Source organism: Pseudarthrobacter phenanthrenivorans (genome assembly GCF_000813845.1).
In the GTDB taxonomy this organism is placed as follows: domain Bacteria; phylum Actinomycetota; class Actinomycetes; order Actinomycetales; family Micrococcaceae; genus Arthrobacter; species Arthrobacter phenanthrenivorans_B.
This window is the reverse complement of record NZ_JWTB01000011.1, coordinates 1-54,928: the sequence shown is the minus strand read 5'-3', so window position 1 is coordinate 54,928 and position 54,928 is coordinate 1. Positions and strand designations below refer to the sequence as shown.

General features: G+C 67.5%; 59 protein-coding genes (1 of these 59 cut by a window edge). 21 read left to right on the top strand and 38 right to left on the bottom strand.

What is annotated here, in order from left to right:
- From RM50_RS05810 to RM50_RS05800, 3 genes are all read left to right on the top strand, one after another.
- Positions 1–739, top strand: the 3' portion of a protein-coding gene (locus RM50_RS05810) for a PLP-dependent aminotransferase family protein (RefSeq protein WP_043450855.1). The gene continues 554 nt to the left of window position 1, outside the view; the window shows 739 of its 1,293 coding nt (coding positions 555–1,293); its start codon lies beyond the left edge, outside the window; its stop codon occupies positions 737–739.
- Positions 740–782: 43 nt separating this feature from the next.
- Positions 783–1,211, top strand: a complete 429-nt coding sequence (locus RM50_RS05805) for a universal stress protein (protein WP_043450854.1) — start codon at positions 783–785, stop codon at positions 1,209–1,211.
- 176 nt (positions 1,212–1,387) lie between these two features.
- Positions 1,388–1,723, top strand: a complete 336-nt coding sequence (locus RM50_RS05800) for a hypothetical protein (protein WP_043450920.1) — start codon at positions 1,388–1,390, stop codon at positions 1,721–1,723.
- Positions 1,724–1,748: 25 nt separating this feature from the next.
- On the opposite strand, the gene RM50_RS05795 is transcribed toward RM50_RS05800, so the two are convergent.
- The 5 genes from RM50_RS05795 to RM50_RS05775 form a co-directional block, all read right to left on the bottom strand.
- Positions 1,749–2,366: a phosphatase PAP2 family protein gene (locus RM50_RS05795; protein ID WP_052259992.1), complete on the bottom strand. Its 618-nt coding sequence runs from the start codon at positions 2,364–2,366 to the stop codon at positions 1,749–1,751.
- A gap of 3 nt (positions 2,367–2,369) precedes the next feature.
- On the bottom strand, positions 2,370–3,845 hold the full coding sequence (locus tag RM50_RS05790) for a dihydrolipoamide acetyltransferase family protein (RefSeq protein WP_043450853.1): 1,476 nt from the start codon (positions 3,843–3,845) through the stop codon (positions 2,370–2,372).
- Positions 3,846–3,852: 7 nt separating this feature from the next.
- The gene (locus tag RM50_RS05785) at positions 3,853–4,833 is read right to left on the bottom strand and encodes an alpha-ketoacid dehydrogenase subunit beta (protein WP_043450851.1); all 981 of its coding nucleotides are present in this window, start codon (positions 4,831–4,833) and stop codon (positions 3,853–3,855) included.
- On the bottom strand, positions 4,833–6,056 hold the full coding sequence (gene pdhA / locus RM50_RS05780; RefSeq protein WP_043450849.1) for a pyruvate dehydrogenase (acetyl-transferring) E1 component subunit alpha: 1,224 nt from the start codon (positions 6,054–6,056) through the stop codon (positions 4,833–4,835). The genes RM50_RS05785 and pdhA overlap by 1 nt, the downstream gene beginning before the upstream one ends.
- A 149-nt stretch (positions 6,057–6,205) precedes the next feature.
- Complete coding sequence (locus tag RM50_RS05775) at positions 6,206–7,324, bottom strand: histidinol-phosphate transaminase (protein ID WP_043450848.1); 1,119 nt, start codon at positions 7,322–7,324, stop codon at positions 6,206–6,208.
- Between the two features lie 105 nt (positions 7,325–7,429).
- Between RM50_RS05775 and RM50_RS05770 the strand changes: the two genes are divergently transcribed.
- Both RM50_RS05770 and RM50_RS05765 read left to right on the top strand, forming a co-directional pair.
- Positions 7,430–7,855 (top strand): phage holin family protein, encoded by a 426-nt coding sequence (locus RM50_RS05770; protein ID WP_043450846.1) that lies wholly within the window; start codon positions 7,430–7,432, stop codon positions 7,853–7,855.
- A gap of 208 nt (positions 7,856–8,063) precedes the next feature.
- The gene (locus RM50_RS05765; RefSeq protein WP_043450844.1) at positions 8,064–8,969 is read left to right on the top strand and encodes a hypothetical protein; all 906 of its coding nucleotides are present in this window, start codon (positions 8,064–8,066) and stop codon (positions 8,967–8,969) included.
- A gap of 21 nt (positions 8,970–8,990) precedes the next feature.
- Here the strand turns inward: RM50_RS05765 and RM50_RS05760 are convergent, their stop codons facing one another.
- Entirely contained in the window at positions 8,991–10,328 is a 1,338-nt protein-coding gene (locus tag RM50_RS05760; protein WP_043450842.1) for a hypothetical protein, read from the bottom strand.
- Positions 10,328–10,630, bottom strand: a complete 303-nt coding sequence (locus tag RM50_RS05755) for a hypothetical protein (RefSeq protein WP_043450839.1) — start codon at positions 10,628–10,630, stop codon at positions 10,328–10,330. Before RM50_RS05755 ends, RM50_RS05760 begins: the two co-directional genes overlap by 1 nt.
- Positions 10,631–10,796: 166 nt before the next feature.
- Here RM50_RS05755 and purB point away from each other — a divergent pair, with 166 nt between their 5' ends.
- Positions 10,797–12,239: an adenylosuccinate lyase gene (gene purB / locus RM50_RS05750; RefSeq protein WP_043450837.1), complete on the top strand. Its 1,443-nt coding sequence runs from the start codon at positions 10,797–10,799 to the stop codon at positions 12,237–12,239.
- A gap of 133 nt (positions 12,240–12,372) precedes the next feature.
- Positions 12,373–13,050, top strand: a complete 678-nt coding sequence (locus tag RM50_RS05745) for a histidine phosphatase family protein (protein ID WP_043450835.1) — start codon at positions 12,373–12,375, stop codon at positions 13,048–13,050.
- On the opposite strand, the gene RM50_RS05740 is transcribed toward RM50_RS05745, so the two are convergent.
- The 3 genes from RM50_RS05740 to RM50_RS05730 form a co-directional block, all read right to left on the bottom strand.
- The gene (locus tag RM50_RS05740) at positions 13,047–13,997 is read right to left on the bottom strand and encodes a serine/threonine-protein kinase (RefSeq protein WP_052259991.1); all 951 of its coding nucleotides are present in this window, start codon (positions 13,995–13,997) and stop codon (positions 13,047–13,049) included. The two genes, RM50_RS05745 and RM50_RS05740, sit on opposite strands and share 4 nt — an antisense overlap.
- A complete protein-coding gene (locus RM50_RS05735; RefSeq protein ID WP_240471894.1) occupies positions 13,994–14,311 on the bottom strand; it encodes a hypothetical protein in 318 nt (105 codons plus the stop codon). The genes RM50_RS05740 and RM50_RS05735 overlap by 4 nt, the downstream gene beginning before the upstream one ends.
- A gap of 70 nt (positions 14,312–14,381) precedes the next feature.
- On the bottom strand, positions 14,382–14,897 hold the full coding sequence (locus tag RM50_RS05730; protein ID WP_043450824.1) for a MarR family winged helix-turn-helix transcriptional regulator: 516 nt from the start codon (positions 14,895–14,897) through the stop codon (positions 14,382–14,384).
- Between the two features lie 156 nt (positions 14,898–15,053).
- On the opposite strand from RM50_RS05730, the gene RM50_RS05725 reads away from it, so the two are divergent.
- Both RM50_RS05725 and RM50_RS05720 read left to right on the top strand, forming a co-directional pair.
- A complete protein-coding gene (locus tag RM50_RS05725) occupies positions 15,054–15,557 on the top strand; it encodes a GNAT family N-acetyltransferase (protein ID WP_043450822.1) in 504 nt (167 codons plus the stop codon).
- Positions 15,558–15,613: 56 nt separating this feature from the next.
- A complete protein-coding gene (locus RM50_RS05720) occupies positions 15,614–16,048 on the top strand; it encodes an acyl-CoA thioesterase (protein WP_082006992.1) in 435 nt (144 codons plus the stop codon).
- A 20-nt stretch (positions 16,049–16,068) separates the two neighbouring features.
- Here RM50_RS05720 and RM50_RS05715 read toward each other — a convergent pair whose 3' ends face one another.
- Entirely contained in the window at positions 16,069–17,124 is a 1,056-nt protein-coding gene (locus RM50_RS05715; protein ID WP_205622232.1) for an FAD-dependent monooxygenase, read from the bottom strand.
- 58 nt (positions 17,125–17,182) lie between these two features.
- Between RM50_RS05715 and RM50_RS05710 the strand changes: the two genes are divergently transcribed.
- Positions 17,183–17,722: a TetR/AcrR family transcriptional regulator gene (locus tag RM50_RS05710; protein ID WP_043450820.1), complete on the top strand. Its 540-nt coding sequence runs from the start codon at positions 17,183–17,185 to the stop codon at positions 17,720–17,722.
- 51 nt (positions 17,723–17,773) lie between these two features.
- On the opposite strand, the gene RM50_RS05705 is transcribed toward RM50_RS05710, so the two are convergent.
- The 3 genes from RM50_RS05705 to RM50_RS05695 form a co-directional block, all read right to left on the bottom strand.
- Complete coding sequence (locus RM50_RS05705) at positions 17,774–18,961, bottom strand: 4-hydroxybenzoate 3-monooxygenase (RefSeq protein ID WP_043450819.1); 1,188 nt, start codon at positions 18,959–18,961, stop codon at positions 17,774–17,776.
- Positions 18,962–19,074: 113 nt separating this feature from the next.
- Entirely contained in the window at positions 19,075–19,818 is a 744-nt protein-coding gene (locus RM50_RS05700) for an IclR family transcriptional regulator (protein ID WP_043450817.1), read from the bottom strand.
- An 84-nt stretch (positions 19,819–19,902) separates the two neighbouring features.
- Positions 19,903–20,967, bottom strand: a complete 1,065-nt coding sequence (locus RM50_RS05695) for an FUSC family protein (protein ID WP_043450816.1) — start codon at positions 20,965–20,967, stop codon at positions 19,903–19,905.
- Positions 20,968–21,120: 153 nt separating this feature from the next.
- Here RM50_RS05695 and RM50_RS05690 point away from each other — a divergent pair, with 153 nt between their 5' ends.
- Positions 21,121–21,963 (top strand): ACT domain-containing protein, encoded by an 843-nt coding sequence (locus RM50_RS05690; protein ID WP_043450815.1) that lies wholly within the window; start codon positions 21,121–21,123, stop codon positions 21,961–21,963.
- On the opposite strand, the gene RM50_RS05685 is transcribed toward RM50_RS05690, so the two are convergent.
- Positions 21,872–22,456, bottom strand: a complete 585-nt coding sequence (locus RM50_RS05685; protein WP_082006991.1) for an HPP family protein — start codon at positions 22,454–22,456, stop codon at positions 21,872–21,874. The genes RM50_RS05690 and RM50_RS05685 overlap by 92 nt on opposite strands.
- Before the next feature lie 317 nt (positions 22,457–22,773).
- Between RM50_RS05685 and RM50_RS05680 the strand changes: the two genes are divergently transcribed.
- The 5 genes from RM50_RS05680 to RM50_RS05660 all read left to right on the top strand — a co-directional run bounded on the left by RM50_RS05680 (position 22,774) and on the right by RM50_RS05660 (position 27,872).
- The gene (locus RM50_RS05680; RefSeq protein ID WP_043450811.1) at positions 22,774–24,132 is read left to right on the top strand and encodes an MFS transporter; all 1,359 of its coding nucleotides are present in this window, start codon (positions 22,774–22,776) and stop codon (positions 24,130–24,132) included.
- A 79-nt stretch (positions 24,133–24,211) separates the two neighbouring features.
- Complete coding sequence (locus RM50_RS05675) at positions 24,212–24,895, top strand: GntR family transcriptional regulator (protein ID WP_043450809.1); 684 nt, start codon at positions 24,212–24,214, stop codon at positions 24,893–24,895.
- On the top strand, positions 24,892–25,680 hold the full coding sequence (locus tag RM50_RS05670; RefSeq protein WP_043450808.1) for an aspartate/glutamate racemase family protein: 789 nt from the start codon (positions 24,892–24,894) through the stop codon (positions 25,678–25,680). Before RM50_RS05675 ends, RM50_RS05670 begins: the two co-directional genes overlap by 4 nt.
- Positions 25,681–25,710: 30 nt before the next feature.
- On the top strand, positions 25,711–27,138 hold the full coding sequence (locus tag RM50_RS05665) for an amidohydrolase family protein (RefSeq protein WP_043450807.1): 1,428 nt from the start codon (positions 25,711–25,713) through the stop codon (positions 27,136–27,138).
- 8 nt (positions 27,139–27,146) lie between these two features.
- Positions 27,147–27,872, top strand: a complete 726-nt coding sequence (locus RM50_RS05660) for a maleate cis-trans isomerase family protein (protein WP_043450806.1) — start codon at positions 27,147–27,149, stop codon at positions 27,870–27,872.
- Between the two features lie 36 nt (positions 27,873–27,908).
- Here the strand turns inward: RM50_RS05660 and RM50_RS05655 are convergent, their stop codons facing one another.
- The 6 genes from RM50_RS05655 to RM50_RS05630 form a co-directional block, all read right to left on the bottom strand.
- Positions 27,909–28,829 (bottom strand): diacylglycerol/lipid kinase family protein, encoded by a 921-nt coding sequence (locus RM50_RS05655; RefSeq protein WP_043450805.1) that lies wholly within the window; start codon positions 28,827–28,829, stop codon positions 27,909–27,911.
- A 72-nt stretch (positions 28,830–28,901) separates the two neighbouring features.
- Positions 28,902–30,275 (bottom strand): NAD(P)(+) transhydrogenase (Re/Si-specific) subunit beta, encoded by a 1,374-nt coding sequence (locus RM50_RS05650; RefSeq protein ID WP_043450804.1) that lies wholly within the window; start codon positions 30,273–30,275, stop codon positions 28,902–28,904.
- Positions 30,272–30,592: an NAD(P) transhydrogenase subunit alpha gene (locus RM50_RS05645; protein WP_043450803.1), complete on the bottom strand. Its 321-nt coding sequence runs from the start codon at positions 30,590–30,592 to the stop codon at positions 30,272–30,274. The genes RM50_RS05650 and RM50_RS05645 overlap by 4 nt, the downstream gene beginning before the upstream one ends.
- A complete protein-coding gene (locus RM50_RS05640; protein WP_043450802.1) occupies positions 30,592–31,785 on the bottom strand; it encodes a Re/Si-specific NAD(P)(+) transhydrogenase subunit alpha in 1,194 nt (397 codons plus the stop codon). Before RM50_RS05640 ends, RM50_RS05645 begins: the two co-directional genes overlap by 1 nt.
- 116 nt (positions 31,786–31,901) lie before the next feature.
- Positions 31,902–32,693, bottom strand: coding sequence for an IclR family transcriptional regulator domain-containing protein (locus RM50_RS05635; protein ID WP_043450801.1), 792 nt, complete (start codon positions 32,691–32,693; stop codon positions 31,902–31,904).
- Positions 32,694–32,806: 113 nt separating this feature from the next.
- A complete protein-coding gene (locus tag RM50_RS05630; RefSeq protein WP_082006990.1) occupies positions 32,807–33,643 on the bottom strand; it encodes a shikimate dehydrogenase family protein in 837 nt (278 codons plus the stop codon).
- Positions 33,644–33,786: 143 nt separating this feature from the next.
- Between RM50_RS05630 and RM50_RS05625 the strand changes: the two genes are divergently transcribed.
- Complete coding sequence (locus tag RM50_RS05625; protein ID WP_043450800.1) at positions 33,787–35,124, top strand: MFS transporter; 1,338 nt, start codon at positions 33,787–33,789, stop codon at positions 35,122–35,124.
- A gap of 177 nt (positions 35,125–35,301) precedes the next feature.
- The gene (locus RM50_RS05620; RefSeq protein ID WP_156133843.1) at positions 35,302–35,892 is read left to right on the top strand and encodes a hypothetical protein; all 591 of its coding nucleotides are present in this window, start codon (positions 35,302–35,304) and stop codon (positions 35,890–35,892) included.
- Between the two features lie 13 nt (positions 35,893–35,905).
- Here RM50_RS05620 and RM50_RS05615 read toward each other — a convergent pair whose 3' ends face one another.
- The 12 genes from RM50_RS05615 to RM50_RS05560 form a co-directional block, all read right to left on the bottom strand.
- The gene (locus RM50_RS05615) at positions 35,906–36,718 is read right to left on the bottom strand and encodes an IclR family transcriptional regulator domain-containing protein (protein WP_043450797.1); all 813 of its coding nucleotides are present in this window, start codon (positions 36,716–36,718) and stop codon (positions 35,906–35,908) included.
- Positions 36,719–36,741: 23 nt separating this feature from the next.
- Positions 36,742–37,419: a 3-oxoacid CoA-transferase subunit B gene (locus RM50_RS05610; RefSeq protein ID WP_043450795.1), complete on the bottom strand. Its 678-nt coding sequence runs from the start codon at positions 37,417–37,419 to the stop codon at positions 36,742–36,744.
- A 1-nt stretch (position 37,420) separates the two neighbouring features.
- The gene (locus RM50_RS05605; protein ID WP_043450793.1) at positions 37,421–38,110 is read right to left on the bottom strand and encodes a 3-oxoacid CoA-transferase subunit A; all 690 of its coding nucleotides are present in this window, start codon (positions 38,108–38,110) and stop codon (positions 37,421–37,423) included.
- Between the two features lie 3 nt (positions 38,111–38,113).
- The gene (locus RM50_RS05600; protein WP_043450792.1) at positions 38,114–39,316 is read right to left on the bottom strand and encodes a thiolase family protein; all 1,203 of its coding nucleotides are present in this window, start codon (positions 39,314–39,316) and stop codon (positions 38,114–38,116) included.
- Entirely contained in the window at positions 39,313–39,738 is a 426-nt protein-coding gene (gene pcaC / locus RM50_RS05595) for a 4-carboxymuconolactone decarboxylase (protein WP_043450790.1), read from the bottom strand. Before pcaC ends, RM50_RS05600 begins: the two co-directional genes overlap by 4 nt.
- Positions 39,735–40,553, bottom strand: a complete 819-nt coding sequence (locus RM50_RS05590) for an alpha/beta fold hydrolase (RefSeq protein WP_043450788.1) — start codon at positions 40,551–40,553, stop codon at positions 39,735–39,737. Before RM50_RS05590 ends, pcaC begins: the two co-directional genes overlap by 4 nt.
- The gene (locus RM50_RS05585; protein ID WP_052259989.1) at positions 40,546–42,036 is read right to left on the bottom strand and encodes a lyase family protein; all 1,491 of its coding nucleotides are present in this window, start codon (positions 42,034–42,036) and stop codon (positions 40,546–40,548) included. The genes RM50_RS05590 and RM50_RS05585 overlap by 8 nt, the downstream gene beginning before the upstream one ends.
- Positions 42,033–42,590, bottom strand: a complete 558-nt coding sequence (gene pcaG, locus RM50_RS05580; RefSeq protein ID WP_043450785.1) for a protocatechuate 3,4-dioxygenase subunit alpha — start codon at positions 42,588–42,590, stop codon at positions 42,033–42,035. The genes RM50_RS05585 and pcaG overlap by 4 nt, the downstream gene beginning before the upstream one ends.
- A 5-nt stretch (positions 42,591–42,595) precedes the next feature.
- A complete protein-coding gene (gene pcaH, locus RM50_RS05575; protein ID WP_043450908.1) occupies positions 42,596–43,468 on the bottom strand; it encodes a protocatechuate 3,4-dioxygenase subunit beta in 873 nt (290 codons plus the stop codon).
- Between the two features lie 50 nt (positions 43,469–43,518).
- Entirely contained in the window at positions 43,519–45,390 is a 1,872-nt protein-coding gene (locus tag RM50_RS05570; RefSeq protein WP_043450784.1) for a bifunctional sugar phosphate isomerase/epimerase/4-hydroxyphenylpyruvate dioxygenase family protein, read from the bottom strand.
- On the bottom strand, positions 45,390–46,271 hold the full coding sequence (locus RM50_RS05565; protein WP_043450782.1) for a shikimate dehydrogenase: 882 nt from the start codon (positions 46,269–46,271) through the stop codon (positions 45,390–45,392). Before RM50_RS05565 ends, RM50_RS05570 begins: the two co-directional genes overlap by 1 nt.
- A gap of 120 nt (positions 46,272–46,391) precedes the next feature.
- Positions 46,392–47,255 (bottom strand): IclR family transcriptional regulator, encoded by an 864-nt coding sequence (locus RM50_RS05560; RefSeq protein ID WP_205622231.1) that lies wholly within the window; start codon positions 47,253–47,255, stop codon positions 46,392–46,394.
- A 234-nt stretch (positions 47,256–47,489) separates the two neighbouring features.
- Here RM50_RS05560 and RM50_RS05555 point away from each other — a divergent pair, with 234 nt between their 5' ends.
- On the top strand, positions 47,490–48,809 hold the full coding sequence (locus tag RM50_RS05555; protein ID WP_043450780.1) for an MFS transporter: 1,320 nt from the start codon (positions 47,490–47,492) through the stop codon (positions 48,807–48,809).
- A gap of 111 nt (positions 48,810–48,920) precedes the next feature.
- On the opposite strand, the gene RM50_RS05550 is transcribed toward RM50_RS05555, so the two are convergent.
- Together RM50_RS05550 and RM50_RS05545 are read right to left on the bottom strand one after the other, a co-directional pair.
- On the bottom strand, positions 48,921–50,009 hold the full coding sequence (locus RM50_RS05550; protein WP_043450777.1) for an ATP-dependent DNA ligase: 1,089 nt from the start codon (positions 50,007–50,009) through the stop codon (positions 48,921–48,923).
- Between the two features lie 61 nt (positions 50,010–50,070).
- The gene (locus RM50_RS05545) at positions 50,071–50,994 is read right to left on the bottom strand and encodes an AEC family transporter (RefSeq protein ID WP_043450775.1); all 924 of its coding nucleotides are present in this window, start codon (positions 50,992–50,994) and stop codon (positions 50,071–50,073) included.
- A 174-nt stretch (positions 50,995–51,168) separates the two neighbouring features.
- Here RM50_RS05545 and RM50_RS05540 point away from each other — a divergent pair, with 174 nt between their 5' ends.
- Positions 51,169–52,395, top strand: a complete 1,227-nt coding sequence (locus tag RM50_RS05540; RefSeq protein WP_043450773.1) for a pyridoxal phosphate-dependent aminotransferase — start codon at positions 51,169–51,171, stop codon at positions 52,393–52,395.
- Positions 52,396–52,517: 122 nt separating this feature from the next.
- Positions 52,518–52,754 carry a hypothetical protein gene (locus RM50_RS05535; protein ID WP_043450772.1) on the top strand — a complete coding sequence of 79 codons (237 nt, stop codon included), beginning with the start codon at positions 52,518–52,520 and terminating at the stop codon, positions 52,752–52,754.
- Between the two features lie 74 nt (positions 52,755–52,828).
- Here the strand turns inward: RM50_RS05535 and RM50_RS05530 are convergent, their stop codons facing one another.
- The 3 genes from RM50_RS05530 to RM50_RS05520 form a co-directional block, all read right to left on the bottom strand.
- The gene (locus tag RM50_RS05530; protein ID WP_430929388.1) at positions 52,829–53,149 is read right to left on the bottom strand and encodes a MoaD/ThiS family protein; all 321 of its coding nucleotides are present in this window, start codon (positions 53,147–53,149) and stop codon (positions 52,829–52,831) included.
- Positions 53,109–54,215, bottom strand: coding sequence for a WD40/YVTN/BNR-like repeat-containing protein (locus RM50_RS05525; RefSeq protein WP_043450769.1), 1,107 nt, complete (start codon positions 54,213–54,215; stop codon positions 53,109–53,111). Before RM50_RS05525 ends, RM50_RS05530 begins: the two co-directional genes overlap by 41 nt.
- Positions 54,216–54,283: 68 nt before the next feature.
- Positions 54,284–54,484: a hypothetical protein gene (locus tag RM50_RS05520; RefSeq protein WP_043450767.1), complete on the bottom strand. Its 201-nt coding sequence runs from the start codon at positions 54,482–54,484 to the stop codon at positions 54,284–54,286.
- Between the last annotated feature and the right edge of the window lie 444 nt (positions 54,485–54,928).

The following is a 54,928-nucleotide window of genomic DNA, read 5'->3' as shown; positions in this document are numbered from 1 at the left end:
GGAGGCCCGGATCGCGGCGCTCCAGCTCGCAGGCAGGAGCATCAAGTTCCTCTACACCATTCCCAACTTCAACAACCCGTCCGGGATCACCCTGGCAAGGGAACGCCGGCAGCAGGTGGTCGATATCTGCCGGCGGGCGAACATCCTCATCCTGGAGGACAACCCGTATGGCCTGCTCCGCTTCGAGGGGGAGGCGCTGGCCCCCCTGCGGGCCGCGAACCCGGACGACGTCATCTACCTGGGGTCGTTTTCCAAGATTTTCGCACCCGGCCTCCGGATCGGCTGGGCCCTGGTGCCCGAACACCTCCAGCGCCGCTACTATCTTGCCGCGGAGTCGGTGACGCTCTGCCCCCCTGCCCTGAACCAGATGCTCGTTTCCGCCTACCTGCGCGAATACGACTGGAAGGGCCAGATCGAAACCTACCGCGGACTGTACGCGGAACGCTGCCGGGCCATGCTGGCAGCCCTGCACGAACACATGCCGGCCGGGACCACCTGGACCAGCCCGCAGGGCGGCTTCTTCGTCTGGGTGACCCTGCCCGAGGGCGTTGACACCTACCCGCTGCTGCACAAGGCGATCGATGCCGGAGTCGTGTTTATCCCCGGCGCCGCCTTCACGCCGTCGGACGAGCCGTCCAACAAGCTGCGTCTCGCCTTCAGCGCAGTGCCTCCGGACGCCATCGCCGAGGGCGTGCGCCGACTGGCCGGGGTACTGCAGGAAGCCATCCCGGGCCTGTAGCGTAAGCCCCACGAGTGCCGAAACCGAGCAAAGGAGCATGCACATGGGTGGAATCATCGTTGTAGGGGTTGACGGCAGCGAAACCGCGAAGAAGGCGGCCGAGTCGGCCCGGGACCTGGCGGCGGCGCTGGACGCTTCGCTGCATGTCGTATCGGCCTTCGACAGTGACCGGACCGAAGTCTTCGGCAGCGGCAGCGACCGCTGGATCGTGTCGGACGCGGACGCCGCGGAGCAGGTGGCGCGCACCGTTGCCGAGTCCCTGGGCCGCGACATTAAGGTCACCTACTCGGCTGCCCGCGGCCGGCCCGCGGACGCCCTGATCAAGGAAGCCCTGCGGATGGAGGCACGCATCATCGTGGTGGGCAACCGGCGCATGCAGGGGATCGGCCGCGTCCTTGGAAGCGTGGCCAACAGCGTGGCCCACAACGCTCCGTGCGATGTCTACATCGCGAACACCTACGACGCCGACTAAGCCCTTGCTGCCGGCGGGAGCGTAACCCCGGACACTCCCCGTGGTGGCGGATATCGCTGCGGGGGGTGTCCGTTCTCACCGCCGTATCACCGTTTCAGCTGCTGGCGCAAAGATAAAATTGTAGCGGCCCCAAAGGCGTGGACATCGACGATTCCACCTCCAGCGAAGGGCTCCCCTTGATTACTCTCCAGCGCCGCCAGCTCGTAGGCCACGACATCCTCCTGGCCCGCCACGGCAACCACATCAGCTCCATGCGCGTGGACCGCAGCAACGGCCGGGTTGTGGCACTCCTTGATGACGGCAGCCTGGACAGCGCACCGAACCTCATCGCTCCGGACCTCCAGCTCCCGCAGACGGTGCGGAGCGTCCTGCGCGAAGACTGGAAGCTGCTGGGCGCCTGGGCGGGAATGGCTGCCCTGATGGGTGGGCTCATGACGGCAGCAGCGGTGGTCCTTGGAACCACGGCTGACCCCGCAATCCTCGACGCCCTCACTGCCTACAACGCCTACTAGGTCCAACGGACCGGTGCCGGAGCGGTCAGCCGACCAGCAAGCCCTCCAGCACCCACCAGATCCCGGCCATCACCACACCGCCGAAAAGCGAACCCGCCACGACCTGCGCCGGGGAATGGGCCCGCAGCACCACGCGTGACCAGCTGACCGCCGGGACCAGGAGCAGCAGCGGAGCCCAGGCGGCACCGAGCATCAGCACGGAGACGACGGCGGCGCAGGAGATGGCAGCGGCATGGCCGCTCATCTTCCAGAACGGGCTGACACCGGCCAGCACGGCCACCCCGCCCACCACCGCGAGGACCATGGTTATTACGCTCCTGGGGGCGTCCACCGCGCCGAGCACCAGCAGCCCCACAGCGATGCAGCCCAGGGCCATCAGCAGCACCGGCGCACGCTGCTTCCGGTCGCTCACATGATGGTCTGTGACTTTTCCCAGCCTGACCAGGACCAGCAGCACCGCCAGCGGAAGCACGCAGACGAAGAGGGCCGCCAGCGCCCCGTAGCCCATGGTTCCGGGGAAACCGTCCTCCGCCAGGGGACTGATCAACAGCTGGAGGGTTACCACCACCGGCGGCTGGAAGACTTCGGTCAGCCACTTTGCGGTGCGGTTCTTGATCCGGATTGTTCCGCTGGTTATGGTCACCGGTCAGTCCAGGAGGAGCGCGGGCTCTTCCAGGATGGCCGCGACGTCCGCCATGAACCGCGCGGACAGGTCCCCATCCACCACCCGGTGGTCGAAGGATCCGCCCAGCGTGGTGATCCACCGGGGAATTACCTCACCGTCCAGGACCCACGGCTTCTGCTTGATGGTGCCGAAGGCCACGATGGCCACCTCGCCGGGGTTGATGATCGGGGTGCCCGTGTCGATGCCGAGGGCACCGATGTTGGTGATGGTGAGCGTCCCGCCCTGCATTTCCGCCGGCTGCGTCTTCCCGGCACGGGCAGTGGTGGCAAGGTTGTTCAGGGCAAGGGCCAGTTCCTTCAGGGAAAGGTCCTGGGCGTTCTTGATGTTGGGAACCATCAGCCCGCGCGGGGTGGCCGCGGCGATGCCCAGGTTCATGAAGTGCTTGACGTGGATCTCGGCGGTGTCGGAGCCTTCGCTGTCCACCCACGACGCGTTCACGCTGGGGTTCCTCGCGGCGGCCCAGATGACGGCCTTGGCCAGGATGAGCAGCGGGGAGACCTTGATGCCCTCGAAGTCCCTCGAGGCTTTGAGCCGTTTGACGAACTCCATGGTGCGGCTGGCGTCGACGTCCACGAAGATGCTGACGTGCGGGGCTGCGAAGGCGGATTCCACCATGGCCTTGGCGGTGGCTTTGCGGACGCCCTTGACGGGGATCCGTTCAACCCGCTGGTCCTGCGGCTTTCCGGCCTTGCCCCAGAAGCCGTCTGCCTTGTCCAGTTCGGCGTCCCGCTGGGCCTGGTAGCTGACCAGGTCCTCCCGCGTCACCTCACCGCGTGAACCGGTGGCCACGACGTCCGCCAGGTCGATGCCCAGGTCGCGGGCGATCTTGCGGACCGGCGGCTTGGCCAGGACCCGGTTGACCAGGCCCGTGATGGTTCCGCCCAGGGTCGGCCGGTTGTCGACGACGGCGGTTTCGCCAGCGGACACCGCAGCGGGCGTCCGGGGCTGGACAGGCTCAACCTGGGGGGCGTTGGCCGTCACCGCTGCGGCGGGCGCCGTCTTCCGCGGCCGCCGCTTGACGGCGTCCGCCTTGGGTCCGGAACCCACCAGGGGACCGCCGGCCGGGGCACCGCCGCCAGCGCCGCCGTCGGCCGGTTCATCCTCCGGAAGCTTGCCATAGAGCGGCTGCTCCGGCACGTCCGGGGAGTGCGGAGCTTCGGGGGCGCGGACGTCTGCGGGCGTGGGGTCGCCGGATACCTGGTCACTGACGCTGATGATCGGGGTGCCGACATCGACAGTCACGCCCTCATCCACCAGAAGCTCAGTGACGGTCCCGGCAAAGGGGGACGGCAGTTCCACGATGGACTTGGCGGTTTCGATCTCGCACAGGACGTCATTGATGGCGACGGCGTCACCCGGCTTGACCTTCCAGGAGACGATTTCCGCTTCGGTGAGGCCCTCGCCGACGTCGGGCAGGTTGAACTTGTTCAGGGTCATGGTGTCCTCAGTAGGAGAGGGCGCGGTCCAGCGCCTCCAGGATGCGGTCGATGTCCGGTAGGTAGTCTTCCTCCACCTTGGCAACGGGGTACGGCATGTGGAATCCGCCGACGCGGATGACGGGGGCCTCCAGTGAATGGAAGGCGCGTTCGCTGATGCGGGCCGCGATTTCGCCGCCGATTCCGCCGAACGTGGGCGCTTCGTGGGCCACGATCAGGCGGCCGGTTTTCTGGACGGAGGCGGTCACGGTGTCGAAGTCGAGCGGCGAGATGGACCGCAGGTCGATGACCTCGACGCTCCGGCCGTCCTCCTCGGCGGCGTTGGCGGCAGCGAGGGCAACCGGCACCAAGGGGCCGTAGGCCACGATGGTGGCATCGGTGCCTTCGCGGAGCACGTGGGCCTTGAACGGATCCCCTGCCGGGCCGGGGGCCTGGACATCGACGTCTCCCTTGAGCCAATAGCGGCGCTTCGGTTCGAAGATGATGACCGGGTCCTGGCACTCCACCGCCTGCTGGATCATCCAGTAGGCATCGTGGGGGTTGGAGGGAGTGATGATGCGCAGGCCGGCCGTGTGGGCGAACAGGGCCTCCGGGGACTCGGAGTGGTGCTCCACGGAACCGATGCCGCCGCCGTACGGGATGCGGATGACCACGGGAACTGTGAGGTTGCCGTTGCTGCGTGCATGCATCTTGGCCAGCTGGGTGGTGATCTGGTTGAAGCCCGGGAAGACAAACCCGTCGAACTGGATCTCGCAGACGGGGCTGTACCCGCGCAGCGCGAGGCCGATCGCAGTCCCGATGATGCCGGATTCAGCCAGCGGGGTGTCCACCACGCGGTCAGGGCCGAACTCTCCGATCAGGCCGTCTGTCACCCGGTAGACGCCGCCCAGCGGACCGATATCCTCCCCCATCAGCAGGGACTTGGGGTTGGCGGCCAGCGTGGCGCGGAGGCCCTCGTTGATGGCCTTGGCGATGGTCATGGTGGGCATCAGTGGCCTGCCTTTGCTGCGTGTCCGGCGGGCTCTTCGCCGCCCGCGAATCCTGCGCTGTATTCCTCGAACCACGCCAGTTCCTCGGCCACGAGCGGGTGGGCTTCGGCATAGACGTTCGCGAAGGCCTGGCGGATATCCGGGTTTTCAAGGTCGTGGGCAGTGCGCCGGACGTAGGCAGCGAGATCGTCGCCGTCGGCCTTGACCTTGGCGAAGAAGTCGTCGCCGGCAAGGTCCTGCGCACGGAGGTACTTTTCGAGCCTGGCCAGCGGGTCCTTGGCGCGCCAGGCGTCCTCCTCCGCGGACTGGCGGTATTTGGTGGGATCGTCAGCGGTGGTGTGGGCCCCCACCCGGTAGGTGAAGGCCTCGATCAGGACCGGTCCGTTGCCCTGGCGGGCATGTTCCAGGGCCCATTCGGTGACGGCGTGCACGGCGATGACGTCATTGCCGTCCACGCGGACGCCCGGGAAGCCGTAGCCCTTGGCGCGGTTGGAGAGCGGGACGCGGGTTTGGACGTTGGTGGGCACGGAGATGGCCCAGTGGTTGTTCTGGCAGAAGAACACCACGGGCGCCTTGTAGGAGGAGGCGAAGACCATGGATTCGTGCACATCGCCTTCAGAGCTGGCGCCATCACCGAAGTAGGCAATGACGGCCGCCTCCGGCTGCCTGCCTGCGCCGCCGGCGAGCTTCTGGTCCCGCTGGATGCCCATCGCATAGCCCACGGCGTGCAGGGTCTGTGCGGCGAGCACCAGGGTATAGAGGTGGAAGTTGGTGTCCTTGGGGTTCCAGCCGCCGTTGGAAACCCCGCGGAACTGCCGCAGGAGTTCAGCCAGGTCGACGTTCCGGGTCAGGGCAACACCGTGCTCCCGGTAGGTGGGGAAAATGTAGTCCTGCGGCTGGCTTGCCCGTCCGGACCCGATCTGGGCCGCTTCCTGGCCGGTGAGCGGGACCCAGAGCGCCAGCTGGCCCTGGCGCTGGAGCGCGGTTGCTTCGACATCGAACCGGCGGATTGCGGCCATGTCGGCATAGAGCCCCCGCAGGTCCTCGGGTGTGAGCTTGTCTGCGTAGCTGCTGAAGACCGGATCGGCGCCGAGCTTGCCGTCCGGTCCAAGCAGCTGCACCATCTGGGCCGCGGGCTCGCCCATGACGGCTTCAGCATCGGCTTCCCGCTGGTCGTCTACCGCTGTTCCTTCGAACTCGGTGGAAGGCAGATGAGTGCCCATACCGTCTCCTTGCTTGCCGCATCCGGATGCAATGCAATGTCGCTGGGATATATGCCGCTCAAGGAATACATTCCTGGTGCGGCATATACATTGGCTTGTTGATCCTAACTTTATCTTCGGTAAGTAGCGGGAGGGCTACTTGTTAAGTGCTAGGAAGTTGCAGGTGCCTTTGTATAGTCGGCACACAATTCGAGGAAACGGGTGTTGGCCTCGGGCTCCCCGATGCTCACCCTCACACCCTCGCCAGGGAAGGCCCGCACCGAAAGGGCCCGCGCGCCCGCCTGCTCCGCAAAGGCGGCACTTTCACTCCCCAGGGCGAGCCAGACGAAGTTGCCCTGGGCGTCCGGAATGTCCCATCCCAGCCCGCGGAGGCCTGCGGTTACCCGGTCCCGCTCGTCCACGAGTTTTTGTACCCTCTCCACAACCTGGCCGTAATTCCGGAGGGAAACAATTGCTGCCCGTTCGGCGATTTGGGACACCGCGAACGGTGTCGCGGCAACCCGCAGGTACTGGGTCAGTTCCGGGTGGGAGACGCTGTACCCGACGCGGAGCCCTGCCAGGCCGTGCGCCTTGGAAAAGGTCCTGAGCACCACCACGTTGGGGTATTTCCGGTAGAGGTCGATCCCGTCCACGGCGTCCGCCGCCCTGACGAACTCCTGGTAGGCCTCGTCGATGACCACCACCACGTCGGCGGGGACGGACCGGATGAAGGCTTCCGTTTCCGCTGCCGTGAGTGCAGGGCCGGTGGGATTGTTGGGCGTGCAGAGGAGGATGACTTTGGTGCGTGCACTGACCGCCGCAGCCATGGCGTCGAGGTCATGCCGCCCGTCCGCGGTCACGGGAATGCGGACACTCTCGGCGCCCGACAACCCCACGCTGATGGGATACGCCTCGAACGACCGCCATGCGTAGATGACTTCGTCGGCCTTGCCGTCCTCGTTCCGTCCTGCGAAGGCCGCAAGGATCTGGTTGAGGGCGCCCAGGCTTCCTGCTCCGGTCACGATGTCCTCTGCAGGCACGCCAAGGAACTCCGCGAGCGCGGCCCGGAGTTTGCTGCTCAGCGGATCGGGGTAGCGGTTGAAGTCCGCCTGGTCGGCTATCGCGGCCAGCACGGCGGGAATCGGCGGCAGCGGGTTTTCGTTGGAGGACAGCTTGTAGCTGGCCAGCCCCTGGACGGTGGCCGGCGGCTTCCCTGCGGCGTAGCGGGGCAGCAGGTCCAGCACCGGGCGCGGCGCTGGTCCGCCGGCCCTGGTCTCAGAAGAAGTCATGGCTCCTAGCCTACGTCCAAGCTACGGCGGGCATCCGGCAGTCGCCGGCTGAAATTCAGGGCCGGCAATCAGCCTCCCGGCAGGCCCGTATGGAAGCATGGTGGCATGGGTTCATTCATCCTCCGGGTCATCGTCAACGCGGCAGCTCTCTGGGTGGCCAGCTGGATCCTGCCGGGCATGGACATCTCCAGCACCGCCGCCTCCGACGCCGTGGCCAGGACGGGCATTTCACTGGACACCGGAACCATCGGCATTGTTGTGGCCTACCTCTTCATCGGGCTGATCTTCGGCGTGGTGAACGCCTTCGTGCGGCCGCTGGTGCGGCTTCTGGCACTTCCCATCACCATCCTGACCCTTGGCCTGTTTGCCATCGTCATCAATGCTGCGATGTTGTACCTGACGGCCTGGATCAGCAGTTACACGCCGGTCCACCTGACCATCGACTCCTTTTTCTGGACTGCCGTCCTGGCCGCGATCATCATCTCCCTCGTATCACTGGTGGCCGGTTTGCTGCCAGGTGGCCGGCGCTGACGCGCAGGGGCGGAAGTCCGTCCAGCTGAGGCGGCAGCTTAAGTAGGCAGCGCCTTCCGAGCAGGTACCAACAGGTGCCACGCTGCCCCTAAACCCTCCAAAGTCCAGTACCGGCTACCCATGACCTCTGCCTGCCGGCCCTTCTAGGCTGCCAACCGGGCCCCCAAAAGGCCCACGTTGTCAGTTCCGAAAAGACGGTGGCCTACGCATGAAATTCCCCAGAATCCTGGTTGCTGCCTGCCTGCTGTCCGCGTTGCCTGTCGGGCCGGCCCATGCAGGAGCCGATACGGGGCCTGCCCGGGACAACGCTGCCCTTGGCAACGACATCTCCTGGCCCCAGTGCGGAGCTGATCTTCCCGATCCCCCCGCCTTCGCCATTGTGGGCGTGAACGGCGGGCGCCCGGACACCGTCAATCCATGCCTGGCAGCCCAGCTTGCCTGGGGGGACCGCAGCGCTGAGTCGGCCGCGGGCAAACCCGCAGCGGTGTATGTGAATACGGCGGCGACAGGTCCCGTGGATTCCTTGTGGTGGCCGGGGGACAACACCTATCGGGGCGCGAACGTCAGCAACCCGTATGGCAGCTGCGACGGCAGCGAATCGCCGGCGTGCGCCTACGTCCACGGGTACGCCACGGCCGGCGATGATGTGGCAATCCTGAAGGATGCCGGTGACCCGGCACGGCGCACGTGGTGGCTGGACGTCGAAACCGGGAACAGCTGGTTGTGGAACAAGGCGATCAATGCTGCGGAACTGGAGGGCATGGCCGCATACCTGCAGGGCATCGGCGTCGAAGTCGGCATTTACTCCACTGCGTACCAGTTCGGTGAAATTGTGGGTGACGTGGGCGCGGGCAGCAATCTTTACCGGCTGGCGAGCTGGCTCGCAGGTGCCGAATCCACTGCATCTGCCCGGGAGTACTGCGGAGCCGCGCCGCTGACTGGCGGCGGGGTGGTCACGACAACCCAGTTCACCGAAGGCGATCTCGACTACAACTACAAGTGCCCCGTGGCTGCGCCGGAACCTGCGCCCCAACCGGCGCCGGAGCCCGCCGGGACGCCGGGCAAGACGCGTGCCCGGGCCTACGCGGAGCTGCACGCAGCGCAGATCTCCTGACACCGGCGCCTGGCCCCAGTCCTACCGGGCACTCTGTTGGGGACGACCGGAAAAGGGGTCCCTGCGGTCCATGGGAGGAGGCGGCGGGGGTGTCTTCGTCAAGGAAAAGCGGGTGGCGGTGGCGGCTCCCCCGGCCCCCAACACTGCGCCCAGTGCAGCGGTGGAGTGGACCAGCGAAGGATCCTTGCTCGCCGCCACAAGGCGGCCGGCCTCCTCATATCCGCTGAGCCGGTGCCCCGGTCCCAGGCCGGCATCCTCCCCGCCGCGGACATAGAGGTCATTGGTCACGGTAACGGTGACCTGGTTCCTGGTATCCGGATTGGCTGAGCCGTCGCTGCCGGGTACCCAGTCGGTCCGGTGTTCCAGATGCAGGGTGCTGACATCGTCCGGAGGGACGATGCGGGAAATGGGTGAGCCTGCGGTCACAACATATTTCATGTCGTACTCCCGGGAGAAGTCCTTGTCCGCCGCCAGGTTCATGGCATGGATGCCGCCTTGGCTGTACCCCACTGCCACCACGTCCGCGCCCTGTTCCGCGCCGGCGGCGTGCAGGGCCTGGAGGACGGCAGCATTCACCTGGGCCGATTTGTTGCCCATGCCGTCGACGATTCCGCCCAGGTCGAAAGGATTGGTTCCGGCGTCCTCTTCCTTCACCTGCGTCCCGGGAACCACCACCACGTACGCTTTTCCACCCTTGCCGGCCACCTCGATAACTTCGATGAATCCGCTGCCGCGTGCCTCCAGCAGCCTGACCCGCTCCAGCAGTCCGGCAGGCGTGGCATCGAGATTGATGGTCATGCTTTCCTCCTGCTTGGCGTTGACCGACCCTGTGCGCAATGAAGCGAACACCTCTTCGACCGCGGGCCTGACCATCGGGATGATGGTGACGGCGTGTGCCGCCAGCCTTTCGGTGGCGTCACCGTTGAGGAAGCCGGTCCGCCAGAAGTCTGCATGCTTCTGCAGTTCCCTCCGGGGGTCCGACAGCCCCACGATCCGCTTCAGCTGCTCAGCCGCCTCGTAGTCCCGCCGGCAACTGCGCACCTGCCCGCTGGTCCGCTCCAGCTCGAGCCGGACCCGCCGGCAGGCGTCCCTTGCCTCACCCACCGCGATCAGCGCGGCAGTTCCTGTGCTGCGCGGCTGGTTCTGGTACGAGCCAAGTCCTTGCCAGGCGCCGAGAAGTTGCGTCTCGACGGCGGCGATGCGGCTGGCGAGGGTGTCGAGCTTTCCGGCTCCCACGTCCAGTTCCTCCAGCTGGACGGTGATGCCGCCCACGCCCCCGGTAATGGTCAGGATGCCGTCCGGGGGCGGGGGTGAGACACGGATGGGGCCGCCTGATCCGGCCGGTGTTGCGTCAACCATCAGAACGGGCCGTCCGGCGAGCACTCCGACGTCAGCGCAGCCCGAGCATGGGCCGCCACTGCCGCAGAGGCATCCCGGATCCTGTCCAGGGCTTTTCGAACCGCCACCGCCTGCAGGCTCACGGAATTGCGGTAGGCCTGCCCGGCAGGGGACTCCCAGCCCGCCAACTGGATCTCATGGAAGCCCGCCAGGACCTCTTCCATTTGGTCGGAGCACTGTGAAACCTTCCTGCCCAGCTCCTGGACTTCGAGGCTGGCGTGCAGCCCGCCGCCCCAGATGCCATTTCCTGATTCGTTTCCCATGCCAGCTTCCTGTCGTGGCCTCCCCGGCCGGGTGGTGCGCCAAATCCTGCTGTCCCCAACGCTAGGGAGGCAGCGCTGCCCAGCGAAGGGCCGTCGTCGGCTATGTGGACAAGTAACGGAAGAGGGCGGCTTAAGGCCGCGCCGGACTTCATGAAAGAATCAGCACATGCCTGAAACTGCCGCCACAGCTGATACCCGTACGCCCTCAGGACGCCTGGCCCTCGCCGCGTCGCCGGAAAAGATCGCGCTCGGACCCCTGGACGGCCGCTACCAGTCCGCCGTCGCCCCCCTCGTTGACTACCTGTCCGAGGCAGCCCTCAACCGGGACCGCGTGGCCGTGGAGGTTGAATGGCTCATCCACCTGACCAGCAACAACGTGCTTCCCGGCGCGGGGCCGCTGGAGAAGGAACAGCAGGAGAAGCTGCGTGCCATCGTCACCGAATTCGATGCTGCTTCCGTGGCCGAGCTCGCCGGGATCGAAGCCGTCACGGTCCACGATGTGAAGGCCGTGGAGTACTACATCGGCCGGCGCCTGCCCGCGATCGGCATCGAAAACCTGACCGCAATGGTCCACTTCGGCTGCACGTCCGAGGACATCAACAACCTTTCGTACGCGCTGGGTGTCAAGGGTGCCGTGGAGGACGTGTGGCTGCCGGCAGCCCGCGGCCTGGTGGCGCAGATCAGCAAAATGGCCGATGAGAACCGCGCCGTTCCGATGCTGTCCCGGACCCACGGCCAGCCGGCCACGCCCACCACGCTCGGCAAGGAACTCGCGGTCATCGCCCACCGGCTGACCCGCCAGCTGGACCGGATCGCCAGGACCGAATACCTGGGCAAGATCAACGGCGCAACCGGCACCTACGCCGCGCATGTGGCCTCCGTCCCCGGCGCCGACTGGCAGCAGGTGTCCCGTTCCTTCGTCGAAGGCCTTGGCCTGACGTGGAACCCGCTCACCACGCAGATCGAAAGCCATGACTGGCAGGCTGAGCTGTACGCCGACGTTGCGCGCTTCAACCGCATCCTGCACAACGTGTGTACCGACATCTGGAGCTACATTTCCATCGGCTACTTCGCGCAGATCCCGGTGGCCGGCGCGACGGGTTCGTCCACCATGCCGCACAAGGTGAACCCGATCCGCTTCGAAAACGCCGAAGCCAATCTGGAGATCTCCAACGGTCTGCTGGACACCCTCGGTGCCACCCTGGTCACGTCCCGCTGGCAGCGCGACCTGACCGATTCCTCCAGCCAGCGCAACATCGGCGTGGCCTTCGGGCACTCCCTCCTGGCCATCTCCAATGTGGCCAAGGGCCTGGAACGGCTGGATGTTGCCGGCGACGTGCTTGCTGCGGACCTGGACACCAACTGGGAGGTACTCGGCGAGGCGATCCAGATGGTGATGCGTGCCGAGGCGATCGCCGGCGTCGAAGGCATGGAGAACCCCTACGAGCGCCTCAAGGACCTTACCCGCGGCCAGCGGGTGGACGCGGCGCGCATGCAGGAGTTTGTACAGGGTCTGGGCCTTTCCGCGGAGGCCGAAGCCCGGCTCCTGGCCCTCACGCCCGCCAAATACACGGGCATCGCCGACACTCTGGTGGACCACCTGAAGTAGTCCGCGCAGCAGGAAGAGACAGTACGACGGCGGCGCCGGGCTCCAAGGGGTCCGGCGCCTTCGCGGCGGCCGGGCCGGGTGACGCCATGTGCACGTGGGCCTCATGCCAGTGTGGGGATGGGAAACTGGGAACATGAAGCTGCTCCTGATCCGACACGGCGAAACCCCCGGCAACGTGCTGGGCCAACTGGACACCGACCACCCCGGTCCGGGACTGACCGAACTGGGCGAACGCCAGGCGGAGGCGATGGCGCGGGCACTGGCCAACGAGCCGATCGCCGCGCTCTATGCCTCCACGCTGATCAGGACACAAATCACCGCGGCGCCGCTGGCGCGGCTGCATGCCCTGGATGTTGAAGTGCTGGAGGGTCTGCACGAGATCGAGGCCGGGTCGCTGGAGAAGCTCACGGACCACGAATCCCACAAGCGCTATATGGGCACGGTGATTTCCTGGGCTGCGGGAGAACTGGACCGGCGCATGCCTGCCGGGCCTGACGGCCATGCCTTCTTTGAGCGGTTTGACGCTGCTATTGCGCGCGTTGCCGAGCGGGCCGCCATGGAACAGCACGGGACGGTGGCAGTGGTCAGCCATGGTGCCGCGATCCGCACCTGGGCCGGCCTCCGGGCCGAAGGGGCGGACCACGAGTTTGCTGCCCGGCATGTCCTCGCCAACACGGGAATTGTGGCGGTGGAGGGCAACCCGGCCACAGGCTGGAACTTGCTGCATTGGGATGGAAGCCCGGTTGGCGGCCTCGCCTTGGCGGACCCTGCCGCGGAGGACCCGACGGGGCGGGACGTCGCGGGAGCCTAGATCTGTTGGCGGTGGCGCCGCGGAGAGAACACCGGCAGGGACCGGCACGGTGCCGCTGGGATGCGGGCCGCCGGCGCAACCTGGGTTGGTGCGGGAGCGGCGGGGATGAGCCGTGCTGCCATCGCAGCGGCTTCTTCCGCCGTGGGCCGCTCCCCTGGATCCATGGCTGTCAGGGAACGCAGCAGGAGGGCCCAGTCGCCCAGGTGGCCGGGAACCTCGGGCGGCCGCAGGGTGCGTGCAACGAGGGATTCGATGGCCGTCCCCGGGAACGCCTTGGCGCCGACCAGGAGCTCAAGCAGGACCAGGCCCATGGAGTACACATCCCAGCAGGGCTGCGCCACCCCGCCGGAGGCTTGCTCGGGACTCATGTAATGGACTGTTCCGGATGACATGCCGGGTTCGGGCGCTGATCCCGCAGGCGCTGCGATCCCAAAGTCTATGATCCTGACGGGACTTCTCCGCAGTCCGCTCAACATCAGGTTGGCCGGTTTGATGTCACGGTGGACAAGACCGTTGGCATGGAGATGCGCCAAGGCATCGAAAAGGCTCCGCGCCCAGAAGGCAACGTCAACGGGCCGTGGCCTCTGCAACCGGATGGTTTCCGCCAAGCTGGTACCCAGGGCCAGTTCCTCCACGAGGAAGGGGCGCCCGGAGTAGGTCCCGCGGTGCGGCATGGCGCCCTGGGAAACAAGCCTCACGATGGAGGGATGGTTCAGCCCCGCCAGGACGGCTGCCTCGTTGTTGATCCGCTGGTGCTGCTTCCGCCCGTCCGCTGCGGCGATCTTCACCGCGACGTCGGGGCCGCCTGCCAGGTCTACGGCGCGGAAGACCTCGGCGGCAGATCCCCGGCCGAGGCGTTCCCGCAGCCCGTAGTGACCGGCCACCAGGGCGTCGGCGTCGCCCAGTCCATGAAGCGGCAGGGCGTGCGCTGCGATTCCGGTGCTCATGCGGCGAGGGCGGCCGGACGGTCCCCGGAGCGGGTCTCCCCCGGCGTCCAGGCGTCGAGCTGGAAGCCGCAGGCGCAGCGCCAGACGGGAGGAAGTTCGATGCTGCCGGCGTCACCCGGGGCAAAGGTGTAGCTGGTGCTGCCGCCGCCAACGGCCGGTGTAACGATCTGCATGGCGGCACCGCAGTGGACCGCCGGATTTTCCTGCGGCGCTGTGGTGCCGGCCAGGGTGGATCGCAGGTCGCTCGTCAGGACTCCCCCGGCTGTGCCGGGATTTGGCGGTGAAACTTCGGTAAAAGTAACCAACACACTCACGACTCCGTTGGGAAGCAACTTTGGGAACAGTCGTAAGCATACATATAACTAGTTGAACTAGCTAGTCAGCCTAGTGAACTTTGTGCGCTTCCTTTTCGGACACCTGCAGGGCTTCGGTCATGCGCTGCAGGAATTCCACAACCACCCGGGCCTCGTCGGCAGTGAGGCTCTCCGCCACCGTCATCATCCTGCGATGCATGGCACCGAGCGTTTCGCGGACCTCTTTGTCGGATTCAACAGTGGGAACGACCACAACCGAACGCCGGTCCGTGGGGTGTGCCTCGCGCCGGACGTGCCCGCTGGCCACCAGGCGGTCAATCAGCGAGGTGGTGGAGGCGCTAGTAATATTGAGGAATTGACTGAGATCCTTGGGCACAACCTGCTTTCCGGACGCCTGGACCCGCAGCAGATACCTCAGGGCAAGAATGTCCGTTTCCCCCATGCCCATGGAGTCCCTGGTATTGCGGCGGATCTCGGTTTCGGCCGAGCGGTAGTCCCGGAGCGACTTCAATACTGCCGCGCTGTAGTCCAGCTGCCCGTCGGGGCCGTACCAGTAGCCGGATCCCTCGTTGCCCGTAGAAACCATAAAATCATTTTAGACCACCTGATAACTAGGCTGCCAAGTAACATATGGATCCCTAGCCGCCGCACCGTTATCCGGGTGCTAACCGCCGGGAAACACCCGCGTAACTCCCCGCCTTTAGCCTTGTACGGCATACCCCTCCGGCGAATCGAGGCAGATATGCAGACCAATCCCAGGCTGAACATCCGGCAGGTCTCCTGGTCCAACCCCGTTGGTGCGGATCTCCGCCGCGCCCAGCAGGCCGAACTCGACGCCCGCTTTGGCCGGCCTGACCACGAACCCGGGCCGCCGCCGTCGGCCGCCGACTGTGCGGTGTTCCTGGTGGCATACGACAAGGGGTCGGGACAGCCCGTTGGCTGCGGGGGCCTGCGGCTCCTCGACTCATCGACCGCCGAAATAAAACGCCTGTATGTGCTGCCGTACACGCGCGGCTCCGGGGTGGCCAGTTCCATCCTTGCAGCGCTGGAAGCAGAGGCATTCCGGCAGGGCATCACCCGCATCAAGGCGGAAGCGGGGTCAGCCCAGCCGGACGGCCGCAACTTCTACGAGAACTCAGGGTTTGAGGCCATCCCGAACTTCGGCCCCTACGCGGGAGTGGAGCATTCCTACTGCTACGCCAAGAGCATCAACGCCCACAGTGCCGCGCAGACCGCCATGGCCTAGCACCGGCCGGCCGTCATACTCCGGCGCCCTGCGTGCGGTCAGGCTAATCTCGCGGTATGGAAACAGCAGACATCACGTTCCGGACCCGCAAATGGGTCCGGCCCGAGGACCTCAACGCCAACGGGACCCTCTTCGGCGGAAGCCTGCTGAAGTGGATCGATGAGGAAGCGGCAATTTACGCCATCCTGCAGCTGGGAAACGGCCGCGCGGTCACCAAGTACATTTCGGAGATCAACTTTGTCAGCTCCGCCGTCCAGGGCGACCTGATCGAGATGGGCCTGACCGCTACCCGGTTTGGCCGCACCTCGTTGACCATGCGCGCCGAGGTCCGCAACATGATCACCCGGCAGAGCATCCTCACCATCGAGGAAATCGTCTTCGTGAACCTCAACCAGGACGGCAAGCCCGAGCCGCACGGCTACACCGAAATCACCTATGACCGGGACCGGATCCCCACCCACCACCTGAGCGGCACCACCCCCAAGGACTAACGCAACGGCGAGGCGCGCTGTCAACGCCCCGCGCCGTTGCCGGCGGCCGCCCTTTCGTCCCGGCGCCGGGCCAGGTCAAGCAGGCGGTCGCGCAGGGGCTGGGCTCGTTCGGCCAGCGCCACCCGCATCATCACCGCCGATGCCCGGCTGAGCGCCCGGGTGCGCAGCCGGCGCTGCCGGTTGTAGGCCGCGAGCGCCCGCTCCTGCGGAAGGCTGTTCAACAGGTCCGCCAGGGTCACTGCGTCAACAAGGGATTCACAGGCGCCGCGGCCCAGGTTCGGAGTCATGGCGTGTGCTGCATCGCCCACCAGCACGGCGGCGCCGCTGACGTAGGACCGCAGAGGCGGCGTGGTCCAGATCCGCTGCGCGAGCGAGAGCTCCGGAACCGCTGCGGCGAGCACGTGCCGGATAGCCGGAGCGTGGCCTGCGAAACGCTGCCGCGCCTGCTCCAGGGCCTGTTCAACGTCAATGCCGGTGGGGCCCAGTCCGGAACGCCAGCTGGCGTACCAGTTGGTTCCCCCGGGGGAGGCTGCGATCCCGAAAAGGTCACCCCGCCCCCAGTATTCCCCTACTGCCTCGGGATCGACGGGCGCCGGAATGGTGCCCCGCAGTGCAAGGCAGGACGTTACCGTGGCATCTGCAGCGGCACCCCATACCTGGCGGCGGACTATGCTGTGGACCCCATCAGCGCCCACCACCAGTCCTTGGCCGGCCGGCAGTTCCTGCACCTGCGTGGTGACCCGCCGGACCGTTGCCGGGACAGCCGAGTCGAGGAGCCGAAGCAGGTCCACCCGTGACATCCCGATCAGCTCGCCGCCGTTGACGGTGATCCACGGTTCACCTGCCGCATTCCGGATGGAACCGCTGCCAAGGGCGGGGCTCACCGCCCGCGCCTGCCCGAGGATTCCCACCCGCGCCAGCGCCCGCTGGGCGTTGGGCCACATGGCCAGCACAGTGCCCACCGCCGGCAGTTCGGGACGCTTCTCGTAAACCGTCACCTCGAAGCGGCCGGGCTCCAGGCAGGACGCGAGGGCAAGACCGGCAATGCCGCCGCCAACGATCGAGATCGTTTCCATGCCCACAATTCTACTACTTTTGTAGTGAATTGGAAGGGAGTGCCCGTAGACTGGCACCATGCCCGACCGACGGACCCAGCTGCTCGATGCCGCACTGTCCATCGTCGCGGAGAAGGGGCTGAAGGGCCTCACCCACCGCGCCGTGGATGCAGCCGCAGGGGTTTCCGAAGGGACGACGTCCAACTACTACCGCAACCGGTCAGCACTGGTGGAAGCAGTCCTGGACCGCCTCCTGCAGCTGGACGCGGAACTTCTGCAGCACGTCGGCCCTGCCGGCCCGCCACTGGACGCGGACCAGCTGGCCGCCCAACTGGCCGCGATGGTGCTCGCGCTTGCCCGGCAACATTCTGGCCTCACCCGGGCCCGGCTGGCCCTGTCCCTGGACCGCCCCGAGGCAGTGACCGCGGGGCACCGCCTGCTGGTGGGCGGCCTTGAACAGGCGCTCAGGGCCCTCGGGGTGGCGGACGCAGCGGCACGGGCCCGGGACGTCGCGGACTACTGCGACGGGGTCCTGCTGCACCTGCTCACCGTCCGCCGCGACGAAGACCCGGACGCCGCGGCCACTGCGGCGGCGATCCGGCGGCTGCTGGGCCGCTGAACCTGCAAAAACCCCTGAATCCGCGGGCGGCCACCCGCCGTCGTCCATTGCCTATGAGGCCGCGGGCCAGCCCGTGTATGCCTCAGCCAGGTCCGCCATGCCATGCCGGGAGGAAACTACGGAGTTCAGCTCACCGAGCTGGCGGGCACGGGAGAAGTCGTCCGCATCGGCGGGCGTATGCAGCATGGTGGTCATCCAGTAGGAGAACTGCTGGGCCTTCCACACCCGGGCGAGGGCACGGTCGCTGTAGGACTCGAGGAGCAGGTCCGAGCCGGAGTTGTAGTGGCTGTCCAAGCCTTCGAACAGGACCTTGACGTCGTTGATGGCCAGGTTGAGGCCCTTGGCACCGGTGGGCGGCACCGTGTGCGCGGCGTCGCCGGCCAGGAACAGGTTGCCGTGGCGCATGGGGGCGTGGACGAAGCTGCGGAACGGCAGCACCATCTTTTCCAGGACCGGCCCTTCCTTGAGCTCGAAGCCGTTGCCGTTGACGCGGCTGCGGAATTCGGCCCAGATCCGGTCGTCATCCCATTCCGTCACGTTCTCCTTGGGGTCGCACTGGAAGTACATCCGCTGCACGGTTTCCGTACGCTGGCTGATCAGGGCGAAGCCGTTGGCCGAGTTGGCGTAGATGAGTTCGTCGGAGCTGCGCGGTGCCTCGGCCAGGATGCCGAACCAGGCGAAGGGGTACTCATGGAAGTACCACTTGCGGTGGGCCTCGGGGATCTGGAAGCGGCAGTGGCTGCGGGAACCGTCGGCCCCCACCAGGAAATCGGCCTGGATCTCGAACTCAACGCCGTCGGCATCGGTGAACCAGACCTTGGGCCGGCCTTCGAGATCGTGCACCGAGGTGTCAGTGACGCTGTAGCGGACATCGCCGCCGTCGCCCTTCCTCCGCGCGGCGAGGTCCAGGAAGACGTCCGTCTGCGGATACAGCCACACCGACTCCCCCACCAGGTCCTTGAAATCGACCCGGTGGCTTTCCCCGTTGAACCGGAGCTCGATGCCGTCGTGCCGGTCCCCGTCGCGCAGCACGCGGTCAGACACCCCGCTGTCCACCAGCAGGTTGACCGTGCCGTGTTCCAGGATTCCTGCGCGGACGGTGTGGGCAATCTCCTCATGGCTGCGGATTTCGATCACCGTTGACTCAATCCCGGCTTTGGCCAGCAGGTGGGAAAGCATAAGCCCGGCGGGGCCGCCGCCCATGATGGCCACCTGGGTGGTGATGACTTTTCGTGCCATGATCTGTTCTCGCTTCGTTGCGGGTCCCGCCTCGGCGGGACCGGACCGGTTCGTCTGCCCATCAGTGTGGGCTAAACAGCGTGACCGCCGTTACAACAATTCCGTTGAATGGATCAGGTATCGGCCAGTTGCCGGGCGATGCCGCGGGCGGCCGTCTGCAGGGCGGGGACGAGCGCCTGCAGACGCATCTCCCGAAGGGGGACCACGACGCCGAGTGAGGCCAGGGCGCGCTGCCTGCGGTTGAGGACGGGGACGGCTATGCCCCACGTGTCCGGATCCACCACGCCTTTGAGCTGGGCGAAACCCTGGCGGGAGGTTTCGGCGAGCAATGTCCGGACCCCGCCGGCCGTGAGCTTTCCGTCCGGGTCAGTGAACCCGCGGAGGTATTCTTCCTGCACCTGCCTGTCCTGGTGGGCCATCAGCGCCAGGCCGGCCGACGAAATGTGGATGGGCATCCTGCCTGCCACCTGCGCACGGTTGGCCACCGAACCGCGCCTGGACAGCCGCTCCACGAAGAGCGCCTCCCAGCCGTCCAGCACCGCCAGATTCACGTTTTGGTGGAGGACCTGCTGGATGTCTTCCATGAACGGCATGGCCGCCTGGCGCAGGGCCAGCGTGGGCGATGCCCGGTTCACCAGCTCCCACAAACGGAGTCCGGGGCGGACCATGCCTCCCGGCGCCGCCTCCAGCAGGCCATGGGCGGCAAGCTGACCCACCAGCCGGTGCGTTGTGGTCAGCGGCAGGCCGGCCTGCTGCGCAAGTTCATTGAGCTGGAGCGCATTGACGTCCTGCGGAAACGCCGAAATCAGGCGGACGATCCTGTCCACCACCGAGTCCCCGGACTGCGAGTTCGCCACGGCCGCCGCCTTCCATTGAATGGGAAGTCCAGCCTACCGCGTGCGGATGCGGGCAAGGCGCCCGGGCGGCCAAGTGCCAGGCGGTCAGGCCGCCGTCGTCCTCTGCCTAATCCGGCGCCATGCGCCCGGGGCCAGCACCACGGCAATCCCGACGGCCGCGCCGATCACCGTCTCGATGATGCGGTCCCGCAGCAGGATGGACGGCGAGGCCGGGACCACCAGGAGCGTGGACACAAGGGCCAGGGGCGTCACGAAAACCTGCGCCAACAGGTACTGGCGGATGATGAACATCTCGGCGCCGAACTGGCACAGCGCCATCACCAGTACGGTCTGCCAGGGCTGCAGGCCCACCAGCAGCACCGCGGCCAGGACGAGCAGTCCCAGGACGGTGCCGATGATTCTTTGGATCCCGCGGCGCACCCGGTGCCGGGTAGTGTGGCCCACCAGGGGGACCACGGCGGCCACCATGGCCCAGTAGTTGTGCCCGAATCCCAGGCGCTCACCCGCCCACGTGGCAAGGGTTCCGGCAAGGCCGGCGGCCACCAGGTAGCCGAGGCCCTCCAGCCATGCTGCACGTTTTTCCGCCGGGGTGCGGCGGATGCGGGGCGGGCGGGCCCAGGGTGTGCGGTGGCTGGGAAGGATGCGCGAAGAGAACCCCACCAGCAGGGCGAACACCGTGGTGAGCACCGCCACCAGCATGCCCTGCCACAGCGGGGGCTGGTTGGGAATGGAGGCGATGGCGGCGAAGGCGAAGATGTGGAAGAGCGAACCGGCAGGGCGCAGCCGGAGCCAGGAAATGGCCACGGAGCACGCGCCGGCCACCAGCGTGGTGGCCAGGACCAGCAGCCAGGTGTGGGTGGCGGCGTCCAGGCCCCATGCCGGACCCATGCGGGCGGCGAGCGCCGCCAGGAGCATGACCAGCAGCATCAGCAGACCGGCCCGCAACTGCAGCACAAAACGGACGGCGTGCGGTTCACCGCGGCCGTAAATTCCGGTGAAGGCTCCAAAGGACGCAAAGATGGCCAGGTCCAGCCGGCCCAGCAGCACCAGCGTGATCAGGGGCACGAAGACGCCCACGGCACACCTGAACGCGGGGTGGTGGTCCTTGTTGCCGGGGCCAATGCTGAACATTTCAGCAAACATCTTCACAGGCAGCGCCTTCCTGGGGTCGATTTTGACGGGCGGCCGCGCTGACGTTCCCGGTAAATCCTACGGGCCGGCCCCCGGAAGGCGCCCGGCGCGTTCCCATGAATGGAATGCAGGGGCAACGCAGCGGAAACAGCGCGGCACGAAGCTTGTCTCATGAAGCCCTCTCCCCACTCCACGCCCGCCGCTGAACTGCGCTGCGAGGTCTGCGGCCTGATGCCGGAGCCGCCCAAGGCCCGGCTGACCCTGGCGAACGTCGCCGTGATGCTGCCCATCGAGTTACTGGTCCACGCCCTGGTGGTGGAGACCCATCTTCCCTATGTGGCCAAGGTGCTGGTGCTGGCGCTGGCCGCGACGGTCCTGGTGATCTGGGTGGCCGAGCCGTCGGCGGCCCGGATCCTGCTGCGCTGGCTGCATGCCCCGGCCCTGCGGCACCGGCGGCAGCTGGCGTCGGCGCCGTCGCTGTGGCGGGCGCGGACGCTGCTCCGCGACCAGCCCGGTTCGCTGCAGCGGATCACAGCGGCGCTGGCGCGGCTGGACACGAACATCCTGGGCATCCACGTCCACCCGGTGGCGGACGGCGTCCTGGACGAGTTTGTCCTCTCGGCGCCCGGGGAGGTGGGCGAGCGGGAGCTGCTGGCGGCCCTTAACGACGGCGGCGGCACGGCATCCCACGTCTGGCCCACCACCGCCCTCGCCATGGCTGACGGGCAAACCCGGGCGCTGAGCCTGGCGGCGCGCATCGCTGCCGGCCCGGAGGAACTGCCCCTGGCTGTGGCGGAGCTGCTGCACGCACGGATCGTGCCGCCGTCGGACGTCCGATTAAAGACGCCCGACGACGGGACGCACCTGAAGATTCCCACGGCATGGCATGGCCCCATCACCTTCGCCCGGCCGGGGGAGCCGTTCACTCCTGCCGAGTCTGCGCGGGCGCACCGGCTGGCTGAGCTGGCTGAGATCCTGTCCCACCGGCAGGCCAGGTCCCCAGGAGCACATTGAGTCCCCACCCGAGGGCTGTTACCAGGACGACGGCGCCGGCCATGGAGGCCAGCTGGACCGGGCTGGACAGGATGCCCAGGCTGACAATCAAGGTCGTTGCGCCTGCCGGCGGGTGGGGCAGTCCGAGCCAGGTCAGCACCAGGGTGGTGATCCCCACGGACAGTGCGCCGCTGACCACATAAAGCGGGGTCAGGCCGCCCACCGGCGCCGGAGGCTGGTCCTGCAGCCCCAGGGCATAAAGGCACAGGGCGCCGGCAGCCAATCCGACGCCATGCCCCACCAGGGTGTTCACTGGCCGCGATGCTTTTTGTTCGGGCGATTCGAAGAACAGCATCACCGTGGGTCCAAGGCTTGGGAACAGCCAGGGCAGGTGCACCAGGAGGCCCGCCACGCCGCCGGCGGCGAGGACCACGATCGCCAGGACGGCAGCGTAGAGGGCGGCACCCAACGCATTCATGCGTTTCTTCGCCCGGTCCAGGAGCGAGGGGTTCATTGCGGTTCCTTTCCGGCCCATTAGTGAGTCGACGATCGGTCGTTCCGCCGCCGCTATTTGGCCATTACCCCCCGGACAGCTGTCACAATCGGTCCGAAACCCCTCCGGACGGGTCGATCGGGAAAAGTCCTTGACAGTGGCGCGAGTCACTCCTACCTTTGATTTTGGGATCCCAAAGTGGGATCCCAAAACGGGATCCGTTGGATGCTCCGGATCGTCCAGCGCCTCCCCGGCCGGCAGGGATCGACTCCTGCCGGCACGCTTCACGCACGTTCCCACCCTCCCCCATCCGCAAACTTCCCCGTGAAGGAGAAGCTGTGTCCATCCCAAACGCCGAAACAACGGCCACGTCCGACGAGGCCGCACCCCAGACCACGGAACAATCCGGAAAGGGCGGCACGCAACGGCGCACTGCCGTCCGCTGGAAGCTCTTCCTGCTGCTCCTGGTCCTGGTCTCCGTCAACTACATCGACCGCGGCTCCATTTCCGTCGCGCTGCCCATCATCCAGAAGGAATTCAACCTCGCTCCCGAACTGGTGGGCCTGCTGCTCTCGGCGTTCTTCTGGACCTACGCCCTGATGCAGGTGCCCGTGGGCTGGCTGATCGACAAATTCGGTCCACGCAAGGTCATGACCGCCTCCTGCATCGGCTGGGGCGCCGCCACAGCGGCCTCCGGCATGGCAGGAGGGTTCCTCAGCATGTTCATCGCCCGGCTCGGAATCGGCGTGACCGAGGCCGGCGTGATGCCGGCAGGCGGCAAGCTCAACGCCATCTGGATGCACAAGTCAGAACGCGGCCGCGGCGCCACCATCCTGGACGCCGGCGCACCCCTCGGCGCCGGCCTGGGCGGCATCATCATTGCCGGCCTCATTGCCTCCACCGGCAGCTGGCGCTGGGCCTTCGTCATCGCCGGTGCCGCCACCGTCCTCATGGGCCTGGCCGTCTGGTGGTACGTCCGGGACAATCCCCGCCAGCACCGCGGCGTCAACGACGCCGAAGCCGCCTACATCGAAGCATCGCACGCTGCCGAGGACGCAGAGGCTGCCGTGGATGGCAGCAAGGGTAGGCGCGGCCTGCTTCCCTACCTCAAATTCCGCTCCTTCTGGGCCATGTGCCTGGGCTGGCTGGGCTTCAACGGCGTCTTTTATGGCCTGTTGACCTGGGGCCCGCTGTACCTGGCCCAGGCCAAGGGCTTCGACCTGAAAACCATCGGCTGGTCCACGCTGGTGATCTTCGGTGCCGGGTTCGTCGGCGAAATCATCGGCGGCACCATCGCCGATAAGTGGCGCGCCTCCGGCGCCTCCGCCAACCTGGTCATGCGCACCCTCCTGGGTATCTCCAGCGCCGTGGTCATCGGCGGCCTGGTGGGCGTCACTGTGGTCCCTGATGCCACCACCGCCGTGGTCCTGCTCTCGCTGGTCCTGTTCTTCCTGCGCTGGGTGGGCCTGTTCTGGAGCATCCCGTCCATCCTGGGCGGCCGCACCAACGCCGGCGTCCTGGGCGGGGCCATGAACCTCAGCGGCAACATTTCCGGCTTCGTCACCCCGATCGTGGTCGGCCTGATCGTGGGTGCCACCGGTTCCTACACCTGGGCGCTGCTGTACTTCGTAGGTTCCGCGGTGATCATGGGCGCATCAGTGCTCACCCTGAACTACAACAAGCGGCTTCCTGTCTAAGCTGACCCTCGCAGGGAAACCTGCAACCACTGCCCCTGCAGCCGGGAGCAGTGCCCGCACAAAATCCGAATGGAGCATCATGCTGACCGCAGAAGAGACCCAGGACAAGGACCGCCCCCTCCGCGAGACTGTCCGGGACACCCTCCGCACCCGGATTTTCGAAGGACACTATGCTCCCGGCACGCGGCTGGTGGAACGTGACCTGGCAGCCGAGTTTTCCGTGTCCCGGCTGCCGGTCCGCGAGGCCCTGCGGATGCTCCGCCAGGAGGGCCTGATCAGCGACCGTGGTGCCCGCGGGGCCGAGGTGAGCAGCCTTAGCGCCAAAGACGTCGAGGACCTCTTCGATGTCCGCCAGTCGCTCGAGGTCCTCGCCTGCCGGCTCGCCGCCAGGCGCGCCACCAAGGACGACCTCTCCTACCTCAAGGGCCTGCTGGACAACGCCGAGGCCTTCCTGGCCAAAGGTTCCGTCATGGAGGCCCACCGGGCCAACAGCGAATTCCACGACGCCATCACCGCCATCGCTGACAACAACTTCCTTAAGTCCGCCCTGGAGCCCCTCCAGGGCCGGATGCACTGGCTGTTCCGGCACGTCAGCGACCTGCCGGAACTCATCCAGGAACACCGCGAACTCTACGCCGCCATCGCCAGCGGCGACCCGGACCGGGCCGCTGCCCAGTCCGCATCCCACATCGGAAAGTACCGGGACCAGTTCCCCGAGGACTTCCAGAAGACCGAACCAGAATTCCACCGGAAGAGAAAATGAAACTCCTGGTCATCAACCCCAACATCAGCGCAGATGTCACGGCGCTGATCGAATCCGAGGCAATCCGTTCCGCCTCCCACGGCACCGAACTGCTGGTCCGGACCGCCGGCCACGGCGTGGAATACATCGAAACCCGCTTCGAATCCCTGATCGCCGCCGGCGCCGTGGCCGAGATCATCGCCGAACATACCCAACCGGGAGCTGATCCCGTGGATGCCGTTGTGGTGGCCGCCTTCGGTGATCCCGGCATGCCGGCCCTCAAGGAACTGGCCGGGGTGCCCGTCATCGGCATCACCGAGGCAGCCCTGTGCGCAGCCGCGCTGCAAGGCCACCGGTTCTCCATCATTGCCATCTCGGACCGGATCAAGCCCTGGTACCGCGACTGCGTCGAGCAGTTCGGCCTGGCCGGCAGGCTTGCCTCCATCCGCTCCATTAAGGACGCCCTCACCGGGATAGCCTCCGTCCAGGAGGACTTCCGGGAAACCCTGCTGGCACTGAGCCGGCAGGCCGTGGCAGAGGACGGCGCCGACGTCGTAATCCTCGCCGGCGCCCCGCTGGCAGGACTGGCCCGCGAACTCAACGGACAGATCCCCGTGCCCGTCGTCGACGGCATCTCCGCCGGCATCCGCATGGCCGAAGCCGTGGCAGCGCTGCAGTCGGGGCAGCACCGCGCGGGCGCTTTCGCCCCTCCCCCGCCAAAGGACCGCAAGGGCCTGTCCGGCAACCTGGACGCGGCCCTCGCCGCCCGCCAGGAGCACGCCGAAACCCCGCAGCCCGCCGCCTAAACACACTTCACCATTCCAAGGAGGACACCGATGTCCCACCAGCCAGACCTCGTCATAGCCAACGCCACCGTCGTCAACAGCACCGGCCGGCAGGAAGCCCACATCGTGGTGCACGAAGGAAAGATCGCCGCCCTCGTCGACGCCGCCCGTCCGGTCCCCGCGGCGGCCCGCAGCATTGACGCCACCGGAAAGCTCGTGATCCCCGGCGGCGTGGACGGCCACTGCCACGTGGCGCAGGTAACGGGACGCTTCCGGACCCTGGACGACTACCGCACCACCTCCACGGCAGCGCTGTGGGGCGGCACCACCACCATCATCGACTTCGGAATTCCCCGCGACGCCCAGGAAACCCCGCTGGCGGCGGTCCTAAACAAGAAGGAACTCGCCACCGCGTCCCGCTGCGATGTTGCCCTCCACGGTGCCGTGGTCAGCTGGGACGAAACGGTGCCCTGGCAGCTCGAACAGTTGGCCGCGGAGGGCGTCCGCTCGGTGAAGATGTACACCACCAACCGCGGGACCACCATGGCTGACGGCGACACCATCCTCAAGGTCATGCGGGAAATGGTCCGGCTGGACGGCCTCACGTACATCCATGCAGAGCACGACCCCATCATTGCCGACTGCACCGAACAGCACGCACAGGACGGCCGCATCGGCATCGGGCACCTGCACCGGACCCGGCCGGAGCTGGCCGAGGAAATTTCCGTGAAGGAAACCCTGGCGATGGCCGAATACACGGGCGCGCCAGTCTATTTCGTCCACCAATCCACCGCCGGCGCCGTGGACCTGGTGTCGCAGGCCCGGGAGCGCGGCTTTGATGCCTACTCCGAGACCTGCCCGCACTACGTCACCCTGGACGACTCCGTGTACGCCTCCACGTTCCCGGAGTGGTTCGCCTGCTGCCCGCCCATGCGCAGCGCGGAAACCGTGGCCGCCCTCAAGGAGCGGCTGGTGTCCGGCGCCATCCGCACCATGTCCTCCGACCATTCCTGCTACGACCTGTCACAGAAGCGGGAGCGCACCGATGACGTCCGCGCCATGCCGCACGGGCTCCCTGGCGTGGAGACGCGCATGCCGGTCACCTTCACGGCGATGACGTCCGCCGGCGCCACCGTTGAGCAGTTCGTCAGCGCCTTCGCCGCCGAACCCGCACGGATCAACGCCGTCCCCGGCAAGGGCCGCATCGCCGAAGGGTTCGACGCCGACCTGGTGGTTTTCGATCCCGCCGAGGAACGCATGGTGAACGGCGCAGCCCTGCACATGGGCACGGACTTCTCACCCTTCGACGGGAAGGCACTCACGGGCTGGCCCGCCGTCGTGGTTTCCAACGGCAGCGTGGTCCTGGACGCGGACGGCTTCCACGACCCCGGCGCCGCCGGCCGCTTCATCCACCGCAACGGCTTCCGGCAGCACCAGACCGTCCCCGAAGCCGCCCACCTGCCCGCCGCCCTCGCCTAGGAGCCCCCATGCCTGCCACTTCACGCCCCCGCAGGATCGGCATGATCGTGCCGTCCTCCAATACCTGCCTGGAACCCCAGACGTACCGCATCCTTGGCGGCCGCACCGACGTCACGGTGCACTTCACCCGCATCCCGGTCACCCGGATCGCACTGGACGACTCCTCTGACCGGCAGTTTGAGCCGGCCGTCATGCGCGCCGCCGCACAGCTGCTGGCGACGGCGGACGTCGACGTCATCGCCTGGAACGGGACATCGGGTTCATGGCTCGGTTCGGCCCATGACCGGGAGCTGGCCGGCGACATCACCGGCGCCACCGGCATCCCCGCCACCACCTCCACCCTTGCCTACCTCGAGGCTTTCCGGACCTTCGGTACCGAACGGATCGGCCTCTTCACGCCCTACACCGCCGACGTAAACCGCCAAATAATCGAATCGTACGGGCGGGAGGGCATCAAGACGCTGGACCACCGGGCGCTGGGCCTGAGCGACAACGAGTCCTTTGCCCGCGTCACGGACGACGAGATGCGGCCCGGGTCCCTGGAACTGGCCGCCGCGTCCCCCGACGCCCTGGTATACCTGTGCACCAACCTTTACGGCGCAAACATCACCGCTGAGATTGAGCAGATGTCCGGGGTGCCGGTGCTGGATTCCGTGGCGGTCACCCTCTGGCACGCGCTGAAACTGGCAGGCGCGCCGCTGCTGGAACCGCGGTGGGGCAGGCTCCTGGCGTAGCCGGCCCTGCCCCGGCGGGGCCGGCTCCGCAGGACCCTACATCCGCAGGGTGAGGGCTCCGGGCTCCATGGTCATGAGCACGTGCTTGCCCTGGCCCTCGTGGTCGCCGTCCAGCTGGTAGTCGTCCTTGTGCTCCAGAGTGATCTCCACGGTCTTGCCCTGGAAGTACTCCACGGCGGTGTCCTTGCCCCGGCCCCTGCCGATCATGCCCGCCACCACGGAGAGCCAGCCCAGCTTGCCGTGGTGGGGGGCCAGCACGGCAATGTCCAGCAGCCCGTCATCCACCTTGGCGTCGGGGAAGATTTCCAGGCCACCCTGGACCTTGCCGCAGTTGCCCACCATGACGCTGCGGACGCCGCGGTGCACCACGGATTTGCCGTCGATCACCACGGTTGCCTTGACGGGCTTGCCGGGCAGGTTACGGATGCCGGCGTCCACGTAGGCCAGCCAGCCCACCTTGTCCTTCAGGTCCTCGTTGGTGTCGGCCATGATGGTGGCGTCGTAGCCCATGCCGGCCATGACCAGGAACAGCTGCTCCTGGTCCGGGTCGCTGCGCCGGGCCCGGACCACGTCGATCTTCCGCTCGGCGCCGATCAGCGCCCCGGCCATGGCGCCGTCGTAGTCGGTCACGTCCATGCCGAGGTTGCGGGCCAGCAGGTTCCCGGTCCCCAGGGGCAGCAGGCCCATGGGGGTGTCGCCGCCGGCCAGGACCTCGGCGACGCACCGCACGGTGCCGTCACCGCCGGCAGCGATCACGATGTCCGCGCCCTGCGCGAGCGCCTCCTTCGCCTGGCCGACGCCGGGATCCTCCTTGGTGGTTTCCAGCCAGATGGCCTCGCCCCAGCCGTTTTCCACGCAGTGCTTGGCCACCAGGCCGCGCACGTCGATGTCCACCGGCTTGGCGGGGTTGACGATGATGGCGGCGCGCTTGGGTGAAGTGGAGCTGGTGTCAGTCATGGCGTCCTCTGATGGCGGATGGAAAGCAAGCTTCTGAAAGAAGGGTAACCCGGCGGCGGGCCCGTACCGCGCCTAAAGGGCCTTCACCGCGCCCAGCACCTGGGCCAGGGATTCCTTGGCATCGCCAAACAGCAGCGAGGTCTGCGGTTCATACAGCAGGTCGTTTTCGATGCCGGCGAATCCCGGGCGCATGGACCGTTTCAGGAACACCACCTGCCGCGCCTCCGCGACCTCCAGGATGGGCATCCCGAAAATAGGGGAACCGGAGGACGTCTTCGCCGCCGGATTCACCACGTCGTTGGCACCCACCACCAGGGCCACGTCCGCGGTCTTGAACTCCGGGTTGATCTCGCCCATCTCCTTCAGTGATTCGTACGGCACGTTGGCCTCGGCCAGGAGGACGTTCATATGGCCCGGCATGCGCCCGGCGACGGGATGGATGGCGAAATCCACCTCGATCCCCCGGGCTTCCAGGGCCAGCGCCAGTTCCGCGGCCGTGTGCTGGCCCTGGGCCACCGCGAGTCCGTACCCCGGGACGATGATCACCCGCTGGGCGTAGCCCAGCAGGACCGCCACGTCCTCCGCTGAGGACGAGCGGACCGGACGTTCGCTCACCGCGGTGGATCCCGCCGTCGAACCTCCCCTGAAGGCCCCGAACAGGATGCCCGCCACGCTCCTGCCCATGGCCGCGGCCATGGCCCGGGTCAGGATGGTGCCAGAAGCCCCCACCAGGGTTCCTGCCACCACCAGCAGGACGTTGCCCAGCACCAGTCCGGACGCCGCAACGGCCAGGCCGGTGAAGGCATTCAGCAGCGAGATGACGATGGGCACGTCGGCGCCGCCCACCGGCAGCACCAGCAGGACACCGGCGGCAAGGCCCAGGGCAAGCAGCAGGACGGCCAGCGGCAGCGAACCGGTGATGACCACGGCCACACCGGCGGCCACCGCGGCCAGCAGGACCACGGCCATCACCACGGGAAGCCCGGGGAACACGACCGGGCGGGTGGTCATGAGTTCCTGCAGCTTGGCGAAGGTGATGCCCGAGCCGGCAAAGGAAACGGCGCCCACCAGGAGCGTGAAGACGACGGCAACGCGCACCCAGGGGTTGTCCGCATGGCCCAGTTCCAGCAGGGCCACCAGGGCTGCCGCACCGCCGCCCACGCCGTTGAACAGGGCCACCAGCTGGGGCATCTGGGTCATTTTCACGCGGCGGGCCACGGGTGCCGCCACCACTGATCCCACGGCGATGGCGCCCAGGATCCAGGGGATGTTCTCCAGCCGGGCGGACAGAAACACGGTGGCGACGGCGATCAGGGCGCCAAGTGCGCCCACCAGGTTTCCGCGGCGGGCGGTCCGCGGGGAGCTGAGTCCCCGCAGCGCCAGGATGAAGCAGACGGCCGCGGCGAGGTAGAGCAGCGACGTCCAGACCGGGGCCAGGAGACTCATTTGTTGCCCGCCCCCTGCCCGGGCCCGGCCTTGGCGACGTCCCGCTTGGCATGGAACATGTGCAGCATCCGGTCCGTCACCACGAACCCGCCCACCAGGTTGGCGGTGGCAAGGACGACGGCGAGCAGCGCCACGGCCAGGACCCACGGGTCGGCTGCCTGGCCGGCCACGATGATGGCACCCACCAGGATGATCCCGTGAATGGCGTTGGCGCCGGACATGAGCGGCGTATGCAGGGTGCTGGAAACCTTGGACACCACTTCGAAGCCGACGAACACTGCCAGGACCGTGATGGTCAGCAGGGCTGTTCCATCCATCAGAGCCTTCCTTCCTGCCGGGCTGCCGCTGCCGCACCTGTACCGGCCGCGGCCCGTGCCGTGAGCAGTTCCGCCGTGGGCTGGTGCCGGACCGCACCGTCGTGCGTGAGGCAGGCGCCGGCCACCACTTCATCGTCGAAATCCAGGGTGAGCGCACCGTCGCGGACCAGCAGGGCCAGCAGGTTTGCCACGTTCTTGGCGTAGAGGCGGGAGGCGTCGGACGCCATCGCGGAAGCGGGATCCTTCAGGCCCACCAGGGTGATGTGCCCGGTACCGTCGGCGGTGGGGATTGGAATGTCCTGGCCCGGCGCGGAGCCCTCCACGTTGCCCCCGGACTCCGCGGCGAGGTCGACGACGACCGATCCCGGGCGCATCCCCTGCACCATCTCCCGGGTCACCAAAAGGGGAGCCGGCCGCCCGGGGACCGCCGCCGTCGTAATCAATACGTCCGATTGCGCCACGTGCGGTGCGAGCAGCTGCCGCTGCCGGGTGCCGGCGTCGGAACTCAACTGCCGCGCATAGCCACCGGCCGCCTCCGCTGTCTCAAGGTCCAGCCGGATGAAGGTGCCGCCCATGGACGCCACCTCGTCCGCGGAGGCGGGCCGGATGTCGTTGGCGAAGACGCGGGCACCCAGCCGCTTGGCGGTGCCGATGGCCTGCAGCCCGGCCACGCCGGCGCCCAGGACCAGGACGCGGGCCGGCGGGATGGTTCCTGCGGCCGTCATGTAGAGCGGGAAGAACCGCGGCAGCCGGATGGCGGCCTCGAGGACACACCGGTACCCGGCCACCAGCGCCTGGGAGGTGAGGGCGTCCATGGACTGCGCGCGGGAAATGCGCGGCACCAGCTCCAAGGCGAAGGAGGTGACCCCGGCGTCCGCGAGCGCCTGGACGGCGGGCAGCTCTGACGACGGCGACGCGAGCCCCACCGTCACGGCGCCCCGTTTGAGGGATGCAGCGGTGTGCGCATCCAGCGGGCGGACATGGGCCAGGAGGTCCAGCGCGGCGTTATCCAGGCCGGGGACGATGGTGGCGCCGGCCTGGTGGTAGGCGGAATCCGGGTGGCCGGCGCCGTCCCCCGCCCCGGTTTCCACCAGGACCTCCAGGCCCATCCCGGCCAACTGCTTCACAGTGTCGGGAGTGGCGGCCACACGCCGCTCGCCCTCCCGGCGTTCCCGCGGAATCCCCAGCTTCACCCGCTGACTCCTCTTCCTGACGAGCGCTGCAGCGGCTCTGCTGCACGCAGTTGGCTAGAGTCTAGGGCCACCGCTCCCGCTGCGGGAGTGGCGTTGCCGGCTTCGGTGGCAAAGCGTTATCTCGCATCTCCTGCCGGGCCCTGCGGCGGTCCGCCGTAGTCAAGCGCTATGCGGCGGGCGGTTTCCATTAGCTGCGGCAGGACCGACGCTTCGATGTCCTGGGCGGCGGCGCGGTGTGTCTGCAGCGAAACGTTGGCCGCGGCCACCACCTCGTGTCCCCGCCGGACCGGCACCGCCACGCCGCGAAGGCCTTCCTCCAGTTCCTGCGAGACCATGGACCACCCCCTGGCCCTGGCCGCCTCCACTTCCGTCCGCAGGTCCTCGACGCTGCCGATGGAGTGGTCGGTGAAGCGGTGCAGCCGGACCGAGTGGAAGTACTCCTCAAGCTGCGGGGCGGGCAGTCCGGCCAGGAGGACCCGGCCCATGGAGGTGGCCCATGCCGGGAAGCGGGTACCGACGGTAATGGACACGCTCAACAGGCGTGGCGAGGGGACGCACGCAACGTAGACCACGTCACCGCCCTCGAGAATGCAGAGGGAGGTGGTCTCGTTAAGCTCTGCTGCAAGGTCCCTCAGGTGCGGCTCCGCCACCCTGGGCAGGGTCAACGCAGCAAGGTAGGACCTGCCGATGTCCAGGGACCGCGCCGTCAGCTCAAAGGCAGGCCCGGCCGGACGAAGGTAGCCAAGGTCGGCCAGGGTGAGCAGGAAACGCCGGGCGGAAGCGCGGGTCATGTCCGTCCGTGCGGCGACCTGCGAGACGGTGAGCCGGGGCTGGTCCGCGGTGAAGGCGAGCAGGACGTCAAAGGCCTTTTCCACCGACTTCACGAAGTAGCCTGCCTGCTCCTCCACTCCTGTTCCTCCCCGGACCGATAACGCGCACCGGCACTGGCTTGCCGGGCTTTTCGCACCTGTCCGATCATATCGGGCAGCGGTGCCGTCAAAGGGCCGCCGGGAGGCAGGGCCTAATGCCCGTCCCGTAGCCGGACCAGCGTTTCCTGCAGCAGCGTCCGTGCCCGGGCGTCCAGCCCGAGCAGCGGCACCATGGCCACCGCCTGTTCGCGGAGGTGGTCCCACCCGTCAATGGACCGGACGCCCATCGCCTGGGCGCAGGCGACACTGGCGGTGCTGTGGCGGGCGTAGACGAAGTCGTAGAGCACGGCGTCGGGTGCCAGTGCCGAGCCGCCCCAGGCTGGCCCATCGGAGGTGCTCTTCCCGATGGGGGTGGCGTTGACGATCAGGGATGCTTCCGCGGCGAGGTCCTGCGCCTGCTGCCACGTGACGTCCCGGGCGTTGATGCCCAATTCCCGGGCGAGCTCCAGCAGTTCGTGCGACGCCTGCGGGTCCCGGTCGGTGATGGACACGGAGCCCACGTTGTCCCTGATGGCGATCAGGGCCGCGCGCGCCGCCCCGCCGGCGCCGAGCAGCAGGGCATGGCGCTGGTAGGCACCGCCGAGGAGTACTTCGATAGCGGTGATGTCGGTGTTGTGCGCCAGCAGTGTGTGGTCCTGCCGCACCAGCAGGTTGCAGGCACCGCTCAGCCGGACCGGCTCCGCGGCAACGTCTGCGGTTTCGGCGGCCCAGTGCTTGTGCGGCATGGTGACATTGGCGGCCACCATGTCCGGTGCCAGGAGCCTGGCGCGGACGGCGGCCAGGTCACCGTCCGGCGCCACATCCCAAGCCTCGTAGGTCCAGCCGGTGCCAAGTCCGCGCAGGACGGGATTCCACAAGCCGGGTGACATGGCCTGGGACGCCGCCGATCCGATCAGGGCCAGGCGGGAAGGCTGCGTACTCGGTTCCATCTGTTTCCTCCACCTTTCGCGGGCAGCGGCGTTGTGATTGGCGTCACCAGCTAGTATCCTCGATCTAGGCGCATTTCGCACACTTGTTCGTTATGCGTACAAAATATCAGTCCCCCGCCTTCAGCGTGGAAGGAAACCCCGAAATGACCGACATCGCAGCAGGAGCCCAGGCCCAGTCCACGCCTGAGGAACAGCGCCGGCTCAAGCGCGCCAGGAAGGCAGCACTGGCCGCATTCCTCGGCGGCGCCCTGGAGTACTACGACTTCTTCATCTATGCCACCGCCGCTTCCCTGGTCTTCTCCAAGATCTTCTTCCCGGCCGGCGACCCCACGGTTGCCCTCCTGGCATCCTTCGCCACCTTCGGCGTGGCCTACGTGGCGCGCCCCTTCGGCGCAGTGGTGTTCGGCCACCTGGGCGACAAGATCGGCCGGAAGAACACCCTGGTGCTCACCCTGGTGCTCATGGGCAGCGCCACGTTCCTCATCGGCGCCCTGCCGAACTTCGAGACCGCAGGGTACTTTGCCCCGGCACTGCTGGTCCTGCTCCGCCTGCTGCAGGGCCTCTCCGCCGGAGCCGAGACCGCCGGAGCATCGGCCCTCTCCACGGAAGAGGCGCCTGAGGGGCGGCGCGGCTTCTTCGCCAGCTTTGCCATGAGCGGCATCTCCTTCGGCATCGTCCTGGCGTCCCTGGCGTTCCTTCCGGTGGCTGCCATGAGCGAGGCCGACCGGATTGCCTGGGGCTGGCGGATCCCGTTCTGGCTGTCCCTCATCGTGCTCATCGTCGCCTATATGGTCCGCCGGTCGCTGGCAGAGCCGGAGGTGTTCGAGGAAAAGCAGGAACACGGCGAACTGGTGAAGCTCCCCTTTGCCAAGATGTTCCAGACGCACCCGGCGCAGTTCTTCCAGGTAGCGCTGATGTCCTTCGAAACTGTCACCAATACGTTCATGCAGTCATTCGGCCTGGCCTACGCCGTATCCGTCGGCGTCCCGGCCTCCACCATGCTCTGGGTCAGCATCGTGGGCAACGTCCTGGCGGTCGTCACCCAGCCGCTGACCGCGCGGCTCTCCGACACGTTTGGCCGCCGCCCGGTCTTCATCATCGGGGTCCTGGGCTCCGGCATCATGATCTTTGTCTACTTCTCGGTGATCGCCACCGGAAACATCCCCATGATCTTCCTGACCAGCACGTTGATCACCGCCGGCACCTACGCCATGTCCAACGCCATCTACCCCGCCTGGTTCTCCGAACTCTTCAACGTCAAGGTCCGCTACTCCGGCATGGCGATCGGGCTTCAAATCGGGATCCTCTGCGCAGGCTTCACACCGCTGCTCGGCACCGCCCTGGTGGGTGCGGACAAGGCGAACTGGGGTCCGGCAGCCTGGATCGTTGCCGGCTCGTCGATCCTCGCCGTGGCCGGGGCGTGGTGGGCGCTTGAGACCGCCAAAACGCCCCTGCGGCAGCTCGGCAACCCGGTCCGGTAGGGCAGGAACCCCGGACAAAAGGGGGGCGGACGACGGCGGCAAGCAATCCGCCGTCGTCCGCCCCGTGCGTTGTGCCGGCCCGCCCAGTGAAGCCGTGGTGCATCGCGTGGGAACAGTCCCTGCGCGCTGACGTGTGACAATAAGCGGGATTCGCACATCACACATATTGGGGGAACCATGCCAGAGCGCGCAGAATTCGATGCATCACAACCCGGGGAAGGCGGTACGCCGGCCGAACCCCAGTTCGGGCTGCGGGCTCCCGGGGCATGGACTCCCCCGGTGGCCAGCCAGTTCCAAGCGGCAGCGCCGGTCCGCGCAGCCGGTGAGGATGTGGTCCGTGGAGCAATCTTCGCCCTCGCCGCCGTTCCCGTCGGTGTCGCCGCTTGGCTGGTGCTGTGGAACATGGGCTGGATGGCATCGATTGTTGCCTTCATCGCCGCTGCCGCGGCGGCACGGTTGTACGTCCTGGGGACCGGAGGGACGATCAGCCGCCGCGGGGCCTGGGTGGTGACGGCCGTAACGCTCGCAACGGTCCTGCTGTCCTTCTGGGGTGGCATGCTGGTTGATGCCGCCAAGTACCTGGGCGGCGGTTCTCCGCTGACCATGCTGGCCGACGCGGGAACGTGGGACCTGCTCCTTTACAACCTTGCAACGAACCGGGATGTGGTGGACGGGTACGCGGGCGACTTCCTGGTTGCCCTGCTGTTCAGCGCATTGGGCTGTTTCTTCACCCTCCGCCGGCTGTTTGCTGAAACCAGGATCAGCTAGCCGGGCTCCGCTCCTAGCCGCGGGCGGTCAGGTCCGCGGAGATGTGCCGGGCGGTGGCCACGATTTCCTGCGCCACGGACGCCAGGTAGGCTTCCCGGTCCGGTTTGGCTTCCACGGTCTGGGCCTGCAGGGACACGTTCACGGCCGCCACTACCTTGGGGCCGTCATAGACGGGCGCGGCGATGGACATGAGCCCCAGCTCCAGCTCCTGGTCCAGCAGGCACCAGCCCTGTGAACGGACGGCGTCCAGCACCTTCAGCAGCTCCGGGACGGTGCCCAGGGCCCGGGGTGTGAGCGGCTTGATGTCCGCCGCCGCCAGGTAGGCCTTGAGGTCCGCGGGCGGAAGGTGCGCCAGCAGGACCCTGCCCATGGAGGTGGCGTAAGCCGGGAACCTGGTTCCCACGGTGATGCCGATGGTCATGATGCGGCGGGTGGTGACCCGGGCAATGTAGGCGATGTCGGTGCCGTCCAGCACCGCCGCGGACGTGGACTCGCCCAGCTTGAGGGACAACTCCTCAAGATGCGGCTGCGCCAGCTGCGGCAGGGACAGCCCCGAAAGGTAGGCGTACCCCAGCTGGAGGACCTTGGCCGTGAGGGCGAAAGTCTTGCCGTCGGTGCGTACGTAGCCCAGTTCGACGAGCGTGTGCAGGAACCGGCGGGCCGTGGCGCGGGTGAGCCCGGTCTGCCCTGCAACTTCGGACAGGGTCATGACGGGGCGCTCTGCGTCGAAGGCGCGGATCACGGCCAGGCCCCGGGCCAGCGACTGGACGTACTGGTCGCTGGCCTGCGGGGCGGACTGGGTATCGGTGCCTGCGGCGTTGGTCATGGTTACCAATCCTAGAGCCGTCCTCAGGCGGCTGCGGCGGCCTTGAGCGGGACGGGCACCAGGTCCTGGAGTTCCTGCAGGGTGCAGCCGAAGGTTTCGCGGACGGTGACGCCGTCCGGGCCGATGAGGAAGACGGCCTTGTCCGTGTAGACCCGGGTGACGCAGCCAACGCCGGTAATCGGGTAGGTGCAGGCATCCACGATCTTGGATGCCCCGTCGCGGGTCAGGAGCGTCATCATGACGAAGACGTCCTTGGCTCCGGTGGCGAGGTCCATGGCGCCGCCGACGGCGGGAATCGCCCCGGGCGCCCCGGTGTGCCAGTTGGCGAGGTCCCCGGTGGCGGAAACCTGGAAGGCGCCCAGGACGCAGATGTCCAGGTGGCCGCCGCGCATGATCGCGAACGAATCGGCGTGGTGGAAGTACGAGGCGCCGGGGAGCTCGGTGACCGGGATCTTGCCGGCATTGATGAGGTCCCCGTCGATCTGGTCGCCCTTGGCTTCCGGGCCCATGCCCAGCATGCCGTTCTCCGTGTGGAGGGTGATGTTCTGGTCCTCGGTGAGGTAGTTGGACACCAGCGTTGGCTGGCCGATGCCCAGGTTCACGAAGGACCCGGGCGCGATGTCCCTGGCCACCAGCCGGGCCAGGTCGTCGCGGCCCAGCGGCGTCGCCGAGGTCTGGAGGGACGTGTCGGTGAGGCTCATCTCAGGCCACCTTTCCTGCCATGCTGCCGCTGCCGGCAACCTTAACGATGCTGTTGACGTAGATGCCGGGGGTCACGATGTTTTCCGGGTCCAGCCCGCCGGTGGGAACGATCTCGGAGACCTGCACAATCGTGTGTTTCGCGGCCGCGGCCATGATGGGGCCGAAGTTGCGGGCGGTCTTGCGGTAAACCAGGTTGCCCTTGCCGTCGGCCTTGAGGGCCTTGATGAGGGCGACGTCGGCATGGATGGGGGTCTCGAAGACCTGCCATTTACCGTCCAGGAACCGGGTTTCCTTTCCTTCGGCGAGCATGGTGCCGTAGCCGGTGGGGGTGAAGAACCCGCCGATGCCGGCGCCGGCGGCGCGGATCCGCTCGGCCAGGTTGCCCTGCGGCACCAGTTCGAGTTCGATCTCGCCGGCCTTGTACTTGGCGTCGAAATGCCAGGAATCGGACTGCCGCGGGAAGGAGCAGATCATCTTCTTCACCCGGCCCTCCTTGATCAGCAGCGCCAGGCCCTGGTCGCCCTGGCCGGCGTTGTTGTTCACCACGGTCAGGTCCGTGGCGCCGCACTCCAGCAGCGCATCGATCAGTTCGAACGGCTGCCCGGCGTTGCCGAACCCGCCGATCATCACGGTGGAGCCGTCCTTGATGCCGGCGACGGCGTCCTGGACCGAATCGACAAAGTTCAGCATGGCTTATGCCTTTCCGTTTGAAGCAGTCACGTTTTCCAGCACCACGGCCAGGCCCTGGCCCACGCCGATGCAGATCGCGGCCACACCCCAGCGTTCACCCGAGGCCTGCAGCGAGCGGGCCAGGGTGCCCAGGATCCGGGTGCCGGAAGCACCCAGCGGGTGGCCCATGGCGATGGCCCCGCCGTGGCGGTTCACGATGGAGTGGTCGATGCCCCAGGCGTTGATGCAGGCCAGGGACTGCGCGGCGAAGGCTTCGTTAAGTTCGACGGCGCCCACCTGGTCCCAGCCGATGCCCGCCTTGGCGAGGGCCTTGTTCGCCGCCTCCACGGGCGCGTAGCCGAAGTACTGCGGATCGTTGGCGTGCGCGCCGCGGCCTGCGATCCGGGCCAGCGGGTCCAGCCCCAGCAGCCCCGCGGCAGCCTCACTGCCCACCCAGGCCGCGGAGGCGCCGTCGGACAACGGGGACGCGTTCCCTGCCGTGACCGTTCCGTCCTCGGCACGGAACACCGTCTTCAGGCCGGCCAGCTTCTCCGCCGACGAACCCGGCCGGATGCCCTCGTCCCGCACCAGGTCCGTGCCGGGCACCGGGGTGACCAGGGTGTCGTAGAACCCTTCGTCCCATGCAGCGGCGGACAGGTTGTGCGAGGCCGCGGCGAACTCGTCCTGCGCCTCGCGCGTCACGCCGTACTTTTCGCGGAGCCGCTCGGTGGCCTCGCCCAGGGAAATGGTCCACTCCTTCGGCATCGCCTTGTTCACCAGGCGCCAGCCCAGCGTCGTGGAGGCCAGCGTCATATCCCCGGCCGGGTACGGCTTCTCCGTCTTGGGCAGCACCCAGGGGGCACGGGACATCGACTCGGCGCCACCGACAAGCACCAGGTCGGCGTCGCCGGCGTTGATCTGGCGGGACGCGATGATCGCCGCATCCAGGGACGAACCGCAGAGCCGGTTCACCGTGGTGCCCGGGATGGACACCGGGAGGCCGGCAAGCAGCGTGCCCATGCGGGCGATGTTGCGGTTCTCCTCACCCGCGCCGTTGGCGTTGCCGAACACCACCTCATCAATCCGTTCAACATCAAGCGAAGGCGCCCGCTGCACGGACTCCTTGATCACATGCGCGGCAAGGTCATCGGGACGGACAGCCGCCAGGCCGGAGCCGAACTTGCCGAACGGGGTGCGCACGGCGTCGTACACAAAAGCCTGGTTCATGCGGTTTCATCCATTTCTCGAAAGACCTGCTGGGCGGTCTTGAAGGCGGTGTTGGCGGAGGGAACCCCGCAGTAGATGGCGGTCTGCAGCAGGATTTCCTTGATCTCGTCCCGGCTGAGGCCGTTGGTGATGGCAGCGCGGATGTGCATGGCGAGTTCTTCCCAGTGCCCGTGCGCCACCATGGCCGTGATGGTCACGGCGGAGCGCATCTGGCGGGAGAGCCCGGGCCGGGTCCAGATCCCACCCCAGGCGATGCGGGTGATCATGTCCTGGAAGTCCTCGGTGAACCCATCCTTGTTGGCGTTGGCCCGGTCCACGTGCGCATCGCCCAGGACTTCGCGCCGGACCACCATGCCGCCGTCGTAGATTTCCTGGCTGGTGGCGTCCGGCTGGACCGCGCCGTGCCTTGCGTTCCCGCTCACTTGGCAGCCTCCCGCGATTCGGCCCAGGCCATCAGGCTGCGCATCAGGTCCGCGGTGTGGGCCGGTGCCTCCGCGGGGGCCAGGTGCGAGATCCCTTCGACGGTCACGGCGGTGGCGGTGCCACCCCCGGCGGTGATGCCGGTGGCCACCTCCGCGGCCATGTCCGGCGTCGCGACGCCGTCCAGTGCGCCTGAAATGACCTGGGTGGGGACGGTGATGGCGCCGAGCTGGCTCCGCACGTCGAAGCCTGCCAGCGCCTCGCAGCAGTAGGCGTAGCTGAAGCGGTCGGCATCGCGCAGGGAGTGCAGGAGGCGGCTGCTGAACTCGGGTTCGCGGTCCATGAAGCCCGGGGCGAACCAACGCTGCGCGGAGCCCTGGATCATCACCGGGGTGCCCTGGGTGCGGACGGTTTCGGCGCGCTCCAGCCAGGCTTCGGGGGTGCCGATCTTTGCACCGCTGTTCTGCACGGAAAGGCTCCTGAGCCGTTCGCCGAACGTGATACCCAGCTGCAGGCCGACCGCCCCGCCCAGCGAAACCCCGGCGTAGTGGAAGGCTTCGCCGGGGGCGATGGAGTCGATGAGTTCGACGACGGCGGCCGCCAGATCGGCGACGGCGAAGGGCGCAGTGGCGGCGGGCGAGACGCCGTGGCCGGGCAGGTCCCAGGCCACTACGTCAAAGTCGTCGCCGAGCAGGGTGGCCACGCGGTTCCACAGGATGGATGAGGTGCCCAGGGACGGGCCCGCCACCAGCAGGGGGTGGTCGCCCAGCGGCCGCTGGGGCGACAGCAGCGCTGCTTTCAGGGCTGGTTTAGCCACGGGAAGCTCCGTTCAGATGGGAAGGGTTCGGTTCGGAAGTGGGGGGAACGTGGTCGGGAAAGGCAGCCACGATGCGGTGCGCGATCTCCGCCGCCTGGCCGAGATAGCTGGCCGGGTCAAGGAGCTCTTCCAGCCGTGTGTCGGACACGACGGCGGCCGGGACGGCGTCGCGGAGCAGCTTCCGGTAGGTTCCGGCCTGGTCGGCAGGGGCTGTGAGGAGGGTCTGGTCCACCACGTCCTGCAGCTGCTGCTTTCCGGTGCGGCCGTCTTTCTCCGCCAGCAGGGGTGCCAGGGCGGCGCCAACACCCTCTGCCAGCAGCAGCGGGCCGGCCAGGTCCAGGTTGCGGCGCATGGCGTCAGGGAACACGCGCAGCCCTTCGGCCAGTTCGCGCATATGTCCTGCCGCGCCGAGCGTGAGTGCCAGCAGCTGGCGCAGGGCCGGCCACTCGCTGTGCCATGCCCCGTCAGGGCGTTCGTCGTTGAAGTTCGCGGCGGCCAGGTGCAGCTGGGCGGCCAGGTTGGGAGCCTGCAGTGCGGCGCTGCGGACAAGGACTGACAGGACTGGGTTTTGCTTCTGCGGCATGGCGGAGGACACACCGCGGCCGGCGGCTTTTGGTTCAGCCAGTTCCGCGACCTCGGGGCGGCTGAGGAACAGCACATCGGCGGCGATCTTGCCGAAGGCGTCCAGCACGGATGCCAGTGCATGCCCCAGGGATGTGACGGCCAGGCGGTTGGTGTGCCAGGGGGCCGGGGCTGGGGCCAGGCCCAGCTGGGCCGCCAGGGCATCGGCCAGGCTGAACGGCGTGGCCTGGGAGCCGTCCGTCAGCACGGTTCCGGCAGCGAGTGTACCCGCCGCCCCACCGAACTGCACCGGGAACTCCAGGGCCGCCAGCTGCCGGCCCGCGGCGGCCACGCCGTGGAACCACTGCGCGGCCCGCAGCCCGAACGTGAACGGGAGGGAATGCTGCGTCAGGCTCCTGCCCACGCACAGCGTGTCCGCATGCCGTTCCGCCAGGGCCGCCAGGGCCGCCGTCGTGCCTTTCAGGTCGGCCAGCACGGCGTGAACGGTGTTCCGGGCCAACAGCATCAGGGCCGTGTCCAGCACATCCTGGCTGGTCAGCGACGTGTGCACGGCCTTCGCGGCGCCCACCCCGTCGGTGTCCAGTGCTGCCACATTCTTCCGGAGGCCGGCCAGCAGCGGAATTACCGGGTTGCCGCCACCCTGGGCGCGGAGCGCGATGCCGGCCAGGTCGTAGCGTCCCGGGTCGGCGGCGGAAGCCACGACGGCGGCGGAGCCGGCAAGTGCCAGGTCCGCCCGTTCCAGCACGGCAGCCCAGCCTGATTCGACGGCGAGGATGGCGGCCAGCACTGCCCGGTCCCCTGTCAGCGCCGCCACCAGGGGCGACGCTGAGACGGGACTGAGCAGGCCGGCGTCGGCCTCTTCCGCGAAGGCTCGCAGGTTTCCCAGGGCGGCGTCGGTCACTGGAAGTCCAGGAAGACCGTCTCGCCCTCACCCTGCAGGCGGATGTCGAAGGTGAGGCCGCCGTCGGCGTCGCGGCGGGCGATCAGCGTCTTGCGGCGCTCCGGGTCGAGCGAGCTGAGCAGGGGATCATTGGCCAGCGCCCCGGTGTCCTCCGGCAGGTAGATGCGGGTGAACAGGCGGTTGGTGAGGCCGCGCGCGAAGATTGCGACGGAAATGAACGGTGCGGCGCCCGGCTTGGTGGGCCCTGGGTTGACGGTGGTGAAGGTGTAGACGCCGGTGTTGCCGACGGCGCCGCGGCCCCAGCCGGTGAAGGTGTAGCCGTCGCGGACCAGGGAGCCGGTGCGCTGGACGACGTTGCCCTCGGCGTCGGGCTGCCAGATCTCCAGGATGGCGTCCGGGATGGTGTGGCCGGCGCCGTCATAGACCGTGCCCTGCAGGCGGATGGACCCGGGGACGCCGGGCGGCAGCAGCTCGTTGTCCTTCTCGAACGGGAGCGCGTAGCCGTAGAACGGGCCAACGGTCTGGCCGGGGGTGGGAACAAGTTTGGTGGCCATTTTTCCTACTCCTCATCGCCTTCTGCGCCCAGCGCCTCGTTTTCGGTCCAGGTCCGCTTGGGCCCGGTCAGGACGATGTCCCAGTTGTAGCCCAGCGCCCATTCGGGCTCGGTCAGGCTGTGGTCGTAGGTGGCCACCAGCCGGTCGCGGGCGTCCTGGTCCACGATGGTCTGGTAGATGGGGTCCAGCGGGAAGAGCTGGTCGCCCGGGAAGTACATCTGGGTGATGATGCGCTGGGTGAACTCCGTGCCGAAGAGCGAGAAGTGGATGTGCGCGGGCCGCCACGCGTTCAAGTGGTTCTTCCAGGGGTACGCACCGGGCTTGATGGTGATGAAGCGGTAGGAGCCGTCCGGGCCGGTGATGCAGCGGCCAATACCCGTGAAGTTGGGGTCGATCGGGGCCGGGTGCTGGTCGCGCTTGTGGATGTAGCGGCCGGACGAGTTGGCCTGCCAGATCTCCACGAGCTGGCCGGCGACCGGGCGGCCATCGCCGTCCAGGACCTTGCCCGAGACGATGATCCGCTCGCCCAGCGGTTCGCCGTTATGCTGGATGGTCAGGTCCGATTCCAGTGCGTGCACGTCCTGGTGGCCGAAGGCCGGCGAGTAGAGCTCGATGGTCTCGGGGTCGGCGTGGTGCAGGCTCTTGGTGGGGTGGCGCAGGATGCTGCTGCGGTACGGCGGGTAATCCAGGCGCGGCTGGGTCTCGGGCTGCGCGCCGTCCTTGAGCGCCCGCTGGTAGGCCTCGCCGATGGCGCTGATCTCTGCGCTGAGGTCCGCCTGCGACTCGATGGCCTTGTCCAGGGGCTGGTGGGCAGCCTTCGGTTCGGCCGGGGGCACGAGTTCCTCCGACTCCAGCTCTGCGGTGATGTCTTCCGGCACGGCTGGCTCCTTTCTGATCTGTTGGTTGTCCTGGGTCATGTCTTGCTGGTCTAGGGGGTCCTGTGCAGTGAGTCGTACTGCACGGCGTGGCGGACCGGCGCGTTGGGGGCGCCGTAGCCGTCGTAGTTTCCTCGGCGCTCCACCATCTCGAAGAACACGCTGCCCACGGTGGCCGTGTAGAAGTGCAGGAACTCCCCGTCGGCGTCCCGGTCGAAGAGCAGGTTGAGTTCCTGCAGGGTGGCCAGGAACCCGGGCTCAAGGTCGAACCGGGCGTCCAGGTCCTCGTAGTAGTTGGCCGGGATCTGCAGGAATTCCAGGCCCCGGTCGCGTGCCGCACGGGCGGTGGCCACGAGGTCGTCCACGGCGAAGGCGATGTGTTCCTGGTAGGTCTTGCGGACTTCACTGCGGGCCTGCTGGATGGGGGCAAGGTTGAGGACAAGCCGGACCGCGCCGTCGGAGGTCTGCATGACCTGCGAGCGGACCAGCCCGCTGGGGCTGGGCACCTCCGCGAAGGGCTGCGGTTCCAGGGCCAGGGCGCTGGTGTAGAACAGGACGGCTTCGTCGAAGTGCTGCCATGGCTGGGCGAGGTTGACGTGGTCGATCACGGCGGAGGCTTGCGTGGAGGGGTGTTCCAGCCCTTCCCCGAACTCCTGCGTCCACGCGGCGGTGCCGTCGGGGCTGCCCTGGCACAGGAAGATTTCGGTGGAGTCCGGCGCGGCGATGCCCTGGAAGACTTCCTCGTCCGCCTGGACTTTGCGGGCCACCACGGGTGCCTTGAGCTGCTGGGCCCGGGCGGAGGCAATCACGGGGGAATCGACGTCGAACCCCAGCGCGGCGATGGCCGGCTCGGCGTGCCGGGCAGCCTGTTCGTTGATGATCACCCGGGCCTGGCCCATGGTCCACAGCTGGACGTCCTTGGTGCGGTGCCGGCCCTGGAACGCGAAGCCCAGCTGGCCCAGGAGCTTCTCCAGCTGCGCGGTGTCGTCCGCCTTCACCTCGGCGAAGTTGAAGCCGGCGGGCTCGTTCACCTTGGGCAGGGTGGCCAGTTCCATGGGATAACGACGGCGGAGGCCGGCTCCGGCGCCGGCGGCACCTTCGGCGTCAGCCAGCCACTTGGCGCTCTGCTCTTCCAGCCAGATCAGGGAGCGCATGGCGTCGACTGCCGTCCGCTCGACGTCGGACTGCCGGAAGACGTCGTTGAAGACCTCCAGCGAGACCGGCCCGGTGTAGCCGGCGCGGACCACGTGGCCCATGAATTTGGCGAGTTCGAACTGGCCCTCGCCGGGAAACACGCGGTAGTGGCGGCTCCAGGAGAGGACGTCCATGGAGAGCTTGGGGGCGTCCGCCACCTGGACGAAGAAGATCTTCTCCGGGTTGAAGGCCTCGATGTGGGAGGTCTCCCAGTCGCGGGAGAGGATGTGGAAGGAGTCCAGGCAGGTGCCCAGGTTGGGGTGGTCCACCAGCTCCACCAGCCGGTACGCGTGTTCGTAGTCGTTGACGTACTTGCCCCAGGCCAGTGCCTCGTAGGCCACCTTGACACCGTGGTCACCGGCCAGGTTGGCCAGCTGCGCCAGCTGTTCGGCGCGCAGGCCGTCGTCATCGATGGTGGCGGTGGCAACGTTCGAGCAGACCAGGATGGTGTCCATGCCCAGGCGGGCCATGAGCTTGAATTTTGCCTCCGCCCTGCGGAGGTTGGCCTTGAGCAGGTCCGGGGTGACGCCGTCGAAGTCGCGGAACGGCTGGTAGAGATCCAGGCCCAGGCCAAGGTCGGCGGCCATGGTCCGCACCTGCTCCGGGCTCAGCGGCGAGGTGACCAGGTCCTGCTCGAAGATCTCGATGCCGTCGAAGCCCGCGATGGCGCAGGCCTGCATCTTCTCCTTCAGGGTGCCCGACAGGCAGACGGTGGCGATTCCGGTGCGCATCAGGCAGCCACCTCCTCGGCGGCCACAAGTTCCAGGAAGTGGGCGCGCATCCGGTCCGGGTCGGCGTCCAGCCCGGTGAAGATCCGGAAAGCGTCGGCGGCCTGGCCCACCGCCATCCTTCCGCCGTCCAGGACCTCACAGCCCTTGGCGCGGGCGCCGCGGACCAGTTCGGTCTCGATGGGCCGGTAGACAATGTCGGCCACCCAGTGCCGGGATTCAATGAGGTCAAGGTCCAGCGGCACCCCGGGGTGGGCGGCCATGCCCACCGGCGTGCAGTGCACCAGGCCGTCCGCCTGGCCCATCAGCTGCGGCAGCTCCGCCGTCGCGCCTGCCGTCACTGTGCTGTCAGGGAAGAAGCCCTGCAGTTCGGCGGCGCGCTCCGCGGCGCGGGCGGGGTCCACGTCCACCAGGTGCAGCGTCCCGACGCCGGCCGTCAGCAGGGCGTAGGCGACTGCGGAGCCGGCACCCCCGGCGCCCAGCTGGACCACGCGGTCCAGCTTTGCCCCGGGCAGGCCTGAGGACAGCGCGGCGGCGAAGCCGGAAAAGTCGGTGTTGTGGCCGATGAAGCGGCCGTCGCGGATAACCACGGTGTTGACGGCGCCCAGGCGGCGCGCATCGGGGGAGATCTCGTCCAGGTGCTCAAGGACCAGCTGCTTGCACGGATGGGTGATGTTCAACCCGTTGAAGCCAAGGGTCCGGGCGCTCTGCAGGATGCTGCCCACGGCGTCCCCCGCAAGGCCCAGTTCCAGGAGGTCGATGGGGCGGTAGAGGTAACGCAGGCCCTGCACGTCCCCTTCCCGTTCATGCATGGGCGGGGTGAGTGACGGCGTAACGCCGTCTCCAACCAGTCCCACGAGGTAGGACTCAGTTCGAATACTCATCCGTGCAGCTCCTTTGATAACGGCACCGGCGGCATCCGCAAAGGGAAAAACCGGTGATAGGGATTACAGTACAGCAAATGTTCACTTCTCGCACTACTGTTCGTGATGCGAACGACAAGCTCAGGCCCGTTGTGGCAGGCGGTCGGCGAGTTCGGCCGCGGCCTCCTGCAGGACCGGCACGTGGGCCTCCAGTTCCTCCAGGCTGAGGCGGAAGACCGGGACGGCGGTGGCCAGCGAGGCGAAGGCGTGGCCCTGGCTGTTGAGCAGCGGCACGGCCACGGCGCGCATTCCGGCTTCATTCTCCTCATCCATCACGGCGTAGCCGCGGCGGCGCACGTCCTCGACCTCCGCACGGAATGCATCCCGGTCGGTGATGGAGCGCGGCGTGAGGGCTTCAAGGGGAAGTTCGGCGAGCAGGCGCTCCCGCTCACCGTCCTCGGCGAAAGCCACCAGGGCTTTCCCGACGGCGGTGGTGGACAGCGAGCCCAGGTGGCCGGGGTCGCTGGTGACGCGGAAGATCTGGGGCCCGTCCACTTTGCTCACCGTCAGGTGGTGGAGGCCGTCACGGACACTGAGGATGGTGGCCTCGCCGGTCCGTTCCGTCACCCGGCGCAGGATGGGCATGGCCGTTCCGGCGAAGCCGTGGTGGTTGGAGACCCGCTGCCCCAGCTGGAAGATCCGCAGGCCAAGATGGTAGCGGCGGCCTTCCGGCTCGTAGTCCACAAAGCCGTCACGGGTCAGCGAGCCGAGCAGGCGGTAGGTGGTACTGAAGGGAAGACCGGCGCGGCGCGAAATTTCCGCGGCACTGGCTCCCCGGGGTTCATCCCCCAGGAGGACCAGCAGCCCGAGGGCCTTGCCCACCATGTCGGTCCGGTCTGCAGGCTTGGTGGCGGCCCTGGGCTCGGGCGGCATGGCATTGACGGGCCCGGCGCCGGCGGCAACAGCGGATTCTTCATCGGCCGCTGTGGTTTGGTTCACGGTCATACCTCGATGTTGCCACAATGTGAGAGCTATTTCTAGATAGTGATTATTTTCTTGACAGGTGACTGCCCTCACAGTCATAGTTTCTATATCGCACAAGTAGCTCCCACCATGTGGCTACTGACGCCGGGTCTTCTTCCGAACTCCAGCCGCACCGCGCCCCGCCCGCACCAAGGCAGCGGCGGCTGCGACGCCCCAGATCCATCCGCGACAATGTCGTCACACCAAAGGAACACCATGAGCCAGACACTTCCGTCCGCAGAGGCGGGTGCCCTCACCCCCACCGGGACGCCGAAAAAGGCGGCCCTCGCCAGCTTCCTGGGCAGCGCCGTCGAGTACTACGACTTCTTCATCTTCGGCTCCGCCGCGGCGCTGATCTTCCCGAAGGTCTTCTTCCCGGACGCCGACACCAACGCCGCCATCATGTCGTTCGCAACCTTCGGGTTTGCCTACGTGGCCCGCCCCATCGGCGCGATCATCCTGGGCCACTTCGGTGACCGCGTGGGCCGCCGCAAGGTCCTGATGTTCACCCTGCTGCTCATGGGAGCCTCCACGTTCGTCATCGGCTGCCTGCCCGACTTCCGCACCGTGGGCTGGTGGGCCCCCGCGCTGCTGGTGCTCGCCCGCCTGTGCCAGGGCCTCTCGGCCGCGGGTGAGCAGGCCGGCGCCTCCTCGATGACCCTGGAGCATGCACCGGACAACCGCCGCTCCTTCTTTACCTCCTGGACCCTCACCGGCACCCAGGGCGGCCAGATCCTCGCCGCCCTCGTCTTCATCCCCGTCCTGGCCCTGCCGGACGAGATCAAGTACGGCATCGGCTGGCGCATCCCGTTCTGGCTCAGCGCCGCCGTCGTGGTTGTTGCCTTCCTGATCCGCCGCACCCTGCACGAGCCGCCGGCGTTCGAGGAAGCCCAGAAGAACGCCCAGATCGCCAAACTGCCGGTCGCTGACCTGCTCAGGGGCCACTGGCGCGACGTCCTCCGCGTGATCTGCTGTGCCTTCATCGCCGCCGTCTCCACCGTGTTCGGCACGCTGGCCATCAGCTACGCCAAGACCGTGGCCGGCGTCGACGGCACCACCACCCTGTGGCTCGTCGTTGGCGCGAACCTGGTGGCCCTGGGCACGCAGCCGCTGTTCGGCAAGCTCGCTGACAGGATCGGCCGCAAGCCTGTCTTCGTCTACGGGGCCGTGGCCAGCGCAATCCTCACCCCGCTGTTCCTGCTCAGCCTCGAATCCCACAGCATCCCGCTGATGTTCGTTGCAGCCATCGGTTTCTTCTCCTTCGGCTACGCGGCGTCCAACGCGGTCTGGCCCTCCTTCTACGCCGAGATGTTCAGCACCAAGGTGCGCTTCTCCGGCCTGGCCATCGGCACCCAGCTCGGGTTCCTGATGGCAGGCTTCGCGCCGGCCATCGTGGCGGCCATGGGAGGCATCCAAGCCGGCGGCTGGGTCCAGATCAGCATCTTCACCGCCGCCATCTGCGCCGTGGCCGCCATTTCGGCCCTGACTGCCAAGGAGACCTTCCGCACCCCCACCAAGCTGCTGGGCGTGAAGTAGGCGCCCGGGCGTCCACACCAGCCCAGTTTTGAAGCCGGAAAGCCCGCCATTCCCCCAAATGGCGGGCTTTCCTTTGTGAACGTTGGGCTGTTCGGGTAGCGCCGAACGAGGCTAGGCCCGGCCGGTCTCCAGCACGGAGGCAAGGTCGAAGTTCACCGGCTCCTCCAGCTGCGCGTACGTGCAGGATTCCGGCTCCCGGTCAGGCCGCCAGCGGTTGAACTGCGCAGTGTGGCGGAACCGGTCGCCCTCCATGTGGTCGTAGCGGACCTCAACCACCAGTTCGGGGCGCAGCGGAACAAAGGAGAGGTCCTTGCCGGCGCTCCACCGGCTGCCTTCGGCGTTCCGCGGCGTCCGCTCCCCTTCTTCCTGCTTGGCCCACGCCCAGGGGTGGTTGTCGAAGTCCGTCACCAACGGCTGGAGCTGTTCAAACAGTTCCTGCCGCCGCTTCATGGGGAAGGCGCCGATCACGCCCACGCTGGCCAGGCCGCCGTCGTCTTTGTAGAGGCCCAGCAGCAGCGAGCCGATGGCGTCCGGACCGCTCTTGTGCAGCCGATAGCCGGCCACCACGCAGTCGGCGGTCCGCTCGTGCTTGACCTTGAACATCACCCGTTTGTCCGGCTCATACCGGCCGTCCAGCCGCTTGGCCACGATGCCGTCCAGCCCGGCCCCCTCGAACTGCTCGAACCACCGCCCCGCGGTGTCCTTGTCCGTGGTGGCGGCCGTGAGGTGCACCGGGGCCTTGCTGGCCGCGAGCGCCTTCTCCAGCGCCGCCCTGCGCTCCGAAAAGGGCCGGCCGGTGTAGTCGTCGTCGCCCAGTGCCAGCAGGTCGAACGCGACGAAGGACGCAGGGGTCTGCCCGGCGAGCAGCTTCACCCGGCTGGCCGCAGGATGGATGCGCTGCTGCAGGGCATCGAAGTCAAGCCGGTCCCCGGACGCTCCTATCAGGATGATCTCCCCGTCCACCACGCAGCGCGGCGGCAGGTTCTCCTTGAGCGCGGCCACGAGTTCCGGGAAGTAGCGGGTCATGGGTTTTTCGTTGCGGCTGCCGATCTCCAGGTCATCGCCGTCGCGGAAAATGATGGAGCGGAAGCCGTCCCACTTGGGCTCGTAGCTGAGGGCTGCACTTCCCGGAACTCCGTCGATGCCGCTGACGGCCTTGGCGAGCATGGGCGGGACGGGCGGCATCACGGGAAGTTCCATGTGCCCATTCTTGCCCGGCGGACGCCCCGGAGGGTAGGGCGGCGCGGGCGACGGTCCTGTTTCAGGCGGCCAGGAGCCAGACAACCAGGACCAGGACCGGGGCAGCGGCCGCCGTTGAGAGCAGGATGGTTTCGCGCGCCACAGCGACTCCGCGACCGTACTTGCTGGCGAACAGGAACACGTTCTGGGCAGACGGAAGGGCCGCCATGAGCACCACGCCCAGGAGCATGCGGTGGTCCAGATTGAAGAGGTAGCGTCCGACGGCGAACGCCACCGCCGGCATCACGGCGGACTTCAGTGCCGTGGCAGTCAGGATTTCGGCCGTGTGGCCGCCGCTCCGGAGCATTCTGGTTCCGTGCAGCGACATCCCGAAGGCCAGCAGCACCACCGGCACGGCTGCGCCGCCCAGGAGCGTCAGCGGTGCCATGACGGGGGCCGGAAGCTGCACGTGCAGGGCGGCCAGGACCACGCCCAGCAGCGAGGCGATGATCATCGGGTTGCGGAACGGCTGGGTCAGCATCAGCCTGGGTGAGAACCGGCCCGCCTCCGAAAGGTCCAGCAGCGTCAGGACCAGCGGGGCGAACAGGAGCAGCTGGACCAGCAGGACGGGGGCCACGGGGGTGGCGTCGCCCAGCGCATACAGCGTGATGGGGATGCCGATGTTGTTGGCGTTGACGTAGGAACCGGCCATGGCGCCGATGGCGGTTTCAGCCAGCGGCCGCCGGAACCAGATGCGGCTGGCAGCCACATACAGCAGGGCCGTCACCGCGGCGGTCATCATGGCCAGTGGAACGTAGGCGGAGAACACCACGGACAGGTCCGACTTCAGGACCACCGTGAAGAGGAGCACCGGGTTGGTGATGAAGAAAGCGGTCCGGGTCAGTGCCGAAATGGTGGGTTCGTCCCCCAGCCCGCAGCGCGCGGCAATGTATCCGACGGCAATGACGACGCCGATCACCGCCAGCCCGACCAGCACACCTCCCACGCGGGGTACGTCCTTTCCCTTCCGCTGCACCCTGCACCGCCGCAGAGCGAAGTACTACAAGCAACAAACTTATCGGACAAGCTGACGCCGGCTGGCCAGGCGGGCGTGTTGGACAAACTGGACGGTGCCCTGCGAACCATGCGCCGGCGTCGTGCGTTTGTGAAAAGATCAACCATGCACGCCATGCAGCACTCCAGCAAACTCCGGGACGTCCGCTACGAACTCCGCGGACCCATCCTCCAGGCCGCCAAGAACATGGAAGCCGAAGGGCACCGCATCCTCAAGATGAACCTTGGGGACACGGCACCGTTCGGGCTGGAGGCGCCGGAGTCCGTGGTGGTGGACATGATCCACCACCTCCGCGGGGCCCAGGGCTACAGCGACTCCAAGGGGATCTTCACGGCCAGGACAGCCATCTCGCAGTACTACCAGACCCGCGGACTGATGAACATCGGGGTCGAGGACATCGTGATCGGCAACGGCGTCAGCGAGCTCATCTCCATGTGCCTGCAGGCGTTCATGGAAAACGGCGACCAGATCCTGGTCCCCGCGCCGGACTACCCCCTGTGGACCGCCGCGGTAACCCTGACCGGCGGCAAGCCCGTGCACTACCTCTGCGACGAGGAGGAGAACTGGTGGCCGGACATGGCGGACGTCGAGGCGAAGATCACCAGCCGCACCAAGGGCATCGTGATCATCAACCCGAACAACCCCACGGGCGCCGTATACCCCCGGCACATCCTGGAGCAGTTCGCAGACCTGGCCCGCAAGCACAACCTGGTCCTGTTCTCTGACGAGATCTACGAAAAGGTGCTGTACGGGGAAGCCCGGCACATTCACACCGCTGCTGTGGCCGAGGACCTGTGCTGCCTGACCTTCAGCGGCCTCTCCAAGGCGTACCGGATGCCCGGCTACCGGGCAGGGTGGGTGGCCATCACCGGGCCGCGGGCAGCCACCGAAGGCTACCGGGAAGCCCTGGAACTGCTGGCCTCGCTGCGCCTCTGCGCCAACGTCCCCGCCCAGCACGCCATCCAGACCTGCCTGGGCGGCTACCAGAGCATCGAGGCACTGGTGAAACCGGGCGGCCGGCTCCGCGAGCAGCGGGACCTCGCCCACCGGCTCCTCACCGCCATTCCGGGCGTCAGCTGCGTCCCGGCGTCGGGCGCCATGTACCTCTTCCCGCGCCTGGACCCTGAGGTATACCCCATCACCAGCGACGAACAGTTCGTCCTGGACCTGCTCCGGGACCAGAAGATCCTGGTGTCGCACGGCTCCGCGTTCAACTGGCCCGCCCCGGACCACTTCCGCTTCGTGATCCTGCCTTCGGTCCTGGAGATCGAGGAAGCGGTGGACAGGATCGCCACCTTCCTGGCCGCCTACCGCAGCAGCGCCGACGCCTGAAACGGCAGCGGCTTCAAGAACTAACCGCGACCTAACCGCGGGGAAACCGGTACGCAACAATTGCGGCCCACACTGGGTAGTGCAGGCAAGAGCCGGCACCAGCTCCAGCCAGGAGGCCCCCGATGTTGAAGAAAGCGACCCCGCATGTAACCAGAGTCCGCGCACTGGACCAGCTCCACCGCGGTGACGAAATCGAAGCCCGCCTCTCCGTGGGCCCGTCCTACGACGACGTGGTGATCCGCCGGGGCAGCGTGCAGGAAACAGCGCCCGGCATCGGTGTGGTGTGGATCTTGGACCGGATCACGGGAGTCCGGAAAGCAATCAATACGGACGAGTGCACTGTCTGGCGCGTTGCATAGCAGCTGGAACCCCCATGCCGGGCCGCGGGCGTAGTCAGTAAGGACTGCCCGCCGCCCCGCGCCTGGACCCTCCGCTAGCCGCCGGCAACAGACTGGATCACCAGAATCTCCTGGCCCGGAGACACCCGGGTGTCCAGGCCCTGCAGCCGCCGCACCTCATCGCCGTCGACATATATGTTGACGAACCTCCGCAGCGCGCCCGTTTCATCCCGGAGCCGCCGGCCCAGCACCGCATACTCCGCGGCAACCGCATCGAGCAGGCTTGCCACCGTCACCGGCCCGTCGGCGGGCGCAGTCAGTACGGACTGCCCGCCGGCCAGGGGCTGCAGGACACTGGGCAGCACCAGCGAGATCTCAGGCACCGGCAACCACGGCCGCCCTGACGCACAGGACATCGGGCAGGTGGGTGGCCACTTCGGTGAACGTCTCGCCCTCGTCCGCACTCGCATAGACCGTCCCGCCCCGCGTGCCGAAGTAGACGCCGGCCGGTTCCGCCGTATCCACCGACGCCGCGTCCCGCAGCACGCTGTTGTATTCGCGCTCCGGAAGGCCGGTACTGAGCCGCTTCCAGCTGTTCCCGGCGTCGTCCGTGCGGTGGACGGCAAGCTTTCCGTCGGGCGGAATCCGTTCGCCGTCGGCCTTCAGCGGGACCACCCACGCCGTGCCCTCCCTGCGGGGGTGCGTCAGCATCACGAACCCGAAGTCGGCAGGCAGCCCCTCCGCAATGGAGTTCCAGTTGTCTGCGTTGTCGTCCGTCCGGTAGACGCCGTGGTGGTTCTGGGCGTACAGGCGCCCTGCCACTGCGGCATCAGCAGCTATCTTGTGCACGCACTGGCCGAACTCCGGGTTGGGGTCCGGCATGAAGTAGGCCGAGATGCCCTTGTTGCGCGCCTCCCAGGAGGTGCCGCCGTCGAGCGAGCGGTAGACGCCACCGGTGCTCATGGCCACATGCACGGTCTCGCCGGCCGGGTCCACCACGATCGAATGCGCCGCCGCGCCGCCGTACCCGGCTCCCCATTCGCTGTGGTGCGGGTGGTCCCATAATCCCCGGTTCAGCTCGAAGTGTTCCCCGCCGTCGGTGGACTTCCATACGGATATCGGTTCAGCTCCCGCCCACACCACCCCGGGGCGGGACTCGGCATCCGGGTAGATCTGCCACACGCGCTCCAGCGCCGCACCCGTGTCCTCGGGGAACGTGATGGCGCCATGCTCCGGCTCCGTCCAGGTCTCCCCCAGGTCATCCGAGTGCGCCACCGTAGGACCCCAGTGCGGGCTGCGGACACCCACCAGGATCCGGGTGCGGCCTTCCCTGATGTCGATGCCGATGCTGGGAATCTCCGCCATGAAAAAATGCGGGCCCGTGAAGGACCATTCCTGCCGGTCCTGGCTTGTTGCCAGCCACAGGCCTTTTTTGGTGCCGATCGCCAGAAGATGTTTTGCCGCCGTTGCCATGCGCTCCATGCAACCACCGGAGGAGTCTGCCCGCAATGGGTTCCCCCCGGCGGCTTCCCCTGCCGGCCCGCAGGGGCTCAGTCGACGAACTCAGACTGCGTTTCGATGAAGTCCCAGTCGGCGGCGGTCAGGACGGCGGCCGGGTTGCCTGGATGCGGGCCGCCGGCTTCGGCGATGCCCTGGAGGACCGGGAGCGGCAGTTCCTCGGCGCGCAGGTTCCCGCGCAGCCATTCCTTGCTGTCAAGGTCCAGGTCCAGCCACCACATGAAGATTTCCATGACGCACGCTCCTTGGGTCAGTTAAAACGGTAGGCCCGCCCCTGACCGCGGACAAGGTGCCGGAAGGAAGCAGGTGTGCCGGGGCGGGGTTAGGGTACTGGCAAGTAACCGCGGCCCGCAGCTGTGGAAAAAGACGAGTACCTCCTACTGGCGACTGCCGCAGGCGGCGCCCCTAGCCTGAAACCTCAAGCAAGCTGACCGTGCTGCTGGGGCATATGGCGTCATCGCTGGCCTTTCCTCGCCATGGTCCGTTTCACACACATATGGGGAGAAGAAATGAAACGCACCTTAGCAACAATGGGGGTGGTAGGGCTCGGCCTTATCAGCCTTACAGCGCCTGCCATCGCGGCTTCCGACCAGGCGGTGCTCGCCCACTCGAATGGAGGCGCCCAGATACCGCTGGAACTCAATGTCAACGGCACAGGCGGCGGCAACGGCGGCACC

Excerpts from the sequence above, each read along its gene's own strand:
- RM50_RS05805 (WP_043450854.1), top strand. The coding sequence starts at position 783 with ATGGGTGGAATCATCGTTGTAGGGGTTGACGGCAGCGAAACCGCGAAG.
- RM50_RS05790 (WP_043450853.1), bottom strand. The coding sequence starts at position 3,845 with ATGACCCTGAACAAGTTCAACCTGCCCGACGTCGGCGAGGGCCTCACC.
- RM50_RS05785 (WP_043450851.1), bottom strand. The coding sequence starts at position 4,833 with ATGCCCACCATGACCATCGCCAAGGCCATCAACGAGGGCCTCCGCGCC.
- pdhA (WP_043450849.1), bottom strand. The coding sequence starts at position 6,056 with ATGGGCACTCATCTGCCTTCCACCGAGTTCGAAGGAACAGCGGTAGAC.
- RM50_RS05775 (WP_043450848.1), bottom strand. The coding sequence starts at position 7,324 with ATGACTTCTTCTGAGACCAGGGCCGGCGGACCAGCGCCGCGCCCGGTG.
- RM50_RS05770 (WP_043450846.1), top strand. The coding sequence starts at position 7,430 with ATGGGTTCATTCATCCTCCGGGTCATCGTCAACGCGGCAGCTCTCTGG.
- RM50_RS05765 (WP_043450844.1), top strand. The coding sequence starts at position 8,064 with ATGAAATTCCCCAGAATCCTGGTTGCTGCCTGCCTGCTGTCCGCGTTG.
- RM50_RS05760 (WP_043450842.1), bottom strand. The coding sequence starts at position 10,328 with ATGGTTGACGCAACACCGGCCGGATCAGGCGGCCCCATCCGTGTCTCA.
- RM50_RS05755 (WP_043450839.1), bottom strand. The coding sequence starts at position 10,630 with ATGGGAAACGAATCAGGAAATGGCATCTGGGGCGGCGGGCTGCACGCC.
- purB (WP_043450837.1), top strand. The coding sequence starts at position 10,797 with ATGCCTGAAACTGCCGCCACAGCTGATACCCGTACGCCCTCAGGACGC.
- RM50_RS05745 (WP_043450835.1), top strand. The coding sequence starts at position 12,373 with ATGAAGCTGCTCCTGATCCGACACGGCGAAACCCCCGGCAACGTGCTG.
- RM50_RS05740 (WP_052259991.1), bottom strand. The coding sequence starts at position 13,997 with ATGAGCACCGGAATCGCAGCGCACGCCCTGCCGCTTCATGGACTGGGC.
- RM50_RS05730 (WP_043450824.1), bottom strand. The coding sequence starts at position 14,897 with ATGGTTTCTACGGGCAACGAGGGATCCGGCTACTGGTACGGCCCCGAC.
- RM50_RS05725 (WP_043450822.1), top strand. The coding sequence starts at position 15,054 with ATGCAGACCAATCCCAGGCTGAACATCCGGCAGGTCTCCTGGTCCAAC.
- RM50_RS05720 (WP_082006992.1), top strand. The coding sequence starts at position 15,614 with ATGGAAACAGCAGACATCACGTTCCGGACCCGCAAATGGGTCCGGCCC.
- RM50_RS05715 (WP_205622232.1), bottom strand. The coding sequence starts at position 17,124 with ATGGAAACGATCTCGATCGTTGGCGGCGGCATTGCCGGTCTTGCCCTC.
- RM50_RS05710 (WP_043450820.1), top strand. The coding sequence starts at position 17,183 with ATGCCCGACCGACGGACCCAGCTGCTCGATGCCGCACTGTCCATCGTC.
- RM50_RS05705 (WP_043450819.1), bottom strand. The coding sequence starts at position 18,961 with ATGGCACGAAAAGTCATCACCACCCAGGTGGCCATCATGGGCGGCGGC.
- RM50_RS05690 (WP_043450815.1), top strand. The coding sequence starts at position 21,121 with ATGAAGCCCTCTCCCCACTCCACGCCCGCCGCTGAACTGCGCTGCGAG.
- RM50_RS05685 (WP_082006991.1), bottom strand. The coding sequence starts at position 22,456 with ATGAACCCCTCGCTCCTGGACCGGGCGAAGAAACGCATGAATGCGTTG.
- RM50_RS05675 (WP_043450809.1), top strand. The coding sequence starts at position 24,212 with ATGCTGACCGCAGAAGAGACCCAGGACAAGGACCGCCCCCTCCGCGAG.
- RM50_RS05670 (WP_043450808.1), top strand. The coding sequence starts at position 24,892 with ATGAAACTCCTGGTCATCAACCCCAACATCAGCGCAGATGTCACGGCG.
- RM50_RS05665 (WP_043450807.1), top strand. The coding sequence starts at position 25,711 with ATGTCCCACCAGCCAGACCTCGTCATAGCCAACGCCACCGTCGTCAAC.
- RM50_RS05660 (WP_043450806.1), top strand. The coding sequence starts at position 27,147 with ATGCCTGCCACTTCACGCCCCCGCAGGATCGGCATGATCGTGCCGTCC.
- RM50_RS05655 (WP_043450805.1), bottom strand. The coding sequence starts at position 28,829 with ATGACTGACACCAGCTCCACTTCACCCAAGCGCGCCGCCATCATCGTC.
- RM50_RS05650 (WP_043450804.1), bottom strand. The coding sequence starts at position 30,275 with ATGAGTCTCCTGGCCCCGGTCTGGACGTCGCTGCTCTACCTCGCCGCG.
- RM50_RS05645 (WP_043450803.1), bottom strand. The coding sequence starts at position 30,592 with ATGGATGGAACAGCCCTGCTGACCATCACGGTCCTGGCAGTGTTCGTC.
- RM50_RS05630 (WP_082006990.1), bottom strand. The coding sequence starts at position 33,643 with ATGGAACCGAGTACGCAGCCTTCCCGCCTGGCCCTGATCGGATCGGCG.
- RM50_RS05625 (WP_043450800.1), top strand. The coding sequence starts at position 33,787 with ATGACCGACATCGCAGCAGGAGCCCAGGCCCAGTCCACGCCTGAGGAA.
- RM50_RS05620 (WP_156133843.1), top strand. The coding sequence starts at position 35,302 with ATGCCAGAGCGCGCAGAATTCGATGCATCACAACCCGGGGAAGGCGGT.
- RM50_RS05615 (WP_043450797.1), bottom strand. The coding sequence starts at position 36,718 with ATGACCAACGCCGCAGGCACCGATACCCAGTCCGCCCCGCAGGCCAGC.
- RM50_RS05610 (WP_043450795.1), bottom strand. The coding sequence starts at position 37,419 with ATGAGCCTCACCGACACGTCCCTCCAGACCTCGGCGACGCCGCTGGGC.
- RM50_RS05605 (WP_043450793.1), bottom strand. The coding sequence starts at position 38,110 with ATGCTGAACTTTGTCGATTCGGTCCAGGACGCCGTCGCCGGCATCAAG.
- RM50_RS05600 (WP_043450792.1), bottom strand. The coding sequence starts at position 39,316 with ATGAACCAGGCTTTTGTGTACGACGCCGTGCGCACCCCGTTCGGCAAG.
- pcaG (WP_043450785.1), bottom strand. The coding sequence starts at position 42,590 with ATGGCCACCAAACTTGTTCCCACCCCCGGCCAGACCGTTGGCCCGTTC.
- RM50_RS05570 (WP_043450784.1), bottom strand. The coding sequence starts at position 45,390 with ATGCGCACCGGAATCGCCACCGTCTGCCTGTCGGGCACCCTGAAGGAG.
- RM50_RS05565 (WP_043450782.1), bottom strand. The coding sequence starts at position 46,271 with ATGAGTATTCGAACTGAGTCCTACCTCGTGGGACTGGTTGGAGACGGC.
- RM50_RS05560 (WP_205622231.1), bottom strand. The coding sequence starts at position 47,255 with ATGACCGTGAACCAAACCACAGCGGCCGATGAAGAATCCGCTGTTGCC.
- RM50_RS05555 (WP_043450780.1), top strand. The coding sequence starts at position 47,490 with ATGAGCCAGACACTTCCGTCCGCAGAGGCGGGTGCCCTCACCCCCACC.
- RM50_RS05550 (WP_043450777.1), bottom strand. The coding sequence starts at position 50,009 with ATGGAACTTCCCGTGATGCCGCCCGTCCCGCCCATGCTCGCCAAGGCC.
- RM50_RS05540 (WP_043450773.1), top strand. The coding sequence starts at position 51,169 with ATGCACGCCATGCAGCACTCCAGCAAACTCCGGGACGTCCGCTACGAA.
- RM50_RS05535 (WP_043450772.1), top strand. The coding sequence starts at position 52,518 with ATGTTGAAGAAAGCGACCCCGCATGTAACCAGAGTCCGCGCACTGGAC.
- RM50_RS05530 (WP_430929388.1), bottom strand. The coding sequence starts at position 53,149 with ATGTCCTGTGCGTCAGGGCGGCCGTGGTTGCCGGTGCCTGAGATCTCG.
- RM50_RS05525 (WP_043450769.1), bottom strand. The coding sequence starts at position 54,215 with ATGGAGCGCATGGCAACGGCGGCAAAACATCTTCTGGCGATCGGCACC.
- RM50_RS05520 (WP_043450767.1), bottom strand. The coding sequence starts at position 54,484 with ATGGAAATCTTCATGTGGTGGCTGGACCTGGACCTTGACAGCAAGGAA.